This window comes from Ancalomicrobiaceae bacterium S20 (assembly GCA_040269895.1).
In the GTDB taxonomy this organism is placed as follows: Bacteria; Pseudomonadota; Alphaproteobacteria; order Rhizobiales; family Ancalomicrobiaceae; genus Methyloraptor; species Methyloraptor flagellatus.
On record CP158568.1, the window covers coordinates 3,983,014 to 4,040,684 of the forward strand.

Annotated in this window: 51 protein-coding genes and 2 pseudogenes (2 of these 53 only partly in view); 31 read left to right on the forward strand and 22 right to left on the reverse strand. The window is 68.8% G+C overall.

Annotated features, from left to right (window positions below; genetic code table 11):
* Positions 1-115, forward strand: the 3' portion of a protein-coding gene (locus tag ABS361_18035) for a FadR/GntR family transcriptional regulator (GenBank protein XBY43939.1). 695 nt of this gene lie to the left of the window's left edge; the window shows 115 of its 810 coding nt (coding positions 696-810); the start codon falls outside the window, past its left edge; its stop codon occupies positions 113-115.
* Between the two features lie 29 nt (positions 116-144).
* On the forward strand, positions 145-1,959 hold the full coding sequence (locus ABS361_18040; protein XBY43940.1) for an IlvD/Edd family dehydratase: 1,815 nt from the start codon (positions 145-147) through the stop codon (positions 1,957-1,959).
* Between the two features lie 182 nt (positions 1,960-2,141).
* Here the strand turns inward: ABS361_18040 and truB are convergent, their stop codons facing one another.
* The 6 genes from truB to rimP all read right to left on the reverse strand — a co-directional run bounded on the left by truB (position 2,142) and on the right by rimP (position 10,095).
* A complete protein-coding gene (truB, locus tag ABS361_18045; protein XBY43941.1) occupies positions 2,142-3,074 on the reverse strand; it encodes a tRNA pseudouridine(55) synthase TruB in 933 nt (310 codons plus the stop codon).
* A gap of 160 nt (positions 3,075-3,234) precedes the next feature.
* Positions 3,235-3,642, reverse strand: a complete 408-nt coding sequence (gene rbfA, locus ABS361_18050) for a 30S ribosome-binding factor RbfA (GenBank protein ID XBY43942.1) — start codon at positions 3,640-3,642, stop codon at positions 3,235-3,237.
* Between the two features lie 199 nt (positions 3,643-3,841).
* Positions 3,842-6,862: a translation initiation factor IF-2 gene (gene infB, locus ABS361_18055; GenBank protein ID XBY43943.1), complete on the reverse strand. Its 3,021-nt coding sequence runs from the start codon at positions 6,860-6,862 to the stop codon at positions 3,842-3,844.
* 121 nt (positions 6,863-6,983) lie between these two features.
* Complete coding sequence (locus ABS361_18060; protein XBY43944.1) at positions 6,984-7,682, reverse strand: RNA-binding protein; 699 nt, start codon at positions 7,680-7,682, stop codon at positions 6,984-6,986.
* A gap of 37 nt (positions 7,683-7,719) precedes the next feature.
* A complete protein-coding gene (gene nusA / locus ABS361_18065; GenBank protein XBY43945.1) occupies positions 7,720-9,324 on the reverse strand; it encodes a transcription termination factor NusA in 1,605 nt (534 codons plus the stop codon).
* 126 nt (positions 9,325-9,450) lie between these two features.
* A complete protein-coding gene (rimP, locus tag ABS361_18070; protein XBY43946.1) occupies positions 9,451-10,095 on the reverse strand; it encodes a ribosome maturation factor RimP in 645 nt (214 codons plus the stop codon).
* 439 nt (positions 10,096-10,534) lie between these two features.
* On the opposite strand from rimP, the gene ABS361_18075 reads away from it, so the two are divergent.
* From ABS361_18075 to ABS361_18095, 5 genes are all read left to right on the forward strand, one after another.
* Positions 10,535-12,730: a methyl-accepting chemotaxis protein gene (locus tag ABS361_18075; protein ID XBY43947.1), complete on the forward strand. Its 2,196-nt coding sequence runs from the start codon at positions 10,535-10,537 to the stop codon at positions 12,728-12,730.
* Between the two features lie 263 nt (positions 12,731-12,993).
* The gene (gene rpsO, locus ABS361_18080; protein ID XBY43948.1) at positions 12,994-13,263 is read left to right on the forward strand and encodes a 30S ribosomal protein S15; all 270 of its coding nucleotides are present in this window, start codon (positions 12,994-12,996) and stop codon (positions 13,261-13,263) included.
* 420 nt (positions 13,264-13,683) lie between these two features.
* A complete protein-coding gene (pnp, locus tag ABS361_18085) occupies positions 13,684-15,819 on the forward strand; it encodes a polyribonucleotide nucleotidyltransferase (GenBank protein ID XBY43949.1) in 2,136 nt (711 codons plus the stop codon).
* A gap of 127 nt (positions 15,820-15,946) precedes the next feature.
* Positions 15,947-16,162 carry a type II toxin-antitoxin system PrlF family antitoxin gene (locus ABS361_18090; GenBank protein ID XBY43950.1) on the forward strand — a complete coding sequence of 72 codons (216 nt, stop codon included), beginning with the start codon at positions 15,947-15,949 and terminating at the stop codon, positions 16,160-16,162.
* Positions 16,149-16,487 carry a type II toxin-antitoxin system PemK/MazF family toxin gene (locus ABS361_18095; protein XBY43951.1) on the forward strand — a complete coding sequence of 113 codons (339 nt, stop codon included), beginning with the start codon at positions 16,149-16,151 and terminating at the stop codon, positions 16,485-16,487. The genes ABS361_18090 and ABS361_18095 overlap by 14 nt, the downstream gene beginning before the upstream one ends.
* Before the next feature lie 7 nt (positions 16,488-16,494).
* Here the strand turns inward: ABS361_18095 and ABS361_18100 are convergent, their stop codons facing one another.
* A complete protein-coding gene (locus ABS361_18100; GenBank protein XBY43952.1) occupies positions 16,495-16,977 on the reverse strand; it encodes a YbaK/EbsC family protein in 483 nt (160 codons plus the stop codon).
* Positions 16,978-17,183: 206 nt separating this feature from the next.
* Here ABS361_18100 and ABS361_18105 point away from each other — a divergent pair, with 206 nt between their 5' ends.
* Positions 17,184-18,089 (forward strand): VOC family protein, encoded by a 906-nt coding sequence (locus tag ABS361_18105; protein XBY43953.1) that lies wholly within the window; start codon positions 17,184-17,186, stop codon positions 18,087-18,089.
* 66 nt (positions 18,090-18,155) lie between these two features.
* Here ABS361_18105 and ABS361_18110 read toward each other — a convergent pair whose 3' ends face one another.
* Positions 18,156-18,689, reverse strand: coding sequence for a mannan-binding protein (locus ABS361_18110; protein XBY43954.1), 534 nt, complete (start codon positions 18,687-18,689; stop codon positions 18,156-18,158).
* A 315-nt stretch (positions 18,690-19,004) separates the two neighbouring features.
* Between ABS361_18110 and ABS361_18115 the strand changes: the two genes are divergently transcribed.
* Positions 19,005-19,943, forward strand: a complete 939-nt coding sequence (locus tag ABS361_18115; GenBank protein ID XBY43955.1) for an NAD(P)H-binding protein — start codon at positions 19,005-19,007, stop codon at positions 19,941-19,943.
* Between the two features lie 10 nt (positions 19,944-19,953).
* Here ABS361_18115 and polA read toward each other — a convergent pair whose 3' ends face one another.
* Positions 19,954-22,938 carry a DNA polymerase I gene (gene polA, locus ABS361_18120; GenBank protein XBY46936.1) on the reverse strand — a complete coding sequence of 995 codons (2,985 nt, stop codon included), beginning with the start codon at positions 22,936-22,938 and terminating at the stop codon, positions 19,954-19,956.
* Between the two features lie 370 nt (positions 22,939-23,308).
* On the opposite strand from polA, the pseudogene ABS361_18125 reads away from it, so the two are divergent.
* Positions 23,309-24,852, forward strand: a pseudogene (locus ABS361_18125) (aldehyde dehydrogenase family protein).
* A 164-nt stretch (positions 24,853-25,016) separates the two neighbouring features.
* Positions 25,017-26,243: a CaiB/BaiF CoA-transferase family protein gene (locus ABS361_18130; GenBank protein XBY43956.1), complete on the forward strand. Its 1,227-nt coding sequence runs from the start codon at positions 25,017-25,019 to the stop codon at positions 26,241-26,243.
* 23 nt (positions 26,244-26,266) lie between these two features.
* Here the strand turns inward: ABS361_18130 and pheT are convergent, their stop codons facing one another.
* The 11 genes from pheT to ABS361_18185 all read right to left on the reverse strand — a co-directional run bounded on the left by pheT (position 26,267) and on the right by ABS361_18185 (position 35,311).
* Complete coding sequence (gene pheT / locus ABS361_18135; protein XBY43957.1) at positions 26,267-28,687, reverse strand: phenylalanine--tRNA ligase subunit beta; 2,421 nt, start codon at positions 28,685-28,687, stop codon at positions 26,267-26,269.
* On the reverse strand, positions 28,684-29,307 hold the full coding sequence (locus tag ABS361_18140; GenBank protein ID XBY43958.1) for a DNA polymerase III subunit epsilon: 624 nt from the start codon (positions 29,305-29,307) through the stop codon (positions 28,684-28,686). The genes pheT and ABS361_18140 overlap by 4 nt, the downstream gene beginning before the upstream one ends.
* Before the next feature lie 50 nt (positions 29,308-29,357).
* On the reverse strand, positions 29,358-30,443 hold the full coding sequence (gene pheS / locus ABS361_18145) for a phenylalanine--tRNA ligase subunit alpha (GenBank protein ID XBY43959.1): 1,086 nt from the start codon (positions 30,441-30,443) through the stop codon (positions 29,358-29,360).
* Between the two features lie 218 nt (positions 30,444-30,661).
* The gene (gene rplT / locus ABS361_18150) at positions 30,662-31,027 is read right to left on the reverse strand and encodes a 50S ribosomal protein L20 (protein ID XBY43960.1); all 366 of its coding nucleotides are present in this window, start codon (positions 31,025-31,027) and stop codon (positions 30,662-30,664) included.
* Between the two features lie 86 nt (positions 31,028-31,113).
* Entirely contained in the window at positions 31,114-31,314 is a 201-nt protein-coding gene (gene rpmI / locus ABS361_18155) for a 50S ribosomal protein L35 (GenBank protein ID XBY43961.1), read from the reverse strand.
* 219 nt (positions 31,315-31,533) lie between these two features.
* Positions 31,534-32,172, reverse strand: coding sequence for a LysE family translocator (locus tag ABS361_18160; protein XBY43962.1), 639 nt, complete (start codon positions 32,170-32,172; stop codon positions 31,534-31,536).
* Positions 32,173-32,285: 113 nt separating this feature from the next.
* The gene (locus ABS361_18165) at positions 32,286-32,762 is read right to left on the reverse strand and encodes an AraC family transcriptional regulator (GenBank protein ID XBY43963.1); all 477 of its coding nucleotides are present in this window, start codon (positions 32,760-32,762) and stop codon (positions 32,286-32,288) included.
* On the reverse strand, positions 32,759-33,094 hold the full coding sequence (locus ABS361_18170) for an AraC family ligand binding domain-containing protein (GenBank protein ID XBY43964.1): 336 nt from the start codon (positions 33,092-33,094) through the stop codon (positions 32,759-32,761). Before ABS361_18170 ends, ABS361_18165 begins: the two co-directional genes overlap by 4 nt.
* A gap of 32 nt (positions 33,095-33,126) precedes the next feature.
* Entirely contained in the window at positions 33,127-33,678 is a 552-nt protein-coding gene (locus tag ABS361_18175; protein XBY43965.1) for a putative glycolipid-binding domain-containing protein, read from the reverse strand.
* 404 nt (positions 33,679-34,082) lie between these two features.
* Positions 34,083-34,622, reverse strand: a complete 540-nt coding sequence (infC, locus tag ABS361_18180) for a translation initiation factor IF-3 (protein XBY46937.1) — start codon at positions 34,620-34,622, stop codon at positions 34,083-34,085.
* A gap of 347 nt (positions 34,623-34,969) precedes the next feature.
* Positions 34,970-35,311 carry a glycine zipper domain-containing protein gene (locus ABS361_18185; GenBank protein ID XBY43966.1) on the reverse strand — a complete coding sequence of 114 codons (342 nt, stop codon included), beginning with the start codon at positions 35,309-35,311 and terminating at the stop codon, positions 34,970-34,972.
* Between the two features lie 211 nt (positions 35,312-35,522).
* On the opposite strand from ABS361_18185, the gene ABS361_18190 reads away from it, so the two are divergent.
* From ABS361_18190 to dps, 14 genes and pseudogenes are all read left to right on the forward strand, one after another.
* The gene (locus ABS361_18190) at positions 35,523-36,332 is read left to right on the forward strand and encodes an alpha/beta hydrolase (GenBank protein ID XBY43967.1); all 810 of its coding nucleotides are present in this window, start codon (positions 35,523-35,525) and stop codon (positions 36,330-36,332) included.
* Positions 36,333-36,454: 122 nt separating this feature from the next.
* A complete protein-coding gene (gene ggt, locus ABS361_18195) occupies positions 36,455-38,224 on the forward strand; it encodes a gamma-glutamyltransferase (protein XBY43968.1) in 1,770 nt (589 codons plus the stop codon).
* Positions 38,225-38,398: 174 nt separating this feature from the next.
* Positions 38,399-39,379 (forward strand): MBL fold metallo-hydrolase, encoded by a 981-nt coding sequence (locus ABS361_18200; GenBank protein ID XBY43969.1) that lies wholly within the window; start codon positions 38,399-38,401, stop codon positions 39,377-39,379.
* Positions 39,380-39,713: 334 nt separating this feature from the next.
* Positions 39,714-40,388 carry a formyltransferase family protein gene (locus tag ABS361_18205; GenBank protein XBY43970.1) on the forward strand — a complete coding sequence of 225 codons (675 nt, stop codon included), beginning with the start codon at positions 39,714-39,716 and terminating at the stop codon, positions 40,386-40,388.
* 134 nt (positions 40,389-40,522) lie between these two features.
* Entirely contained in the window at positions 40,523-41,635 is a 1,113-nt protein-coding gene (locus tag ABS361_18210; protein ID XBY43971.1) for a polyamine ABC transporter substrate-binding protein, read from the forward strand.
* Positions 41,636-41,760: 125 nt separating this feature from the next.
* Positions 41,761-42,909 (forward strand): ABC transporter ATP-binding protein, encoded by a 1,149-nt coding sequence (locus ABS361_18215; protein XBY43972.1) that lies wholly within the window; start codon positions 41,761-41,763, stop codon positions 42,907-42,909.
* A 4-nt stretch (positions 42,910-42,913) separates the two neighbouring features.
* On the forward strand, positions 42,914-43,891 hold the full coding sequence (locus ABS361_18220) for an ABC transporter permease subunit (GenBank protein ID XBY43973.1): 978 nt from the start codon (positions 42,914-42,916) through the stop codon (positions 43,889-43,891).
* Complete coding sequence (locus ABS361_18225; GenBank protein XBY43974.1) at positions 43,888-44,679, forward strand: ABC transporter permease; 792 nt, start codon at positions 43,888-43,890, stop codon at positions 44,677-44,679. Before ABS361_18220 ends, ABS361_18225 begins: the two co-directional genes overlap by 4 nt.
* A gap of 214 nt (positions 44,680-44,893) precedes the next feature.
* Positions 44,894-46,456, forward strand: coding sequence for an ABC transporter substrate-binding protein (locus ABS361_18230; GenBank protein XBY46938.1), 1,563 nt, complete (start codon positions 44,894-44,896; stop codon positions 46,454-46,456).
* A gap of 159 nt (positions 46,457-46,615) precedes the next feature.
* Entirely contained in the window at positions 46,616-47,572 is a 957-nt protein-coding gene (locus tag ABS361_18235) for an ABC transporter permease (protein ID XBY43975.1), read from the forward strand.
* Between the two features lie 5 nt (positions 47,573-47,577).
* Complete coding sequence (locus ABS361_18240) at positions 47,578-48,474, forward strand: ABC transporter permease (protein ID XBY43976.1); 897 nt, start codon at positions 47,578-47,580, stop codon at positions 48,472-48,474.
* A 110-nt stretch (positions 48,475-48,584) separates the two neighbouring features.
* The gene (locus ABS361_18245) at positions 48,585-49,574 is read left to right on the forward strand and encodes an ABC transporter ATP-binding protein (protein ID XBY46939.1); all 990 of its coding nucleotides are present in this window, start codon (positions 48,585-48,587) and stop codon (positions 49,572-49,574) included.
* Positions 49,571-50,445: pseudogene (locus ABS361_18250) on the forward strand (ABC transporter ATP-binding protein). The gene ABS361_18245 and the pseudogene ABS361_18250 overlap by 4 nt, the downstream one beginning before the upstream one ends.
* Positions 50,446-50,671: 226 nt before the next feature.
* On the forward strand, positions 50,672-51,157 hold the full coding sequence (dps, locus tag ABS361_18255; GenBank protein XBY43977.1) for a DNA starvation/stationary phase protection protein Dps: 486 nt from the start codon (positions 50,672-50,674) through the stop codon (positions 51,155-51,157).
* A 64-nt stretch (positions 51,158-51,221) separates the two neighbouring features.
* Here the strand turns inward: dps and ABS361_18260 are convergent, their stop codons facing one another.
* Positions 51,222-52,820, reverse strand: a complete 1,599-nt coding sequence (locus tag ABS361_18260) for a multicopper oxidase domain-containing protein (protein XBY43978.1) — start codon at positions 52,818-52,820, stop codon at positions 51,222-51,224.
* A 139-nt stretch (positions 52,821-52,959) separates the two neighbouring features.
* A complete protein-coding gene (locus ABS361_18265; GenBank protein XBY43979.1) occupies positions 52,960-53,430 on the reverse strand; it encodes a hypothetical protein in 471 nt (156 codons plus the stop codon).
* 213 nt (positions 53,431-53,643) lie between these two features.
* Between ABS361_18265 and ABS361_18270 the strand changes: the two genes are divergently transcribed.
* The 6 genes from ABS361_18270 to ABS361_18295 all read left to right on the forward strand — a co-directional run.
* The gene (locus ABS361_18270; GenBank protein ID XBY43980.1) at positions 53,644-54,246 is read left to right on the forward strand and encodes a DUF1003 domain-containing protein; all 603 of its coding nucleotides are present in this window, start codon (positions 53,644-53,646) and stop codon (positions 54,244-54,246) included.
* 229 nt (positions 54,247-54,475) lie between these two features.
* A complete protein-coding gene (locus ABS361_18275; protein ID XBY43981.1) occupies positions 54,476-55,147 on the forward strand; it encodes a TetR/AcrR family transcriptional regulator in 672 nt (223 codons plus the stop codon).
* A complete protein-coding gene (locus ABS361_18280) occupies positions 55,144-55,626 on the forward strand; it encodes a VOC family protein (protein ID XBY43982.1) in 483 nt (160 codons plus the stop codon). Before ABS361_18275 ends, ABS361_18280 begins: the two co-directional genes overlap by 4 nt.
* A gap of 17 nt (positions 55,627-55,643) precedes the next feature.
* Positions 55,644-56,114, forward strand: a complete 471-nt coding sequence (locus tag ABS361_18285; GenBank protein XBY43983.1) for an SRPBCC family protein — start codon at positions 55,644-55,646, stop codon at positions 56,112-56,114.
* 201 nt (positions 56,115-56,315) lie between these two features.
* Entirely contained in the window at positions 56,316-56,786 is a 471-nt protein-coding gene (locus ABS361_18290) for a VOC family protein (protein XBY43984.1), read from the forward strand.
* 292 nt (positions 56,787-57,078) lie between these two features.
* A protein-coding gene (locus ABS361_18295) for a glycogen/starch/alpha-glucan phosphorylase (GenBank protein ID XBY46940.1) crosses the window boundary here: on the forward strand, positions 57,079-57,671 show its beginning. 1,822 nt of this gene lie beyond the right edge of the window; 593 of the gene's 2,415 nt are visible here — the first part of the coding sequence; its start codon is at positions 57,079-57,081; the stop codon falls past the right edge of the window.

Genomic DNA, 57,671 nt, shown 5'->3' on the forward strand with positions numbered 1-57,671 from the left:
GGCGATGCTCGCCGTCATCACCGAGGGCATGAACCGGCGCGCGCTCGACCCGCGGGCCAAGCAGACGACTCCCGACCCGACCGGCGCGACCCGAAGCCGGCCGAACCATCAATGAAAGAAACGGAAGACACCGAGGAGAGAGACATGGCCGACGGTCACGGCAACGGTATCCCGGGCGAGAAGCGCCTGCGCTCGCGCGCCTGGTTCGACAATCCGGCGAACCCGGACATGACCGCGCTCTACCTGGAGCGCTATCTGAACTACGGTTTGACGCGCGAGGAGCTGCAATCGGGCAAACCGATCATCGGCATCGCCCAGACCGGCTCGGACCTGTCGCCCTGCAACCGGCACCATCTCGTGCTCGCCGAGCGGCTGCGCGAGGGCATCCGCGAAGCCGGCGGCATCGCGATCGAGTTCCCGGTGCATCCGATCCAGGAGACCGGCAAGCGGCCGACCGCGTCGCTCGACCGCAACCTCGCCTATCTCGGCCTCGTCGAGGTGCTCTACGGCTACCCGCTCGACGGCGTCGTGCTCACGATCGGCTGCGACAAGACCACGCCGGCCTGCCTGATGGCGGCCGCGACCGTCAACATCCCGGCGATCGCGCTGTCGGTCGGGCCGATGCTGAACGGCTGGTACAAGGGCCAGCGCACCGGCTCGGGCACGATCGTCTGGAAGGCGCGCGAGATGATGGCCGCCGGCGAGATCGACTACGCCGGCTTCGTCGATCTGGTCGCCTCCTCGGCGCCGTCGACCGGCTATTGCAACACGATGGGCACCGCGACGACGATGAACTCGCTCGCCGAGGCGCTCGGCATGCAGCTGCCGGGTTCGGCAGCGATCCCGGCCCCCTATCGCGAGCGCCAGCAGATCGCCTATCTGACCGGCAAGCGCATCGTCGAGATGGTCGCCGAGGATCTGAAGCCCTCGGACATCCTGACCAAGGACGCCTTCATCAACGCGATCCGCGTCAACTCGGCGATCGGCGGCTCGACCAACGCGCCGATCCATCTCGCCGCGCTCGCCCGCCACATCGGCGTGCCGCTCGATATCCGCGAGTGGCAGGAGTACGGTCACGACATTCCGCTGCTCGTGAACCTGCAGCCGGCCGGCGAGTATCTCGGCGAGGACTACCATCACGCCGGCGGCGTGCCGGCGGTGGTCGCCCAGCTCATGAAGCAGGGGCTGATCCGCGAGAACGCGCTGACCGTCAACGGCAAGACCATGGGCGACAACTGCCGCGGCGCCACGATCGAGGACGAGAACGTCATCCGTCCGTTCGAGCGGCCGCTCAAGGAGAAGGCCGGCTTCCTCGTCCTGTCGGGCAACCTGTTCGACAACGCGATCATGAAGACCAGCGTGATCTCGCAGGAGTTCCGCGACCGCTACCTGTCGAACCCGAACGATCCGGAGGCCTTCGAGGGCAAGGCGATCGTGTTCGACGGGCCGGAGGACTATCACCACCGCATCGATGACGAGAGCCTCGGCATCGACGAATACACGCTGCTGTTCATGCGCGGCACCGGTGCCATCGGCTATCCGGGCGGCGCGGAGGTCGTGAACATGCGGCCGCCGGCCTACCTGATCAAGCGCGGCATCCTCTCGCTGCCGTGCATCGGCGACGGCCGCCAGTCGGGCACCTCCGGATCGCCGTCGATCCTCAACGCCTCGCCGGAAGCCGCGGCGGGTGGCGGTCTCGCGCTCCTGAAGAGCGGCGATCGCGTGCGCATCGACCTCCGGAAGGGCACGGCCGACATCCTGATCTCCGACGAGGAGCTGGAAGCCCGCCGCGCCGCGCTCGGCGCCGACGGCGGCTATCACTTCCCCGGCTCGCAGACGCCGTGGCAGGAGATCCAGCGCGGCATCGTCGACCAGCTCGGCAACGGCATGGTGCTGAAGCCGGCGGTCAAGTATCAGCGCGTCGCCGAAACCTACGGCGTGCCGCGCGACAACCACTGACGGGTCGGTCCGGCCGGGACCTTGCGTTCCGGCCGGACCGAGCCGAGGTGGATCGTCGAGGCGGACCTTAGGGGGGGCCCTTAGGGACGGACGCGCCGCCCTTGCCTCTCGAATGAAAACGCCGGCCGTGGGGCTCCACGGCCGGCGTTTTTCATGTGTCGGGATTGGACGGCGGGTTTGCGTCAGACGCTCTCGCCGTCGAGCACGAAGACGCGCTTCGGCACGAATTCGCCGCGGGCGACCTCGCCGAGCGCGACCAGTTCGCCGCCGCAGGTCGCATAGGCCGCAGCCGTGTCGAGCGGCGCGTCGCGGCCGCGCAGGATCACCGACTGGCCGCGGCGCAGGCGCGCGGCGGCGTCGCGGTGCATCGGCACTTCCGGGATCTCGGCAAGACCGGCTTCCACCGGCGAGAGGTACTCGCGCACCGCGTCGCTGCCGCCATCCTCGAACGCGGCCTCGACCTCGGCGAGCGGCACCATCTCCGCCTCGCCGAAGGGGCCGACCAGCACGCGCCGGAGCGCGACGACATGGCCGCGCGTGCCGAGACGGCGACCGATGTCGCGGGCGAGCGCCCGCACATAGGTGCCCTTGCCGCATTCGCAGTCGAACACGGCCGTGTCGGCGTCGGGCATGCCGACGAGGTCGAGCCGGTGCACCGCGATCGGCCGGGCCTCGAGCACGACCTCCTCGCCGTCGCGGGCGAGGTCGTAGGCGCGCTCGCCGTCGATCTTGATCGCCGAGTATTTTGGCGGCACCTGCATGATCTCGCCCATGAACTCCGGCAGGATCGCGAGCACGTCGGCTTCGGTCGGGCGACCCGGCGCCTCGGCGAGGATGCGGCCCTCGGCGTCGTCGGTGTCGGTCTCGACGCCCCAGCGGACGTTGAAGCGGTAGATCTTCCGCCCGTCCATGACGAAGGGCACGGTCTTGGTCGCCTCGCCGAAGGCGATCGGCAGTAGGCCGCTCGCCAGCGGATCGAGCGTGCCGGCATGGCCGCACTTGTTGGCGTGGAACAGCCGCTTGAGCCGGCCGACCGCCTGCGTGGAAGTCACGCCGACGGGCTTGTCCAGCACCAGCCAGCCGTTGATGTCGTCAAATCGCTTCTTCCGGGCCACGGGGGCTATCCTTCATTCGGTCTCGTCCGCCGCGGGACGGAAATGGCTGTCCTGGCCGCGCCGGGCGCGCAGGACTCTTGGGATGACGCAACAGCGCGTCACATCTGGACAACGGGTGAGGATCCCGCAGCGCGCGACCCGCGCCTGTGGTCGCTTCTGCTCACGCCTCGTCCGACCCGTCCGCGACATGCTTGCGGATCTCGGGATCGCGCAGCATGGCATTGACGCGGTCGTCGTCCTCGTAGCGGGTATCGAGCCGGAAATGGATGTCGGCGGCGAACTTGATGTTCACCCGCCGCGCCACCTGGCCGCGCAGCCACTTGCGGTTCCGCTCGAGCGCCGCCATGGCCCGCTTGGTCTCGCGGCCGCCGAGCGGCATCACCAGAACGGTCGCCTGACGCAGGTCGGGCGACACGCGCACCTCCGGCACGGTGATGATCAGCCCGTCGAGATCGGGATCGTTGACCTCGTGGCGGGAGAAGATCTCAGAGAGAGCATGGCGGATCAGCTCGCCGACGCGGAGCTGGCGCTGCGAGGGCCCTGCGGCCCCCTGATCGAATCGAGACATGGTTCAGAACTCCTGCCGCGCAGCCGGGGATCGGACCCGGATGCGGGGAACGGTCGAAGCGGCGGCGAGGATCGCCGTCGTGATGGGATGCGGCCAAGCGCGCCGCATGCGGTCGGACGCGGCGAAGAGCGCCGCAGTTCTCAGATGCGACGGCCGGGCGCGCGGGAAGCGGCCCGGCCGATCCTGTTCGGAGCGTGGCTCAGAGCGAGCGCGCGATGGACTCGACGCGGTAGCACTCGATGACGTCGCCGGCGCGCATGTCCTGATAGTTCTCGAAGGCCATGCCGCATTCCTGGCCGACCACGACTTCCTTGGCGTCGTCCTTGAAGCGCTTGAGCTGCGAGAGCTTGCCTTCGTGGATGACCACGTTGTCGCGGATGAGGCGGACGTTGGCACCGCGCTCGACCGTACCGTCGGTGACCAGACAGCCGGCGACCTTGCCGACCTTGGAGACGTTGAAGATCTCCTTGATCCGCGCGTTGCCGAGCATGGTCTCGCGCACTTCCGGCGCCAGCAGGCCCGACATCGCCGACTTAACGTCATCCACGAGGTCGTAGATGATGTTGTAGTAGCGGATCTCGATGCCTTCACGCTCGGCCGACTCGCGCGCTTCCTTGGAGGCGCGCACGTTGAAGCCGATGATCGCCGCGTTGGACGCGCTCGCGAGCGAGACGTCCGACTCGGTGATGCCGCCGACGCCGCCGTGGATGACACGGGCGCGGACTTCGTCGTTGCCGAGCTTCTCCAGCGCGCCGATGATCGCCTCGAGCGAGCCCTGCACGTCGGCCTTGACGACCAGGACGAACTCCTTGCGGCCGGCGTCCTTGAGCTGGCTCATCATTTCCGCGAGCGAACCGCGCGCGCCGGCGCCGCGCGCCTGCATCTTCTCGCGCTTCATGCGGGCACGATAGTCGGCGACCTCACGGGCACGGGCTTCGTTCTCGACCACGGCGAAGCGGTCGCCCGCCTCCGGGGTCTCCTGATAGCCGAGCACCTCGACCGGCATGGACGGACCGGCGTCCTTGACCTGGCGGCCATGGTCGTCGAGCAGCGCACGCACCTTGCCCCACGCCGCGCCGGCGACCAGGATGTCGCCGACCTTGAGCGTGCCGCGCTGGACCAGCACGGTCGCGACCGGGCCACGGCCCTTGTCGAGCTTGGCTTCGATGACGGTGCCTTCGGCCGAGCGGTTCGGGTTGGCGCGCAGCTCCTGGACTTCGGCCTGCAGCAGGATGGTCTCGAGCAGCTTGTCGAGACCGGTCCGCTCCTTGGCCGAGACCTCGACCTCGAGCACGTCGCCGCCCATCGATTCCACCACGATCTCGTGCTGGAGCAGATCGGTGCGTACGCGCTGCGGGTTGGCGTCCGGCTTGTCGATCTTGTTGATCGCCACGATGATCGGCACGCCCGCGGCGCGGGTGTGGTTGATCGCCTCGATCGTCGTCGGCATGACGCCGTCGTCGGCCGCCACGACCAGGATCACGATGTCGGTCGCCTTGGCGCCACGCGAACGCATCGCCGTGAAGGCCTCGTGGCCCGGGGTGTCGATGAAGGTGATCTTCGACCCGTGGATCTCGACCTGATAGGCGCCGATGTGCTGGGTGATGCCGCCGGCTTCGCCCGCGGCCACCTTGGTCGAGCGGATCGCGTCGAGCAGCGACGTCTTGCCGTGGTCGACGTGGCCCATGATGGTCACGACCGGCGGACGCGGCAGACGGGTCTCGTCGGTATCCGGCGCGGAGAACAGGCCCTCCTCGACGTCCGAAGCGGCGACGCGCTTCACCGTGTGGCCCATCTCCTCGGCGAGGAGCTGCGCCATGTCGGCGTCGATCACGTCGTTGATCTTCAGCATCTGCCCCTGACGCATCAGGAGCTTGATGACGTCGACCGCACGTTCCGACATGCGGTTGGCCAGTTCCTGGATGGTGATCGTCTCGGGGATGACCACCTCGCGCATGATCTTCTCACGCGGCTCGTTGGAATGCATGCGCCGCTGCTGGCGCTGCTGGCGCCGGCGGAAGGCGGCGACCGAACGACCGCGCTCCTCCTCGTCCTCGCCGGCCTGGGCGGTGACGACGGTGAGCTTGCCGCGGGGCTTCTCGGCCTCCTTGGTGCGGGTCGGCTTCGGCGCGGGCACGGCCGGCTTCTTGATCGCGGCGGCCGGACGCAGCGTCGGACGGCGCTCGCCGTCGTCCTCCTCGTCCGTCTCGACACGACCCGGCATCGCCGGCTTGGACGCCAGCGGGGTCAGCGGCTTGGCACCCGGAGCGCCCGGCACGCCACGCGGCGGCGGCGGCGGGTTGCCGCCGGCCGGACGCGCAGCCGGGGCGCCGCCCTCGGCCTCGAGCCGGCGCGCGGCTTCCTGTTCGGTGCGGCGGCGGAATTCGTCCTCCGCCTTCTTGCGGGCCTCTTCCTCGACCTTGCGGCGCTCGGCCTCCTCACGCTCGCGCTTGAGGCGGGCATCCTCCTCGGCGCGGCGACGGGCTTCCTCTTCCTGGCGCTTGCGATCGTCGGCCTCGCGGACGCGGGCGTCGGCGAGCGCACGCTCACGGGCGGCACGCTCGTCGGCCGACAGGGCCTGGAGCACCACGCCGGTGCGCGGCGCCGAGGGACGCTGCTGCTGCGGCTGGCCGGGGCGGCCCGAGGGCGCCGGACCACGGCCGGCCGGCTGGCCGGTCGGACGCGCGGGCGGAGCCGCCGGGGCGACGCGGACGCTCGGCGCACCGGGCGTTGCGGGGCGCGCAGCCGGAGCCGCGGCCACGGTCGGGCGCGGCTGCGGAGCTGCGGCGGCCACCGGGGCAGGGGCCGGAGCCTCGGTCGGGGCGGGAGCGGCAGCGACGGGCGCCGGAGCCGGTTCGGGCGCCTCGACCACGGGGGCCGGAGCGACCGCCACCGGTTCCGGAGCCGGCGTCGCGACGGGCGCGGGTGCCGGGGCGGCGACCGGGGCCGGGGCCTCGGCAACCGGGGCGGCGGGCTGCAGCACGCGCGGCGCGGCCGGCGCGGGAGCGGCCGGAGCCGGGGTCTCGCGCGCTTCCGGCGCCGGGGTCTCGCCGGGCTTCAGGATCGGTCGCTTCTTCTTCGTCTCGACGAGCACGGCCTTCGACCGGCCGTGACTGAAGCTCTGGCGAACCACGTTGGTGTCCGCCTTCGGCTTCAGCGTCAGCGTCTTCTTGACGTCGACGTGCAGGGTCTTGTCGCCGGTGCTCTTCGTATCGCTCATGAGCCTGGTCTATCCTCGCGGGCGTCTCGGCCCGCAGTCGCCACAGGGTTCCGTTGAACCTCGTCGCGCTTCTGTCATACGCCCGAGCAGTGCCCGATCCGATCGGAGCGGGAAACTGCTCTCACTCTTCTTCGTTCACAAGCCCTTCCGTGCCGGGATTCTGCATCCCGACCGGGTCGGACCCGGGTTCGTCGCCGTCTCTGTCCGTCACCGTTGCGGGAACGCCACCCCGGTAACGTCGGAGCAGATCGACCCGCTCCAGAAAACTCTTGCTCGCCTGCCCAGAGAGCAGGGCGGCATGTACCACATTTTCGCGCCCCAGCGCCAAATCCAATTGGCCGCTGGTGAAGCAACGCAGGACCGGTATACCGGCCGCGCTCGCCCCACGACGCCGGAGCGCCGCCGCGATCTTCTCGACCCCGTCGTCGCCCGCCTCGGCCGCGTGGATCAGGCCGAGTGCCTGACCCTTGCCGACCGTGGCCTCGACCTTGGCGAAGCCCGTGACCACCTGGCCCGCCTTGCGCGCGAGCCCCAGATTGCCGAGTGCCGCCTCGGTCAGCAGCCGATCGACCAGGTCGACCAGCGCCGCATCCGCTTTGGCCTCCTCGCCGAAGCCGCGGCCGAACAGCCGCTTCTTCACCGCGGTGGCCAGCACGTCCCGCGACGCACCGACCCAGACCCCCCGACCCGGCAGGGTCCGCTTCAGATCCGGCACTACGGCCCCGTCGGGGCCGAGCACGAACCGGATCATCTCCCCGACCGGCTTCACCTCGCGTGTGACGAGGCACATCCGCTCGAGCGGTTCGTTCTTGCGCGGCACCGGCCGATCCTCAATTCACCCCGAAGACCGACGGCGTTCAGCCCTCGGTGCTCTCGGCCTCGTCTTCCGACACCTCGTCCTCGACCGGCTCGGGCATCGCCTCGATCCAGCCGGCATGCACGCGGGCGGCCATGATGATCGCCTCGGCCTCGGCCTTCGACAGCTCGAAGCCCTTGAGCGCGCCATCGTGGCGGATCGTCTCGCCGTTCTTGCGCTCGGTCCAGCCGATCAGGTCGTCGGTGGCGCAGCCGGCGAGATCCTCGACCGTCTTGATGCCTTCCTTGCCGAAGGCGACCAGCATGGCGGTCGTGACGCCCGGCACCTCGCGGACGGCGTCCTCGACGCCGAGCGTCTTGCGCTCGGCATCCTGCTCGGCCTCGATCTGCTCGAGATGGGCGCGGGCGCGCGACTGGATCTCGGTCGCGGTCTCCTCGTCGAAGCCCTCGATGCCGGCGATCTCGTCGAGATCGACATAGGCCAGTTCGTCGATGGTGGTGAAGCCTTCGGTGGCGAGAAGCTGAGCGACGACCTCGTCCACATCGAGCGCCTGCATGAACAGCTGGGTGCGCTCGGCGAATTCCTTCTGCCGGCGCTCCGACTCCTCCTGTTCGGTGAGGATATCGATGTCCCAGCCGGTCAGCTGCGAGGCGAGGCGGACGTTCTGGCCGCGGCGACCGATCGCCAGGCTCAATTGGTCATCCGGAACCACGACTTCAATACGACCGGCGTCCTCGTCGAGAACCACCTTCGACACTTCGGCCGGCTGCAGCGCGTTGACGATGAAGGTGGCGGCGTCGGGCGACCACGGGATGATGTCGATCTTCTCGCCCTGGAGCTCCTGCACCACGGCCTGGACGCGGCTGCCGCGCATGCCGACGCAGGCGCCGACCGGATCGATCGACGAATCACGCGAGTAGACCGCGATCTTGGCGCGCGAACCCGGGTCGCGGGCGACCGACTTCACCTCGATGATGTTGTCGTAGATCTCCGGCACTTCCTGGGCGAACAGCTTCGCCATGAACTGCGGATGGGTGCGCGACAGGAAGATCTGCGGACCGCGCTGCTCGCGGCGCACGTCGTAGACATAGGCGCGGACGCGGTCGCCGTTGCGGAACGCCTCGCGCGGGATCAGCTCGTCGCGGCGGACGATCGCTTCGCCACGGCCGAGATCGACGATCACGTTGCCGTATTCGATGCGCTTGACCGCGCCGTTGACGATCTCGCCGATGCGGTCCTTGAACTCGTCGTACTGGCGGTCGCGCTCGGCCTCGCGCACCTTCTGCACGATGACCTGCTTCGCCGACTGCGCGGCGATGCGGCCGAAGTCCATCGGCGGCAGCGGCTCGGCGATCAGGTCGCCGACCTGCGCGGCCGGATTCTTCAGGCGGGCCTCGGCGAGGCTGATCTGGATCGCCGGATTGTCGAGCTCCTCGACGACCTGGAGCAGGCGCTGCAGCTTGATCTCGCCGGTGCGCGAGTTGATCTCGGCGCGGACCTCGGTCTCCGAGCCGTATCGCGACCGAGCGGCCTTCTGGATCGCATCCTCCATCGCGGCGAGCACGATCTTGCGATCGATCACCTTCTCGCGTGCGACCGCGTCGGCGATCTGGAGGAGTTCCAGTCTGTTGGCGCTGACTGCCATGGTCTTCTCCCGCAGGGTCCGCTTGTCCGCGACCCTCGATCTCTTTCCAAGTCCGAGGGCGCGCGCGGCGCGAACCCTCTTTCCCTGTCACGACCCGCCCAAATCCGGGCGGGCGATCGCGTTTTCTCAGTGCCGGGTGCCGGCGCGCCCGTCTTCGGCGTCCCCGTCGGCGATATCGCCGTCGGAGATCTCGTCACCATCGGCGCCGTCGCCGGCCTGCAGAGCGGCGAGCGCCTTCTTGCCGGCCTTCAGCGACGCGGCAACCAGTTCGTCGGTCAGCACGAGGCGCGCCTCGGCGATGTCGCCGAGCGGCAGCCACCACGTGTCGGGCACGCCTTCGGCGGGATCGTCGATCTTGATGCCGGCGGTCTCGTCCTTGAGGCCGAGTAGATGGCCACGGAAGCGCTTGCGGCCGTCGAGCGGCCGCTCGAGCTCGACCTTGGCGACGTGCCCGGCCCAGCGATCGAAATCGGAGGCCCTGACCAGCGGACGGTCGATGCCCGGCGACGACACTTCCAGATGATAGGCCCGCTCGACCGGATCGTCCGCATCGAGAACCGGCGACAGGTTCCGGCTGATCGCTTCGCAATCGTCGACCGATATGGTGCCGTCAGGCCGCTCGGCCATGATCTGCACCGTGAAGCCGTTACGGCCCGAACATTTGACGCGCACGAGACGGTAGCCGAGATCCTCGATCACAGGTTCGGCAATGGCCGCCACACGGGCGTCCAGTCCTGTTTCGGTGATGATGCGCGGTTCGTGACGCGTCACGTTCAGGTCGGTCCTTTCGGTCCGGGCGGAGACCCTGATCGGCCAACGCCCACGGATGCGACCCCACGTAACAAAAAAGAGCGGGTCCCGGGGGAGCCCACTCCAATCCGCTTCGTGAAGCGCATCAGAAATTGATGTCGAGCCATATACGCCGATCGCGGACATGAATCAAGCGACAGACCGGGTCGACCGACCGCGAAGGACGAAGCCGGGCACAGAACCGCGGCGCAAGGCCGGGCCGAACGACGACACGCATGTTTCACGACAGAGCCGAGCGACGATCACCGAGACCGCACGGCTTCCGTAACGTTTGGATTCGAGATGCCAAGTGTTATTGTCTGATCTTTAGCTCCTAAGTATAATTCCACAAACACCAATGATTTAATGTTTGGTTTATACCTTCCGTAGCGAAATGTCTCCAACCCCTGGAGACCACATCATGAAGCTCAGTTCCATCAAGTTCCGCATCGTCGCCTTGTCGGCGGCCTGCGTGATCACCGCTACCGGTGGATTGGTCACCTACAGCGTCGTGTCCGCGAACAGCACACTCGATCACGTCACCCGGAACGCGGACGGGCTGCTCGATCGGATGACCAAGGAGTCGCTCGTGCGGCTCGCCTCGACCCAGGCCGGCAACATCCGCACGGAGGTCGATTCCGCCTTCGACGCGGCGCGCGCGATGGCCCGCAGCCTGGAGACGATCGTCGACCCGACCGACGGCACCGCCTCGCCGATCGACACTCGCCGCGCTCAGCTCAACGGCATCCTGCTGCACGTCCTCAAGGACAACCCGCGCTTCAACGGCACCTACAGCGCCTGGATGCCGAATGCGCTCGACGGTCGCGACAAGGAGTTCACCGGTCGCGCCGAGGTCGGCTCCGATGCGACCGGGCGGGCGCTGCCCTACTGGACGCGCGACGCCAACGGGCGGATCGCGCTGCAGCCGCTCGTCGAATACGACAGCCAGGATCTGCACCCGAACGGCGTCATGAAGGGCGGCTGGTTCATCGGCCCGATGACCAACGGCAAGGAGAGCATCCTGGCGCCGTTGCCCTACATCGTACAGGGCAAGCACGTCTATCTCGCCACCATGTCGGTGCCGATCAACGCCGGCGGCAAGTTCCTCGGCGTCGCGGGCGCCGACTTCGACCTATCGTTCGTCCAGACGCTGGCCGAGAAGGTCAACGCCTCGATCTACGAGGGCAAGGGCGCGGTCACGATCGTCTCCAATACCGGCCTCGTCGTGGCTTCGAGCGCAACGCCGGGTGCCATCGGCGGTCCGCTTTCCGGCGTCAAGAACGCCGTCCCGGAGGATCTGACCGCCGCCAAGAGCGCTGAAGCGACGGTCCGCGTCGATGAGCAGAACGATCGGCTGAAGGTTTTCGCGCCGATCCCGCTCGGCCGGACCGGCGCCGCCTGGTCGGTCATCATCGGCGTGCCGCGCTCGCTCGCGCTCGCCGACGCCCAGAAACTCAGCGACACGCTCGCGGAACGCAATCGCAACGACGTGTTCTGGCAGATCGTCGTGGCCCTCGGCGTCGCCGCGATCGCCGTGGTCGCCATGGGCCTGGTCGCCCAGGGCATCGCCGGCCCGATCGGCCGGCTGACCGAGACGCTGCGCCGCCTCGCCGCCGGCGAGATCGTCAAGGAGATCGACGGCGCCGACCGCCGCGACGAGATCGGCGACATTTCGCGCGCGGTCGACCAGATCCGCATCGGTGCCGAGGAGGAGGCCCGCCGCAAGAGCCAGGCCGACGAGGCCGCCCGCGTCCGCGAGGAGACCGAACGCCGCGAGACCATGTATCGGCTTGCCGGCGAGTTCGAGAACGCCATGGGCAACGTGGTCCGGAACGTCGTGAACTCCTCGACCCAGCTGCGCGGCGCCGCGACCACCATGGTCGGCGCCACGACCAAGGTCGCCCACCAGTCGACCGCGGCGGCGGCCGCTTCCAACGAGGCCTCGACCAATGTCGAGACCGTCGCCGCGGCGGCGGAGGAACTCGCGACCTCGATCAACGAGATCAAGCGGCAGGCCGACGAATCCGCCGGCATCGCCAATTCCGCGGCCGTCGAGGCCGAGGCGACCGCGGCGCGGGTGCGCGAGCTCTCCAATGCCGCCAACCGCATCGGCCAGGTGGTCGAGCTGATCAGCAACATCGCCGGACAGACCAACCTGCTCGCGCTCAACGCCACCATCGAGGCGGCGCGCGCCGGGGAAGCCGGCCGCGGCTTCGCGGTCGTCGCCGCCGAGGTCAAGGGCCTCGCCGACCAGACCGCCAAGGCAACCTCGGAGATCGGTCAGCAAATCGGCGAGATCCAGGCCTCCACCCAGGCCTCGGTGCAGGCAATCATGGGCATCACCCAGGTCATCGAGCGGGTCAACAAGATCGCCGCCTCGATCGCCGAGGCGGTCGATCAGCAGGGCGCCGCGACCCACGAGATCGCCCACAACGTGACCCAGGCCTCGGCCGGCACCCGGGAGGTGACGCAGAACATCGACGGCATCACCGTCGCCGTCGCCGACTCGACCGCCGCCTCCAACCAGGTGGAGTCCGCCGCGGTCGACCTGTCGCACCAGTCCGAGACGCTGCGCTCGGTCATGGACGACTTCCTGAAGACCGTGCGGGCGGCCTGAGCGACCTCGTCGCCGGGCTCCCCGCGGGCCGGCCACATCCTTCGATCGCCATTCGGTGCCGCGGCCTCGCCGCGGCACCGTCGTTTTGCAGGACCGGCCGGCGCGCGAGCCGGCCTCTCCGTGGAATTGACTGGCGTTCGCCGCGGCTTTCATGCATAAGGGCGCCCGTGAACCCGACCCTGCTGGACGACATCCCGGCGGGGCCGTTTTGTTGCGAGTGGCCGATCCGGATGGATCCGCCACGCAAATTCAGGAGAAAACCGATGTCGATCACCGCCGAGCGCAAGCAGCAGCTCGTTCAGGAATACGCGACCAAGCCGGGCGACACGGGTTCGCCGGAAGTGCAGGTCGCGATCCTCTCGGAGCGCATCTCCAACCTGACCGGGCACTTCAAGAGCCACGCCAAGGACAACCACTCCCGTCGCGGCCTCCTGAAGCTCGTCTCGCAGCGCCGCAGCCTCCTCGACTACGTCAAGGCGAAGGACGAGGCTCGCTATCGGAAGCTGATCGAGCGTCTCGGCCTGCGCCGCTGAGGCAGATCCGATCCGGCGCGGCGGGTATCCCGCCGCGGTTCCGGATCGACCGATCGGTCCCGTCGACCGTGCCGGCCTGCCGGCGCGAAGCCCGACGGGACCGCTCTTCCCTACTCCGGACGTGTCGGAACCCGTGACGGGTTCTGTGCCGGGGGCACGGAAGAGACGAATTTCCGGCCGGCGACACGGTTCGCGGCCGGCACACAGAGCCGGTGGACGGCTTGGATCGCCACGGATGGGCCGCGGCGATGCGCATGTCCCCGGAGCCGAACGAAGATGGGCCATGGCAGGATCGCCGGACGTTTCCGCATCGAACGCCGCAGAACACGCCGTCACCGGCGTGGCGGCGCGGGAACCTCTCGCCGTCTTGCTCATGGCCTTTCTGATTCTAAAACCCTTCTGATCCGAAGGACATGACGCATGTTCGACATCCATCGTGAAGTCATCGAGTGGGGCGGCCGCACCCTCGTGCTCGAGACGGGCAAGATCGCCCGCCAGGCCGACGGCGCCGTCCTCGCCACCTATGGCGAGACCACCGTTCTCGCCACCGTCGTCTCGGCCAAGGAGCCGAAGCCGGGCCAGGACTTCTTCCCGCTGACCGTCAACTACCAGGAAAAGGCCTTCGCGGCCGGCAAGATCCCGGGCGGCTACTTCAAGCGCGAAGGCCGGCCGAGCGAGAACGAGACGCTGGTCTCGCGCCTGATCGACCGCCCGATCCGCCCGCTGTTCGTCGAGGGCTACAAGTGCGACACGCAGGTGATCGCGACCGTGCTCAGCCACGACCTCGAGAATGATCCGGACATCGTCGCCATGGTCGCCGCCTCGGCCGCGCTGACGCTGTCGGGCGTGCCGTTCATGGGCCCGGTCGGCGCCGCGCGCGTCGGCTATCAGTCCGGCCAGTTCGTGCTGAACCCGACCGTCGACGCGATGGACAACGCCGATCTCGACCTCGTCGTCGCCGGCACCCAGGACGCCGTGCTGATGGTCGAGTCCGAGGCGAAGGAACTCGCCGAGGACGTGATGCTCGGCGCGGTCATGTTCGGCCACAAGTCGTTCCAGCCGGTCATCGAGGCGATCATCCGCCTCGCCGAGAAGGCCGCCAAGGAGCCGCGCAACTTCACCGCGCCGGACCTCTCGGAGATCGAGAAGGCCGTGCTCGAAATCGCCGAAGCCGACCTGCGCGAGGCCTACAAGCTGACCGCCAAGCAGGAGCGCTACAAGGCCGTCGACGCCGCCAAGGCGAAGGTCATGGCCGCGCTCGTGCCGGCCGACGGCGAGGCGAAGTTCGACAAGGAGAAGGTCGCCACCGTCTTCAAGGAAGTCCAGGCCAAGATCGTGCGCTGGAACATCCTCGACACCGGCATCCGCATCGACGGCCGCGACGTGAAGACCGTCCGCCCGATCGTCTCGGAAGTCGGCATCCTGCCGCGCACCCACGGTTCGGCGCTGTTCACCCGCGGCGAGACGCAGGCCCTCGTGGTCGCGACCCTCGGCACCGGCGAGGACGAGCAGTTCGTCGACGCGCTGGAAGGCACCTACAAGGAGAACTTCCTCCTTCACTACAACTTCCCGCCCTATTCGGTCGGCGAGACCGGCCGCATGGGTTCGCCCGGCCGTCGCGAGATCGGCCACGGCAAGCTCGCCTGGCGCGCCGTGCGTCCGATGCTGCCGATCAAGGAAGACTTCCCCTACACGATCCGCGTCGTCTCGGAGATCACCGAGTCGAACGGCTCCTCGTCGATGGCGACCGTCTGCGGTTCGTCGCTGGCGCTGATGGACGCCGGCGTGCCGCTCAAGGCGCCGGTCGCGGGCATCGCCATGGGCCTGATCCTCGAGGGCGAGCGCTTCGCGGTGCTCTCCGACATCCTCGGCGACGAGGATCACCTCGGCGACATGGACTTCAAGGTGGCCGGCTCGGATCAGGGCATCACCTCGCTGCAGATGGACATCAAGATCCAGGGCATCACCGAGGAGATCATGCGCATCGCCCTCGACCAGGCCAAGGGCGGCCGCATGCACATCCTCGGCGAGATGGCCAAGGCGCTGACCGCGCCGCGCGCCGAACTCGGCGAGCATGCCCCGCGCATCGAGAGCTTCAAGATCCCCACCGACAAGATCCGTGAAGTGATCGGCTCGGGCGGCAAGGTCATCCGCGAGATCGTGGACAAGACCGGCGCCAAGGTCGACATCCAGGACGACGGCACCGTCAAGGTCTCCTCGGCCGATCAGAAGAAGATCAAGGCCGCGGTGAACTGGATCAAGTCGATCGCCGCCGAGCCGGAGATCGGCCATATCTACGAAGGCACCGTCGTGAAGTGCATGGAATTCGGCGCGTTCGTGAACTTCTTCGGTTCGCGCGACGGCCTCGTGCACATCTCGCAGCTGGCCCCGAAGAAGGTCGCCAAGGTCACCGACGTGGTCAAGGAAGGCGACAAGGTGTGGGTCAAGCTGCTCGGCTTCGACGAGCGCGGCAAGGTCCGCCTGTCGATGAAGATCGTCGACCAGGCGACCGGCGAAGAGATCAAGGGCGAAGGCGGCGACAAGGCCGCGGAGTGATCCGCGGACTGTTGCGGCTTTTTGAGCTGAGACATGGAACGGCGCCCGAAAGGGCGCCGTTTTCGTTTGGGAGTCGCATTCCGCGATCGATTGAGGTAAGGAATATCCTTACTGTGGAGAGACTGCGATGATCACGAGCCGCCTCACGTCCAAGGCGCAGACGACGGTGCCCCAGCCGGTCCGCAACGCCCTCAAGCTGCGCGAAGGGGACGTCCTCGCCTACGAGATCGACGGCGATCGCGTGATCCTGTCGAAGGCCAATCCGGCCGAGCGGGAAGATCCGTTCCGGACCTTCTCGGAGTGGCACTCGGACGCGGACGCCAAGGCCTATGCCGACCTTTGAGCGCGGGACGGTCGTCCGTGTGCCCTTCCCCTATACCGATCGGGTGACACGCCGGCGCCGACCGGCGCTCGTCGTCTCCGACGGTCCGGTTGGCGATGGACATCTGCTCTGGGTGGTGATGATCACGAGCGCCGAAAATCGCCCGTGGCCGGGCGACGTGGCGCTCGGCGAACGTTCCGCCGCTGCGGGCCTGCCGGCCCCCTCGATCGTCCGACCGACAAAGATCGCGACGATCGAAGTTCAGGATGCCGATCCGATCGGACAGATCGACGCCACATCGCTCGATGCGGTTCTGGCGACGATCCGCACCACCATGGCCCTGTGATCGAGCCTCAAGGCTCGAACGCGACCGCCCCCGTCTTCTCGGTCAGCGCCCGCGGATCGACCGAAAACAGGCTCTGCGGCGTCCCGGCCGCCGCCCAAACGCTCGAGAATTCGAGCAGTTTCTGGTCGACGAACGTCTTCAGCGGCGTTGCATGGCCGAAGGGCGGGATGCCGCCGATGGCGAAGCCGGTGATCTCGCGCACCTTGGAACCCGAGGGACGATCGAGCGCTTCGCCGATCGTGTGCGCGGCGCGGTCCTGGTCGACGCGGTTGGCGCCGGAGACCAGCAGCAGGTAGGGCGCACCGGTGTCGCGGCCCGTGAACACCAGCGACTTCACGATCTGCGCGACGTCGCAACCGACCGCGCTCGCTGCCTCGTCGGCCGTGCGCGTGCTCTCGGTCAGCACCTCGATCACGACATCGAGGCCGATGGCGCGGGCGCCGTCGAGCACGCGGCGGCAGGCATCGGGGAGCAGGGTTTCGTCGGTCATGGCGGGCTCTCGGAGGTTTTCGCGAGTCGATCGGAAGCGCGTTGATAGCGCGCCGGTCCGCGGATGACGAGAGCGCAGCCGTCAGAGCTACCGTCTCGCCTTCTTGAACGATCCGTCGTCTGGCCGCGGGATTGTCTTCGCGGACGAGACACGCGATCTGATAAGGCGAAGAATTCCGCCGTTAACGGGTTTCCCGGAGGTCCGCCGTGTCGATCGAAACCATCGTATCCGCGAAGAAGCTGCCTGAAGCCCTGCACGACGGCCCCGTGACCCTGCTCGTGCGCGATCGCGCGACGCTGCTGCCGTGGTATCGGACCGTGCTCGGCTTCGTCGAGCAGGCGAACGGGCCGACGCGCAGCGTACTCGGGGCGCCGGGCGGGGCGCCGCTGGTGATCCTGCAGGACGCGGGTTCCGCGCGCGGGCATGACCCGCGCACGGCCGGCCTGTTCCACGTCGCCTATCTGATGCCGAGCCGCGAGGATCTGGCGCGCTGGGTCGCGCATCTGGCGGCCAAGCAGATCCCGATCGACGGCGCCTCCGATCATCTCGTCAGCGAGGCGTTCTATCTGCACGACCCGGAGGGCAACGGCATCGAGGTGTACCGCGACCGGCCGCGCGCCGAGTGGCGCCGCGACGGCGAGGGGGTGGCGATGGACACGCTGCCGGCCGACATCCAGGGCCTGCTGACGCTCGGCACGCGGCTCGAGGACCGGTTCGACACCGCGCCGGCGGGCACGACCGTCGGGCATGTCCATCTCAAGGTCGCCGATCTCGCCGCGACCAAGGCGTTCTACATCGACGCGCTCGGCTTCGACCTGATGGCGACCTATCCGGGCGCGCTGTTCGTGGCCGCCGGCGGCTACCATCACCACCTCGGCCTCAACGTCTGGCAGAGCCGCGGCCGGCCGCGCGTCGCCGGCACCGAGACCGGGCTCATCGAAACGACGCTGGTGCTGCCCGGCGGCACCGGCATCGATACCGCCGCCGGGCGGCTATCGAATGCCGGCTTCGAGGTCGTGGCCAGTGGCGCCGACGCGATCGCGACCGATCCGGCCGGTCTCAAGCTGCGCCTGATCGCCGGCGTCGCCGCGGCCGAGGCGCTGGCCGGCTGAAGGCCGGCAGGGCCGAAGAGCTATGGGCAGGCGGATGGCCCGCCGGCCGGGGTCCGCGATCGAGGCTCACCGGCAGGACAGGGTGACCGTCCTGCCGTTCGCCTCGGGCGGCAGCGACGCGGTACGGCTGCCGGCCGCGCCGCAGGACCATTCGACGAAATAGTCCTTGCGCGTGCCGTAGCAGGGATCGCTGATCCGGTTGACGTCGACCCGGTAGGTGCAGACCGGCCGGCCGTTGCAGGCAGCGCGGATGTCACTGATCTCCGAACCGGACTGCGGGCACTGGCGGCCATAGATGGCGCGGCGAACCTGAATCGTCGGCTGCGGCCGATTGAAGCCCTGCGAACCGAATCCCGGGCCGCGCGGCAGGCCGCGGGCGCCGCCCGGCGCGCCGCAGTTGCAGACCGACATGCGGCCGGGGACCGTGGTCGTCCAATTGCCGTCCCAGCCGGTGCGGCCGCAGACGGCCGGGCACTTGCGCTGGGCATCTTCGTTGCTCCAGATCGGGCCGGCCTCGACATTGAAGGCCTGCGCGATCGGCGCCTCAGTGAGAATGGCGAGCGCGAACAGCCCCGCGCGGGCGATCGTCTTTGCAATCATCGATGAAACCTCTTGGCCGGAAATGCGGCAGTCGGAGACGGACGCGCCGGCCGCGCGATGTATGCGGCCGAGGCTTTCGCACTATGACGGCGGCGTCACCTTCCGCAAGGGCCACTTTACTTTTCGCAGCGCTGGACCGGGGTCGCAGATCGGGTATCCGTGCGGGCTCGACGAAGGACCTTGGCCCCCGGTGCTTGCTTGTGACGCAAGCCATCTTCGATCGGGTGGGTTCACTCCGGTCCGGCCTTGCTCTAATCCCATGCACCATGGCAGCGCGGTCGCGCGGCCCATGCGCGGCGGGCGAGATCGACATCCATGCGTCTACTGGTTCTCGGACACGGCTATTCGGCGCGCCATGCGGTCGCCGCCCTCGCGGCGGATGCGAGTTCGGTCGCGGCGACCACACGCTCGGCCGACAAGGCGGCGCGGCTCGCCGCGCGCGGCATCGCGGCGGTCGCCTATGACGGGGCCGCGCCGTCGCTGGCCGTCGCCGCGGCCATTGCGGACGCGACTCACATCCTGGTCTCGGCCGGGCCGGACGCGGCCGGGGATCCGTTCCTGCGCCACCACGCAGCCGACGTCGTCCAAGCTGCCGCGGCCGGCGGGCTCGCCTGGATCGGCTACTATTCGACCATCGGCGTGTTCGGCGACACCGGCGGGGCCTGGATCGACGATCGCGATCCCGCGAACCCGATGTCGGAGCGCACGCGCTGGCGCGTCGCGGCCGAGGACGCCTGGACGGCGGCGGGTGCCGCCGGCGGCGTGCCGGTCGCGGCTCTCCGGCTCGGCGGCATCTACGGGCCGGGTCGCAACGCCTTCGTCAATCTGGCGGCCGGAACCGCCAAGCGCGTGATCCGTCCGGGGCAGATATTCAACCGCATCCATGTCGAGGACATCGGCCTCGTCACCGCCGCCGCGCTGCGGGCGCGCGCCGCCGGGCCGATCAGCGTCGTCGACGACGAGCCGGCGCCGCCGCAGGACCCGATCACCTTCGCGGCCGGGCTGATGGGCATCGAACCGCCGCCGGCCGTGCCGTTCGAAGAGGCCGAGTTCAGCCCGATGGCGCGGAGTTTCTGGGCCGAGAACCGCCGCGTCCGCAACACGAGACTGCGGCAGGAGCTCGGCGTGACGCTCGCCTATCCGAGCTATCGGGAAGGGCTCGCCGGGCTCTGGACGAGCGGCACCTGGGCCGGCGGCCCGGAGGACAAGGAAGAGGCGAGCCCGCGGTTCCGCCGCGGGGCGACGGGGGGGTAGCCCCCCGCTCTCAATGCGCCTCGTCCCAATTGTGCGCCGCGCGGGCATCGACCTTCAGCGGCACGCGCAGCGTCACCGCGGGCTCGGCCGCCGTCTCCATCACCTCTCGCACAACAGGCAAGGTCGCCTCGATCTCGGCGTCGGGTACTTCGAAGATCAGTTCGTCGTGCACCTGTAGCAGCATGCGCGCCGAGAGCTTCGCCGCCGCCAGCGCCGGCTCCATGCGGATCATGGCGCGGCGGATGACATCGGCGGCCGAGCCCTGGATCGGGGCGTTGATCGCGGCGCGTTCGTTGAAGGCGCGTAAGGACGGGTTCTTGGCCGCGATCTCGGGATAATGCGCGCGGCGGCCGAAGACGGTCGTGACATAGCCGTCGCGGCGGCAGGCGGCCTTGGTCGCCTCCATGTAGTCGCGGATGCCCGGAAAACGCTCGAAGTACTTCTTGATATAGGCGCCGGCCTCCTCGCGGCCGATACCGAGCTGCACCGCCAGGCCGAAGGCCGAGATGCCGTAGATGATGCCGAAGTTGATCGCCTTGGCCCGGCGGCGGACCATCGGGTCCATGCCGGCGACCGGCACACCGAACATTTCCGACGCGGTCATCGCGTGGATGTCGATGCCGTCGGCGAAGGCCTGCCGGAGCTGCGGGATCTCGGCCATGTGGGCGAGCACGCGCAGCTCGATCTGGCTGTAGTCGGCCGAGACCAGCTTGTGGCCGGGCGTCGCGACGAAGGCCGAGCGGATCTTGCGGCCCTCCTCGGTGCGGACCGGAATGTTCTGCAGGTTCGGCTCTGAAGATGACAACCGGCCGGTCGTGGTCGCGGCGAGCGCGAACGATGTGTGGACGCGCTGGGTCTCTGGATGCACGTAGCCCGGCAACGCGTCGGTGTAGGTTGATTTCAACTTGGAGAGCTGGCGCCAGTCGAGGATCAGGCGCGGCAGCTCATGACCCTGGTCGGCCAAGTCCTGCAGCACGTCGGCGCCGGTCGCCCAGGCGCCGGTCGCGGTCTTCTTGGCACCGGGCAGGCCGAGCTTGCCGAACAGCAGGTCACCGAGCTGCTTCGGCGAGCCGATGTTGACCGGCTCGCCGGCCTTCTCGTGGATCTCGGCCTCGAGCCGGGCCATGCCCTGCGCGAAATCGCCGGAAAGCCGGCTCAGGATCTGGCGATCGATCGCGATGCCGCGCCGCTCCATGTGCATCAGCACCGGCACGAGCGGCCGTTCCAGCGTCTCGTAAGTCGTCGTCAGGCCGGAGGCGACGAGGCGCGGCTTCAGCACACGCCAGAGCCTGAGCGTGACGTCGGCATCCTCGGCGGCGTAGGCCGTGGCGCGGTCGAGCGGCACGCGGTCGAAGCCGATCTGCGCCTTGCCGGAGCCGGTGACCTCCTTGTAGGCGATCGGCTTATGGCCGAGCCAGCGCTCCGAGAGCTCGTCCATGCCATGGCCGCCCTTGCCGGCGTCGAGCACATAGGAGATCAGCATCGTGTCGTCGATCGGGCGGACGGCAATGCCGTAGCGCGCCATGATCGCGGCGTCATATTTGACGTTCTGGCCGATCTTGAGGACGCTCTCGTCCTCCATCAGGCTCTTCAGCCGTTCGAGCGCTTCCGGGAACGGGATCTGGCCGATGATCGGGCCGTCGTCGAACAGGCCGGTGCCGCCGGCGCGGTGGGCGAGCGGCACGTAGCAGGCGCGGCCGCACTCGATCGCGAGCGAGAAGCCGACCATCTCGGCCATCATGCTGTCGAGTGAGGTCGTCTCGGTGTCGAAGGCGACATGACCGGCCTCGCGGGCGACCGCGATCCACTCGTCGAGCCGTTCGAGGCTCATCACGGTCTCATAAGCCGTGTTGTCGACCGGCTGTTCCTTGGCCGCGGCGAGCCGGGACTCGACCAGCTGCGCCGGCGTGAAATCGCCGGGCGCCACGGACACCGTCTTCGACGGCGTCACTCTGCGCGGCGCCGCCTCGGCCTCGGAAGAGCCGGACATGGGCGTCGCGGCACCAGTCGCATCCTCGGCCGGCGCGAACACCGCGCCGGTGCCGTCGGCGCCGGGGGGCCAGAACTTGATCGTGACGGGGACCGGCTTCACCTCGGCCGCGACTGTCTCGGTCGCGGCGGCGACGCGGTTGGTCAGCGTGGTGAATTCCATCGTCTTCAGGAAGCCGACCAGCCGGACGCCGTCGAGGCTCGCGACCGCGAGAGCGTCGATCGGGCATTCGAGCGGCACGGCGCAGTCGAGCTTGACGAGCGTCTTGGAGATCCGCGCCATCTCGGCGTGCTCGATCAGGCTCTCGCGCCGCTTCGGCTGCTTGATCTCGCCGGCGCGGGCGAGCAGCGTTTCGAGGTCGCCATATTCGGTGATCAGGCCGGCGGCGGTCTTCACGCCGATACCCGGCACACCCGGCACGTTGTCGACCGAGTCGCCGGCGAGCGCCTGTACGTCGGCGACCTTGTCGGGCGTGACGCCGAACTTCTCGAATACCTCCGGCTCGCCGATCCGCTTCTCCTTCATCGTGTCGTACATGACGACCCCGGGCCCGACGAGCTGCATCAGGTCCTTGTCGGACGAGACGATGGTGACGTCGGCGCCGGCGGCGCGCGCCTGGCTCGCGTAGGTCGCAATGATGTCGTCGGCCTCGTAGCCGAGCTGCTCGACGCTCGCGACATTGAAGGCCTTCACGGCCTGGCGGATCAGGCCGAACTGCGGGCGCAGATCCTCCGGCGGCTCGGGGCGATGCGCCTTGTACTGGTCGTAGAGCTTGTTGCGGAAGGTGATCGCCGAGGCGTCGAACACCACCGCGATATGGGTCGGCTTGACGCCGATCTCGGTCTTCTCGGTCTCGCGCAGCAGCCGGTAGAGCATGTTGCAGAAGCCGGACACCGCACCGATCGGCAGGCCGTCGGACTTGCGGGTCAGCGGCGGCAGCGCGTGATAGGCGCGGAAGATGTAGGACGAGCCGTCGACCAGGAACACGTGGTCGCCCGGCTTCACCGGCCGGCGCACCGCGCCATTCTCGAGCATGTCGTTGTCGAGCGTGGCCGTGTCGGGCGTGTGGTCGAGGCCGGCGGACGTGCCGCCGGCCGGCGCGGTCGTGTTGGTCGTGTCGGGCGGGGTCTCGGGCGATGTCGCGGTCATGGGGGCGGATATTAAGGTCCGAGACCGGGAAGGGAAGCGTGCAAGCGACGCTCTCCCGTAGAATCCGATCCGCGGTCGCATCCGGTGCGACGCACGCTCCGCGCCGGTCGCCGGGGCGGGCTGCGCAGGGCGCTCTTGAACGCGCGTCCAGCCGGCGGCATAGGAGGGGCGAGAACGCACCATGCGACCGGCCGAGCCTCGGCCGCCGCCAACCGGGACGACACCGATGACCATTCAGTCCAGCCTCTCGCTCGCAAAGGAAGCCGATGCGCTTCTGCGCTCCGTCGGCGTCGCGCCCGCGGCCTACACCGGCGGCTCGCTGAAGGTCCGCTCGCCGGTGACCGGCGAGGAGATCGGCGCGCTGCCGGAGATCGACGTCGCCGGTGTCGGCGCCGCGATCGGCCGCGCCGAGACCGCCTTCAAGGCCTGGCGCCTCGTCCCGGCGCCGAAGCGCGGCGAGCTCGTGCGCCTGCTGGGCGAGGAGCTGCGCGCGCACAAGACCGCGCTCGGCCGTCTGGTCTCGATCGAGGTCGGCAAGATCACCTCCGAAGGCCTCGGCGAGGTCCAGGAGATGATCGACATCTGCGACTATGCCGTCGGCCTGTCACGCATGCTCTACGGCCTCACGATCGCGACCGAGCGGCCGAGCCATCGCATGATGGAGACCTGGCATCCGCTCGGGGTCACCGGCGTGATCTCGGCCTTCAACTTCCCCGTCGCGGTGTGGTCGTGGAACGCCGCGCTGGCGCTGGTCTGCGGCAATCCGGTGGTCTGGAAGCCGTCGGAGAAGACGCCGCTGACCGCGCTCGCCACTCAGGCCCTGTTCGAGCGCGCCGTCGCGGCGTTCCGCGCCGGCGGCGGCGAGGCGCCGGACGATCTGTCGATCGTGCTGATCGGCGGTCGCGACGTCGGCGAGGCGCTGGTCGACGACACCCGCGTGCCGGTCGTCTCGGCCACCGGCTCGACCGCCATGGGCCGCGCAGTCGGCCCGCGGCTCGCCAAGCGCTTCGCCCGCGCGATCCTCGAGCTCGGCGGCAACAACGCCGGCATCGTCGCGCCGAGCGCCGATCTCGACCTGACGCTGCGCGCGGTCGCCTTCGCCGCCATGGGCACCGCCGGTCAGCGCTGCACGACGCTGCGCCGGCTGTTCGTGCACGACAGCGTCTATGACGCGCTCGTGCCGCGGCTCCGCAAGGCCTACGGCTCGGTCAAGGTCGGCAACCCGCTCGAGGCCGGCACGCTGGTCGGTCCGCTGATCGACGCGGCCTCGTTCGAGCGCATGCAAAGGCGCTCGCCGCCGCCAAGGCCGAGGGCGGCACCGTCACCGGCGGCGACCGCGTGACGGTCGCGGGCGCCGAGGGCGGCTACTACGCCGCGCCGGCGCTGGTGGAAATGCCGTCGCAGTGCGGCCCGGTGGTCGAGGAGACCTTCGCGCCGATCCTCTATGTGATGCGCTATCAGACCATCGAGCAGGCGATCGCGTTGCAGAACGGCGTGCCGCAGGGCCTGTCGTCGTCGATCTTCACCAACGACCTGCGCGAGGCCGAACTGTTCGTCTCGGCGGCCGGCTCGGATTGCGGCATCGCCAATGTCAACATCGGCCCGTCGGGCGCCGAAATCGGCGGCGCGTTCGGCGGCGAGAAGGAGACCGGCGGCGGCCGCGAGGCCGGTTCGGACGCCTGGAAGGCCTACATGCGCCGCACCACCAACACGATCAACTACGGCCGCACGCTGCCGCTCGCCCAGGGCGTCGTCTTCGACGTCGAGTGATCGGCGGTCGCTGAGACGGTGAACACATGAAGAGCCGGAGCGCGGCGGTTCGGGGGGTTACCCGAACCGATCGCAGCTCCGGCTTTTTTCGTCCTGGCGGTGTAACGGATGCGTGATGGCGCGGGTCTCACGGGTATTCCCACCCTCGGACCAGCCCGCCCGCCATGACACCTCCGCCGCTCTCCGGCCTCCGCGTGCTCGAACTGGCGCGCATTCTCGCCGGCCCCTGGGCCGGGCAGATCCTCGCCGATCTCGGCGCCGACGTGATCAAGGTCGAGCGGCCGGGCCAGGGCGACGACACCCGGAGCTGGGGACCGCCCTTCGTGATGAGCGCCGACGGCGGCTCGCTCGGCGCCGCCTATTATCATGCCGCCAATCGCGGCAAGCGTTCGATCGCGATCGATTTCGAGACCGAGGACGGCCGCACGATCGTGCGCCGGCTCGCGACGGAAGCCGACGTCGTGATCGAGAACTTCAAGCAGGGCGGCCTGAGGAAATTCGGGCTCGACTACGACAGTCTCGCCGCGCTCAATCCGCGGCTCGTCTATGCCTCGATCACCGGGTTCGGCCAGACCGGGCCTTATGCCCATCGCGCCGGCTACGATTTCCTGATCCAGGGCATGGGCGGGTTCATGGACCTGACCGGTCAACCCGATGGCGAGCCGACCAAGGTCGGCGCCGCGGTCGCCGATCTCGGCACCGGGCTCTACGCGGTGATCGGCATCCAGGCCGCGCTCGCCGCGCGCGAGAAGACCGGCCGCGGCCAGATGGTCGATCTCAGCCTGATGGACACGATGGTCGGGCTGCTCGCCAATCAGGCGATGAACTACCTCGTCTCCGGCCGGCCGCCAAAGCGGCTCGGGAACGGGCATCCGAACATCGTGCCCTATCAGGTGTTTCCGACCGCCGACGGCTTCGTCATCATCGCGGCCGGCAACGATCGGCAATGGGCGGAACTCGCGCGTATCCTCGGGCTCGCGCCGCTCGCCGGCGATCCGCGCTTCGTCACCAACGGCGACCGCGTCCGGAACCGCGCAGAGCTGATCCCGCTGATCGAAGCGGAGACGCGCCAGTTCTCGCGCGCGGAACTGCTGGCGGCGCTGGAAGCCGCGCAGGTGCCGGCCGGGCCGATCAATTCGGTCGATGAGGTGTTCGCCGATCCGCAGGTCGTGGCGCGCGGCTTGCGGCTCGACCTTGCCGCTCCGGACGCGGCCGGCGGCACGATCCCCGCGGTCCGGACGCCGATCCTGTTGTCGGAGACGCCGCTCACTTACGGCGCGGCGTCGCCGGGCCATGGCGCGCATACACGCGCGGTGCTAGGCGAGCTCGGCTATGCGGAGGCGGCCATCGCGGATCTGGCCGCGAAGGGTGTGATCGGGCTCGGCGGCTGAGGCGCCGCCGAACCCGCTGGTCTTCAGCCGCGCAGAGTCGCGCCGGTCGCCTTGGTGACGGCCGCGACGATCTTGGCGCCGACCGCCTCGATCTCCTCGTCGGTCAGCGTCTTCTCGACCGGCTGCAGCGTAACCTCCAGCGCGACCGACTTCTTGCCCTCGGCGACGCCGGTGCCGCGATAGATGTCGAACACCGAGACATTGTCGACCAGCGCCTTGTCGGCGCCGCGCGCGGCCTTGAGGATCTTCTCGACCTCGACGGCCTCTTCGACGACGAAGGCGAAGTCGCGCGCCAGCGGCATCAGCTCGGAGATCGCGAGCTTACCCTTGGTGCGCGTCGGCCGCGCTTTCGGCTCGGGGACCGCATCGAGATTGATCTCGAAGGCGACCATCGGCCCGGAGACGTCAAGCGCCTCCATGATCGCCGGGTGCAGCTCACCGAAGGCGGCCAGCACGTTCTGCGGTCCGAGCTGGAACACGCCCGAACGGCCCGGATGGAACCAGGCCGGCGCGTTGCGGGCGATTTGCAGCTTGTCGACCGGCGCGCCGAGCGCCTCCAGCACCGCGACCGCATCGGCCTTGGCATCGGCCCAGGACACGGCGGGAGCCGCGCCTGACCAGTGCCGGCCGGCGCCGGTCATCACGGCCGTGCCGCGCCGCACGCCGCCGGCGACCTGGCGTTGGTCGCGCGGACGGTCGCCGAGGAACACCTGGCCGACCTCGAACAGCGCGACGTCGCCATTGCCACGATCGGCATTGCGCTGCGCCGCCGTGATCAGGCCCGGCAGCACGCTCGGCCGCATGTCGGAGAGGTCGGAGGCGATCGGGTTGGCGAGCGCGAGCGCCGGGGCGCCACCGCCGAACAGGGTGGCGAACTCCTTCGAGACGAAGGACCAGGTCACCGCCTCGAGCATGCCGCGGACCGCGAGCATGCGCTTGGCACGCGAGCGACGGATCTGCGCCGTGGTCAGCACCTTGGCGTTGACCGTACCGAGCGGAGCGATCGGCGTGTTGACGACCTTGTCGAGACCCCAGATGCGGGTGATCTCCTCGACGATGTCGGCCTTGCCGTGCACGTCCGCGCGCCAGGACGGCGGCGCGACACGGAACACGTCCTCGCGCGCCACGACCGAGAAGCCGAGGCGGTCGAGGATGTGCTTCATCTCGATCCAATGCACGTCGAGACCGGTCAGGCGCTTCACTTCCGAGACCGGGAACGCGATGACGCGATCGGTCTGCGGCGCTTCGCCGGCGATCACGACCTCGGACGGCTCGCCGCCGCAGAGGTCGAGCACCATCTGGGTCGCGAGTTCCATGCCCGGGCCGAGGAAGGCCGGATCGACGCCGCGCTCGAAGCGATAGCGTGCGTCCGAGACGATGCCGAGGCGGCGACCGGTCTCGGCGATCTTCAAGGGCTCGAACCAGGCGCATTCAATGAAGACGTTGGTTGTCTCCTCCGAGCAACCCGAGGCCTCGCCGCCCATGATGCCGCCGAGGCCGAGCACGCCGGCGTCATCGGCGATCACGCACATGCGCTCGTCGACCGCATAGGTCTTGCCGTCGAGCGCGACGAAGCTCTCGCCGGCCCGGCCCATGCGGGCATGGATGCCGCCGGTGAGCTTGTCGGCGTCGAAGACGTGCAGCGGCCGGGCGCGGTCGAGCGACATGAAATTGGTGATATCGACCAGCGCGTTGATCGGGCGCAGGCCGACCGCGCGCAGCCGCTGCTGCAGCCACTCCGGCGACGGACCGTTCTTCACGCCGCGCACATAGCGGCCGTAGAAGGCCGGGCAGGCCTTCGGCTCGCCATCGGCGAAGTCGAGACGGACGCCGATCGGCGAGGCGTAGCGGCCCGCGATGGTCGCGATCGTCTCGGGCTTCAGATCGCCGAGTTCGGCCGCGGCGAGGTCGCGCGCGATGCCGCGCACGGCCGTGCAGTCGGCGCGGTTCGGCGTGATCGCGACGTCGACGACCGGGTCGGCGAGGCCGGCATAGGCCGCGTAGGCCATGCCGACCGGCGCGTCCTCGGCCAGCTCGATGATGCCGTCGTGGTTCTCGGAGAGCTCCAGCTCGGCGGCCGAGCAGAGCATGCCGCGGCTCTCGACGCCGCGGATGGTGCCGATGCCGAGCGTGATGTTCTTGCCCGGCACATAGGTGCCCGGCGGCGCGAACACGGTCTTCAGACCCGCGCGCGCATTGGGCGCGCCGCAGACGACCTGCACCTGTTCGCCTTCGCCGGTGTCGACCATGCAGACCCGGAGCCGGTCGGCATTCGGGTGCTGCACGGCCGAGACGACATGGGCGATCTTGTAGGGCGCCAGCGCCTTGGCCTTGTCCTCGACGCCTTCGACCTCGAGGCCGATCGCGTTCAGCTTGTCGGCGATCTGGTCGACGGTCGCGTTGGTGTCGAGATGGTCCTTGAGCCAGGACAGGGTGAATTTCATGATCGCTGCTCCGCAAGGTCGGCGAGCACGGGCGCATTCGCGTCGCCGAGCTTCAGGAATTTCAACAAGAGATGCGCGTAGCCGAGTGCGTCGTCGATCGCCGCATGGCTGTGGGGCACGTCGCCGAGCCAGTCGGCCGGCAGGGGCTCACGCCAGGGGCGACCGAGCACGCCGGTCATCACGCTCGCGATATCGATGCCGGCGCCGCTGAACAGCGGCGCCTTCTCCCAGGGCGGCGCCACGAGGGGCACGCCCGCGTAGGCCCGCAGGTATTCGTCGATCCAGCGCCCGTCGAAGAAGAGCGGCCGCGCCGCGAAGGCACGCGGGCGGGGGAAGCGCTCGACCCAGGCGACGAAGTCGGCCGTCACCGTGGCCGGATCGCGCGGATCACGTGTCGCCAGCGCATGGGCCTCCGGCTCGGTCGCCCACCAGGTCATCGTGCGTGGATCCTGCTCGCGGTCGGGCCGCGGGCTCAGCACCGCTTCGAAGCTGTCGACGATCCCGTCCTCGAGCCGCACCGCCACGGTCGCGAACGCGAGCATCGAGTTCCGCGCCGGATCGGGTCCGTCGGATTCGATGTCGGTCACGAAATAGGTGGTCCGGTCGATCACGGGGGTCATGCGACGCCTCGGTTGGACGAGCCGATTGGAAGACCGATAGGGCCGGCCGATCAGCCGTTCGACAGGCCGCCGAACAGGGTCGGCATGTCGAGCGGCCGGAAGCCGTAGTGCTTCAGCCAGCGGGCGTCGGCATCGAAGAAGGCGCGCAGGTCGTTCATGCCGTACTTCAGCATGGCGATGCGGTCGATGCCCATGCCCCAGGCGAAGCCCTGGTACTCGTCGGGATCGAGGCCGGCGAAGCGCATCACGTTCGGATGCACCATGCCGCAGCCGAGGATCTCGAGCCAGTCGTTGCCCTCGCCGAACTTGATGTCGCCGCCCGAGCGATCGCAGCGGATGTCGACTTCCATCGACGGCTCCGTGAACGGGAAGAACGACGGCCGGAACCGCATCTCGACGTTCGGCACCTCGAAGAACGCCTTGCAGAATTCCTCGATGATCCATTTGAGCGTGCCGATGTTCGAAGTCTTGTCGATGACGAGACCTTCGACCTGGTGGAACATCGGCGTGTGCGTCTGGTCGCTGTCGCAGCGATAGGTGCGGCCGGGGATGATGACGCGGATCGGCGGCTTCACCGTCTCCATGGTGCGGATCTGCACCGGCGACGTGTGCGTCCTGAGCAGCATGCGCTCGCCGTCCTCCTTCGGATTGAAGAAGAACGTGTCGTGCATCTCGCGCGCCGGATGGCCGACGGGGAAGTTCAGCGCCGTGAAGTTGTAGTAGTCGGTCTCGATGTCCGGACCCTCGGCGACCGAGAAGCCCATGTCGGCGAAGATCGCCGTCAGTTCGTCGACCACCTGGGTAATCGGGTGGATGCGGCCTTCCGCGGCCGGGCCGGGGCGCACCGGCAGCGTGACGTCGACCGTCTCGCGCTTCAGGCGCTCGACGAGGGCGGCATCCTTCAAGACCTGCTTGCGGGCGCCGAGCGCGTCGCTGACGCGGTCCTTGACTGCGTTGATGGCGGCGCCGGCGGCCTTGCGCTCGTCCGGGCTCATGGTGCCGAGCGTCTTCAGGCGTTCGGAGATGGAGCCCTTCTTGCCGAGCGCGGCGACGCGGATCGCCTCCAGCGCGGCTTCGTCCGCGGCCCCCGCGATCTCCGCGAGGAGGGACTGTTCGAGGGCGTCGAGATCCGTCATGTCCGAGATCCGTATGGCTCTTGTCGTGAAATCCGGCCGGGCGGCCGGAAGGGGCAAGTCGAAGTCGCGCCCATTTAGGCGCAATTGATCGGCGGGGAAAGCGTCAAGCGGTAGCTCCAACGCGAAAAGGCCCCGCCCGGACGGGCGAGGCCTTTTCTCGATCGAAAACGCGGATCGATCCGGCAGCCGCCCGACCAGACCGCGAGCGGACGTTCAGATCACGCCGCGAGCGCCGCCTGGGCCTTGGTGACGATGGCCTTGAACGCTTCCGGCTCATGGATCGCGAGATCCGAGAGGACCTTGCGGTCGACCTCGATGCCGGCCTTGTTCAGGCCGTCGATAAATCGCGAATAGTTCAGGTTCCAGTCGATCGCGCGGACGGCCGCGTTGATGCGCTGGATCCAGAGAGCGCGGAAGTTGCGCTTCTTGTTCTTGCGGTCGCGATAGGCATACTGCATGCCCTTCTCGACGGCCGCCTTGGCGGTACGGATGGTGTTCTTGCGGCGGCCATAGTAGCCCTTGGCGGCCTTCAGAACCTTCTTGTGCTTGGCGTGGGCGGTGACGCCGCGCTTGACACGAGCCATGGGAATTCTCCTCGTAAAAGTCGTCGGAGGACGAGAACCGGATCATGCCGCCTCTCTCGGGCGACGCGATCGCGGCTTCGCTCCACTCACGCGTAGGGCAGGAAGTTCTTCAGGATGATCTTCTCATCGGGCGTCGCGAGCACGGTGGTGCCGCGCGCGTTGCGGACGAACTTGGCCGTCCGCTTGATCATCCCGTGTCGCTTGCCGGCCTGCGCGACCTTCACGTGGCCGTTGGCCGTGACCTTGAAGCGCTTCTTGGCGCCGCTCTTCGTCTTCAGCTTGGGCATTTTGCTCACTCTCGTTTGCGGGCGACGGTAATGGGGAAGCGAAGCCTCCACCTGCCGCGGGCACCTCTCGGCGCTCGCGTGAACCCCCGTCGTCCTCGAATTCAGTGGGTTCGAGCGTTCATGAACGGCCACGGCATGCCCTGAAGTAGAGCCGGTCCGTTCGAGACCGCGGGGTCATAGCCGAGAAGTCATCAAAATGCAATGGGAGGACGGGACCGCTCAACGCTCCGCCAGCGCCAGCTTCGCGCCGAGGGCGACGAAGGCCGCGGCAAAGCCGATCCGCATCGCCTTCAGAACCGGCGGCCGTTCGACGAGGAGATGCCGGACCGCGCCGGCGAAGACGCCATAGACCACGAAGACCGCGAAGGTCAGCGCCATGAACACGAGCCCGAGCGCGGTCATGCGCGCGAGCGGCGCGGGCTCGGCGGCGTCGACGAACTGCGGCAGGAAGGCGAGGAAGAAGATCGACAGTTTCGGGTTCAGGAGATTGAGCAGGATGCCCGAGACGATCACGGCCCGCGCGGGCCGGGGCGCCGGATCGCGCTCGATCGTCAAGGTGCCGCCCGCGCGCAAGGTCGCCCAGGCCATGAACAGGAGGTAGCCGACGCCGGCGATCTTCAGCACCTCGAAGGCGACGGCGCTCGCGTGCAGCAGCGCCGCGGCGCCGGTCAACGCGGCAACGAGATGCGGCACGATGCCGAGCGTGCAGCCGAAGGCGGCGATGATGCTCGCGCGCGGTCCGCGCGAGAGCCCGGCGGCGAGCGTGTAGAGCACGCCGGTGCCGGGCGAGGCGACGACGATCAGGGCGGTGATCAGGAAATCCGGCGAGAGGGCGAAGGACGACAGGGGCAGCGGCATGGGGCAGGCTCCGACAGGCGAAAAGCCCCTCCGGTCTCCCATTGTCGGCCCTCACGGTCTTGAAGGCGATTGCAGCCGGCGCGGTGGGGCGTCCAGGCCTCACGATCGGACGATCAGCCGAGCGCGGCGCGGAACCGGCCCGGCGTCAGCCCGTATTGCCGACGAAATGCGCGTGTCAGATGCGCCTGATCGGCGAAGCCGGCCTCGTAGGCGATGTCGGCGAGCGGCCGGCCGAGGGTCACCAGCCGACGGGCGAGCGCGACGCGGCGCTGCAGCAGATAGGCGTGCGGCGTGGCACCGACTTCGCGGGCAAAGCCGCGCAGCAGCTGGAAGCGGCTGACGCCCGCCTCCGCCGCGAGATCGGCCAGCGTGACCGGCTCGGCGGGGGCCGCGTCGATGCGGTGGCGGGCGCGCACGATCCAAGGGGTGGCGCCGCCGCGCTCGAAGGGGTCGCGGCTCATATGACGACGGCCGACCAGCGAGAGGACGGCGATCAGCGCCTCCTCCAATGCCATCGGATCGGCGTCGCGGTCCTGCCCGAGCGCATGGGCGCGATCGAACCGGGCGGCAAGCGCCGCATCGCCGATCACCGGCCGGGTGATCCGAAGCTCGGCCGCCCCTCACCGGCGAGCGCGGCGAGGCGTTCAGGGACGACGTGAAGCATGCGCCAGCGGCGAGGCGCGGCGCCGATCGGGCGGCCGTCGTGCATCTCGCCCGGATTGACGGTGATCAGGTCGCCGGCGGTCGCATCGACCAGCCCGGCGTCGCTCCACGAGCGATGTCCGCCGGTATCGATGCGGCCAATGCCGAACTCGTCGTGGGAATGGCGCGGAAAGCCGTCGTCGGAGATCAGGCGCGACACGACCACGCCGGCGAGCGGGGTCGGACGCACTTCGGCCTCGTGAATGCGGCGCATGGCCATCCGTGGATCTCCACCCGGGCGGGTGACCGATTTCACACCCGCTCGAACCGTCCCGTCCAGCCGACCAGATAGCCGGCCTCGTCGAGCGCGATCTCTTCCTCGCCGGTCTCGCCGACGATGCGGTAGAGCCGGCCGGGCTCGACCGCGGTGATCTTCAGCGTGTCGCGGCGGATCTCGAGGCTCGGCACGGCCACGCGCACGACGTCGACGGCCTTCTCGGCGCCAGCCTTCCAGGCGGCGCGGCGGACCATCGAGGTCAGCCAGATCGCCGAGCCGTCGAGCATCAGATCGAAGACGCCGTCGAATTCCTTGCGCGCCTTGCCCTCGCTGTCGGTCCAGCCGCCCATGCCGTCGTGGCGCAGCGCCACGGTCGGGCCGGCGAGGCGCGTCAGGTGCAGGCCGCGAAAGCCCGCCCATTCCGGCTCGGCGGTGATGCGGGTTCTGAGGCCGTAGCCCTCGGTGCCGGTGCCGGCGATCGTCACGCCTTCGGCCGTGACCCCCGCGGCGGTCGCCTTGACCGCGACATGCTCGAGCCCGCCGTCGGCGAGCGAGCGCCAGCGCCAATTCGCGATCGCGTCGGACAAGCGGAACTCCGGGTTACGCAGGAGGGGAAAAGGCGGGAGGGGTCAAAGGGATGGTGCAAGGGGGGTCGTGTATTGGCGCGACCGGCCGATCATGGCGGGCGCCGATCCATTCGCAGCCTGCCCAGGGATTCAACCTGGGCGGGGCTCGGCTTGCGCGGACGAGCAAGGCTCCTGAACGCACATCCTTCGAATGCGCCTTCCAGGCCAAGCCGCGTCCGTGACAACGTCCTTCGGTGGCAACGTCTTCGGTGGCGACATCTTTCAAACCGGCCGTTCCGGCCCAGCCAGCCCGGCGATGTGCGCGATAGACAGCACTCGCCGGCTTCCTGCCGGGCCCGTCGACCGGTCGGATCCGCGCGGACCTGAAGCGATCCGCGCGGCGCAAGGCGATCGGCAGCCACGCGTCAGCGCGGCGCCATCACCATGACCATCTGACGGCCTTCGAGGCGCGGCTCGGACTCGACCTTGGCAAGGTCGGTCACGTCGGCGCGCCAGCGCTCGAGCAGATCGATGCCGAGATCCTGATGCGCCATCTCGCGGCCGCGGAAGCGCAGGGTGACCTTCACCTTGTCGCCTTCCTCGAAGAAGCGGCGAGCCTGCTTCATCTTGGTCTCGTAATCGTGGTCGTCGATGTTCGGACGGAGCTTGATCTCCTTGATCTCGACGATCTTCTGGTTCTTGCGCGCCTCGGCGGCCTTCTTCTGCGACTGGTACTTGAACCGACCGTAATCGAGGAGCTTGCACACGGGCGGAACCGACTGCGGCGCGATCTCCACGAGATCGAGGCCGGCTTCCTCCGCCTGGGCGAGCGCGTCGAAGAACGACACGACGCCGACGTTCTTGCCTTCATCGTCGATCAGCTGAACCTGGGGAACGCCACGGATCTCCCGGTTGACTCGCGGCCCTTCCTTGGGCGGCGGCGGTGCGCGAAACGGACGGCGAATGGTCTCTACTCCCGATATCCTGTGCCGGAGGGCGGACGTCACAATCGATCGCCGCCGCGGCGCCTGTTCCCGATCCGGATCCCGGCCGTGTCGGCGAGCGGCGGCCGCGGGAGCGCCGCGACGAGACCGGTCGACAGGGATCAGGTCCGAAACTTCTCGAAGACACCCAAAGCCCCGTACGCCGATGCGCCGAGGCCGAGTGCCGTCATCCCGCCATAAGGCGGGGGATTTCCTAGGATTTGCTCAATCGCCCGGAAAGTCAACGCCCGTTCGGCGAAACGGGTCGCCGGACCGGGCGAGAACCTTCAGTGGACGAGCTTCGAAGACCGGCCCGTGACCGCGAAGCGTCAGCGGCAGTTGCGATAGGGACGGCCGTAACGATCGTAATGAACCGGACCGCAGCGACGACGATGCGTGCCGTCGGCGATCGCGGCACCCGCGACCGCGCCGACCGCGCCGCCGACCAGCGCCGAACCGGCCGTGCCGCCCGCAACGCCACCGACCACCGCCCCGACGGCGCCTCCGACGACCGCGCCCTCCACGACACGGCGCTGACGCCGGCTTTCGGCGAAGGCATCGGTGGCAGGCAGGACGGTCATCGCCGAAATGGCAACAGCGAAGACGACTTTCAAGGCGGGGCGCAGGCGAGACATGCTGATCGTTCCTCCCGGGACGGCGGCCGGCGACATGCCGCGCCGCAAACGATCCTGCCGGGCTCCCGACGGCAGGATCGATACCCGATGCTAACAGAACACTGACGCGGGGCAACCGGCGACGGCCCGGCGTCGATGGGGCACCCAGCGCAGCCCTCGACGCGGCCATGGCGTCGCGCTTGAGCCGTCGCGCGTCGCGGTCTACCACGACCGCAAGCGAGACATCGGCAACAGGGAAGGACCGAGCATGACCGAAGACGGCATCGAACGGATCGTGGTCGGCACCGGCGACGAGGCCCGCGAGATCGCGGTGGCGCATCGCGGCGGCAAACATGGCAAAGGGCCCGGCCTCTTGTGGCTCGGCGGCTTCCGCTCCGACATGACCGGCAGCAAGGCGACCGCGCTCGACGGCTTCGGCGCCGCGCGAGGCCTGGCGGTGACGCGTTTCGACTATTCCGGCCACGGCGTCTCGGGCGGCAGCTTCGCCGACGGCACGATCTCGCGTTGGCTGGAGGAATCGCTGGCGGTGTTCGATCGCATGACGACCGGCGATCAGATCCTGATCGGCTCGTCGATGGGCGGCTGGATCGCGCTGCTCGCCGCGCGCGAGCACCTGCGCGCGGTCGGCCGCGACGCCTCGCGCATCCGCGGCCTCGTCCTGATCGCACCAGCGCCCGACTTCACCGAACTTCTGATGTGGAACGGTTTCTCCGACGAGATCCGCGCCCGTATCCTGGAGACCGGTTTCTATGCCGAGCCGTCGGCCTATTCCGACGAGCCCTATCTGATCACCCGCGCCCTGATCGAGGACGGCCGGCGGCATCTGATCATGGGCGGGCGGATCGAGACCGGCTGTCCGGTGCATATCCTGCAGGGCGTGCTCGATCCCGACGTGCCCTGGACGCATGCGACCGAACTCGTCACGCGACTGGCGACCGACGACGTCGTGCTGACGCTGATCAAGGACGGCGACCACCGGCTGTCGCGCGAACAGGACATCGAGCGCCTGCTGGCGGCGGTCGGCGAGATGGTCGAGCACGCGCACGAGCCGCGCTGATCGCGCCTTTGCGAAGCGTCTTCCCTTGCGCGACGGCTGGCGCAGGCCCGTTCGAGCCGCGATGATCGGTACCGAGCCGCAAGGCCGTAGATCGAGAGCCGGGGGGCCGGGAGACGTTCGCCATGTCGATATCGATGCGCACCGCCGTTTTCGCCGCCGTCCTCATCACCGCGCTGCCCGGCGCGTCGCGGGCGCAGACCGGCGCGCCGCCCGGCATGCCCGGCCCGGGCCAGGCGATCCAGTCGACGCAGAACCGCATGCTGCCGACGCTCGCGCTCCACGGTATGGTCGCGACCCAGGAGGCGACCGCGACCCGCGTCGGCGTCGACATCCTGAAGCGCGGCGGCAACGCGATCGACGCGGCGGTCGCCGTCGGCTTTGCGCTCGCGGTCACGCTGCCGCGCGCCGGCAGCATCGGCGGCGGCGGCTTCATGATGGTGCACAAGGCGGCCAAGGACGGCCGCCCGGCGGAAACGGTCGCGATCGACTATCGCGAGACCGCCCCGGCGCTCGCGACGCGCGACATGTTCCTCGGCCCCGACGGCAATCCGGACGATGCGAAGTCGCGCGACAGCGGGCTGGCGGTCGGCGTGCCGGGCACGGTCGCCGGGCTCGCCGAGGCGCACCGGCGCTTCGGTTCGGGCCAGTTCACGCTCGCCGAGCTGATCGCGCCGGCGATCGCGCTCGCCCGCGACGGCATTCCGGTCGAGGACGATCTCGCCGATTCGCTGCCGGCGGCGGCCTGGCTCGGCCGCCACGCCGCCTCGAAGGCGATCTTCTGGAGGGACGGCGCGGCGCTGAAACGCGGCGACCGGCTGGTGCAGACCGATCTCGCCGCGACGCTCGCCCGCATCGCCGAGGCCGGCCCGGACGGCTTCTACAAGGGCGCCGTCGCCGAGAAGATCGCCGCGGCGGTGCGCGGCGCCGGCGGCGTCATGACGGCGGAAGACCTCGCGAACTACCGGGTCGCGACCCGTACGCCGGTGCGCGGCACCTATCGCGGCTACGAGGTCGTCTCGATGCCGCCGCCCTCCTCCGGCGGCGTGCATCTGATCGAGATCCTGAACATCCTCGAGGGTTTCGATCTGGCAGCAGCCGGTGCAGGCAGCGCCGAACAGATCCACCTCATGGCCGAGGCGATGAAGCCGGCCTATGCCGACCGGGCGACCTATCTCGGCGACCCCGACCGGGTGAAGGTGCCGGTCGCCGGGCTGACGTCGAAGGCCTATGCGGCCGGCCTGCGTGCCGCGATCGATCGCGATCACGCGCGGCCGGCCGACGCGATCTCCGCCGGCAAGCCGCTTGGCGCCGAGAGCGACCAGACCACGCATTTCTCGGTGGTCGACGCCGAGGGCAACGCCGTCGCCAACACCTATACGCTGAACTTCACCTATGGCGTCGGACTGGTCGCCGAGGGCACCGGCGTGCTGCTCAACAACGAGATGGACGACTTTTCCGCCAAGCCGGGCGCCACCAACGCCTATGGCCTGGTCGGCGGCGAGACCAACAGCGTCGCGCCGGGCGCGCGGCCGCTGTCGTCGATGACGCCGACCTTCCTTTTCAAGGACGGCAAACTCACTCTCGTCACCGGCAGTCCGGGCGGCAGCCGCATCATCACCACGACGCTCGCGGTGATCGTCAACGTGATCGACAACGGCATGAGCCTCGCCGAGGCCGTGGCGGCGCCGCGCGCGCATCACCAGTGGAAGCCCGACGTGCTGCTGGTCGAGACCGGCCTGTCGCCCGATACGCTGAAGCTGCTCGCCGCGCGCGGCCACAAGGTCGTGGTCGGCGCCAGTTCCGGCTCGGCCAATTCCATCCAAGTGACACCGGCCGGCCTGCTCGGCGCCGCCGATCCGCGCCAACGCGGCACTTTGGCCGCCGGATATTGAACGATCCGTTCGATGAATCCGCCGGTCACGAGCGCGTGATCGGCCGCCCCTCCGGCATTTCACGCCCTATCCTCCGCGCGGTCGGGGACAAGGCAGGCGCCCGCGCGGCGCCATGATGCGCGCCGGCCGTCGGCGCGCCCGTGCCCGCGCCCAAGGGAGGAGAGGACCGAGACCATGGATCGTCGCACGATGATGAAAGCCACCATCGCCGCCGCTGCCGCGCCCGGCATCGCCGCGGCCGCCGCCACCGGCGCGAGCCCGGCCGCCGCCGCGCCCGCGCCGACCGGTCAGGTCACCGGCGCTTACAAGATGAAGCTCGGCGACTTCACCGTCGCCGCCGTCACGGACGGCATCTTCCGCCTGCCGCTCAAGGAAGGCTTCATCACCAACGCCAAGCTCGACGACGTGCAGAAGGCGATGGAGGAGGTGTTCCTGCCGAAGGACACGCTGCCGATCCCGTTCACGCCGCTCCTCGTCGACACCGGCTCGAAGAAGATCCTGATCGACACCGGCTACGGCGAGATGGGTCCGCCGACCGCCGGCCAGCTCGCCGGCAACCTCGCCGCCGCGGGCATCGATCCCAAGGCGATCGACATGGTGATCATCAGCCATTTCCACGGCGACCACATCCAGGGCCTGCGTTCGAAGGCGGGCGAGCTCGTGTTCCCGAACGCCGAGATCGCCGTGCCGGCGGCGGAATGGGACTACTGGATGGACGACGCCAAGATGGCGGCGGCGCCGGAAGGCCTGAAGGCCAACTTCCAGGGCGTGCGCCGCGTGTTCGGGCCGAACGCCAAGGACATCAAGCGCTATGACGCCGGCAAGGAGATCACCACCGGCATCCAGGCGGTCGCGGCCTATGGCCATACGCCGGGCCATACCACGCTGGCGATCCAGTCCGGCGACGCGCGGCTGCTCTATCTCGCCGACGTCACCAACAATCCGCTGCTGCTCGCCCGCAATCCCGACTGGTCGCCGGCCTTCGACCAGGACGCCGCCGCCGCACGCGCGACCCGGCACAAGATGCTCGACATGGCGGCCCAGGAACGCGCGCTCGTCGCCGGCTATCACTACCCGTTCCCGGCGCACGGCCACATTCTGAAGACCGCCAAGGGCTACGATTTCGTGCCGGCCATGTGGAACCCGGCGCTCTGACACAGACCTGTTGCGACACATTCGACCCGCCGGTTCGCGCCGGCGGGTCGTTTTGTTTCAAGTGACGGCCTTGTGCGCGCCAAGCATGGCTGAACGTGGCATCCATCCAACCTGCACGGTTTCTAAACATAAGCTTCGGGGCTAGAATGCTTTTTCAATGAGGTTCGCCGGATGCCGCCCGCTGCGATCTCCGGCGCTACCCCATTGATTACACAGACGTATTCTGACGCCAGCGGGCTGCGGACACCGGATTTCGGCCGCAAAGATCCTCGGTCGGCCGCCATCAGCGGGCCAGCCGGATCGCTCTCCGCAGATTTTGCGCACGCGAGGCCCCGTGTTCGAACGCATCGTGCTTCTCTGCGGTGAAACCGAGTTCCCCTATCTCGTCGTCGACTTCACGCGCCGCGATCCCTCGCTGGTGATCGAACGAGTCGATGACACGGCCGGGCTCGAGCGGCTCGCCGGCGAAGATCTCGCCGGCACCCGGCTGGTCGGCTTCTGCGCCAGCCTCGTCGTGCCGGCGGCGATTCTCGACCGCGTGGGCTACGGCGCCTTCAACATTCATCCCGGTCCGCCGGAATATCCGGGCTGGATGCCCTCGGCCTTCGCGCTCTATCAGGGCACGCAACGGTTCGGCGCCACCGGTCACGTCATGATCGCTCCGGTCGATGCCGGGCCGATCGTTGCGGTCGAGCGCTTCGACGTACCGCCCGGCACCACGCGCGAGGCGCTGGACACCGAAGCCTTCGGCGCGGCGGTGCGGGTGTTCCGGTTCATGGTCGATCGGCTGGTTCGGCCTGAACCCGCCTTCGTGCCGCTCGGGATCGCGTGGGGGCCGCGCAAGTCGACGAGGCGGGCCTACGCCGAGGCCTGCCGACTCACCCTGGACATGCCCGCCGACGAGATCGACCGCCGCGTCGCGGCCTTCGGCGACGGCGACGGCTTCTCGCGGCCGAACATCCTGTTGCACGGTCACAGGTTCGAGCTGCCGGCACCGCAGCGCGACTGAGCCGGGCGATCGGCGATCCCGGCCGACACACGGCCGTCGCACGCCGCATTGCATCGTGAGCCACCTGACCATAGGCTGATCCGATCGAGCCGTTCGGCTCGCCTTGCCCCGCCACTGATTTCCGAGGCCGCTCGATGACGCGTTCGGTTCTGTCCCGTCTCTCCCTCGCCCTCGCCGCCGGCATCGCCGTCGTCGGCGTCTCGATCGGCGCCGCCGGCGCCCAGGATCGCGCCAAGACCGTGCGCGTCTGGAACTGGCCGGACTATATGGACAAGTCGGCGCTGGCCGACTTCGAGAAGGAGACCGGCTTCAAGCTCGAGTACGACGACACCATGCCGGGCAACGAGGAACTGGAGACCGCGATCCTCGGCGGCAAGATCGAATATGACGTCGTCGTGCCGACCGCGACCTTCCTGTCGCGCGACGTCAAGGCCAAGGCCTATCAGCCGCTCGACAAGTCGAAGATCCCGAACCTGAAGAACTATTGGCCCGAGATCGCCGCCAAGGTCACGAAGTACGATCCCGACAACAAGTACTCCATCAACTGGATGTGGGGCACGGTCGGCATCGGCTACAACGTCAAGAAGATCAAGGAGCGGCTGAAGGACGCGCCGGTCGACAGCTGGAAGCTGGTCTACGATCCGGACAATGCCAAGAAGCTCAAGGATTGCGGCATCCTGATGCTCGATTCGCCGGAGGACATCCTGCCGTCGATCCTGGCCTATCTCGGCATCGATCCGGACACGCGCAAGATCGAGGACTACCGCAAGGCGACCGATCACCTGAGGAAGATCGCGCCCTTCGTCCGCAAGTTCCAGACCCAGGGCTACATCGAGGCGCTGGCGCAGGGCGATTATTGCGCCGTGGTCGGCTATTCGGGCGACATCATCCAGGCCCGCGCCGGCGCCAAGGACGGCGTCGAGATCGCCTATTCGGTGCCGAAGGAAGGCGCGCAGCTCTGGTTCGACCAGATGGCGATCCCGGCCGCGGCCAAGAACGTCGACGGCGCGCATGCCTTCATCAACTACGTGCTGAAGCCGGAGGTGCATGCCGCCGCCTCCAACCTGACGCGCTACGCCAACGGCAACATCGCCGCCAAGCCGCTGATCAAGGAAGAGATCACCAAGGATCCGACGATCTATCCGGACGAGGCGATGATGAAGCACCTGTTCACGGTCACCACGCTCGACGACAAGCTGCAGCCGCAGGTGACCCGCCTGTGGACGCAGGCCAAGCGCGGCAAGTGATCCCGGCATAGGGCGCCCGGCGCTCCGCAGAGAGCGCTCGACGGGCGCACGAGATCCCGGAGCGGGGCGCCCGCTCCGGATATTTCATCCGAGTTCGACGTCAGCGAGGGGGACGGGCGCGCGTCATGACGGAAACCGCCATCGGATCGGTTCGACGAACATTTGCCCCGTGGGCGGATCCGTCCGCCAAACCCTTGATCCGCTTCGAGAACGTGACGAAGCGCTTCGGCCATTTCGTGGCGATCGACAATCTGACGCTCGATATCTACGAGCGCGAGTTCTTCGCGCTGCTCGGGCCGTCGGGCTGCGGCAAGACCACCTTGATGCGCATGCTGGCGGGCTTCGAGACGCCCAACACCGGCCGCATCCTGCTCGCCGGCGAGGACATCGCCCGGCTGCCGCCGTGGAAGCGGCCGGTCAACATGATGTTCCAGTCCTATGCGCTGTTCCCGCATCTGACCGTCGAGGCGAACATCGCCTTCGGGCTGAAGCAGGACGGCATGCCGAAGGCGGACATCCAGGCGCGCGTCGCCGAGATGCTGAAGCTGGTCCGGCTCGAGGCGCTCGCCAAGCGCAAGCCCGACCAGCTCTCCGGCGGCCAGCGCCAGCGCGTGGCACTCGCCCGCGCGCTCGCCAAGCGGCCGAAGGTGCTGCTGCTCGACGAACCGCTCGGCGCGCTCGACAAGAAGCTGCGCGAGGCGACCCAGTTCGAGCTCATGGACCTGCAGGTCGAGCTCGGCATGACCTTCCTTATCGTGACGCACGACCAGGAGGAGGCCATGACGCTCGCCGATCGGATCGCGGTCATGGACCAGGGCCGGGTCGTGCAGGTCGACACGCCCGGCATGATCTACGAGGAGCCGAACACGCGCTACGTCGCGGATTTCGTCGGCGACATCAACATCTTTGACGGCAAGGTCGCCGGCATCGAGGGCGACTGGGTCCGGGTCGGGATCGAGGGTCGCGACCTGCCGCTGCTCGTGCGCAGTAACCGCGCCTGCACGGTCGGCCAAGCGGTCTCGATCGCGGTCAGGCCGGAGAAGACCCGCATCTCGCGGACCGAGCCGCTCGGCCAGCCGAACGTCATTCCGGCGACCGTCTGGGACATCGCCTATCTCGGCGACTGGACCGACTATGTGGCGCGCACCGCCGACAAGCGGCGGATCAAGGCCTCGACCGCCAATGTCACGCGCACCGTCGATACGCCGCTCACCTGGGAAGACCCGGTGTTCGTGTCCTTCGCGCCCGACGGCGCGGTACTGCTGACGGGTTGACGCCATGGCCGAGCCGATCCCCGCCGCCGAACCCGCGCTCGCGCCCGAGCCGACCGCCCTGTCGACCAACGTGCCGACCCGCCGGCCGCTCGGCCGGCTGGCGCTGATCGCGGTGCCGTATCTGTGGTCGATCGCGTTCTTCGCGATCCCCGTGCTGATCGTGTTCAAGATCTCGCTGTCGAGCCGGGCGACCGCGGTGCCGCCCTACGAGCCGCTGCTCGATCTCTCGGCCGGCTGGGAGGGCCTGAAGGCCTATGTCGGCGCCCTCGGCTTCGACAATTACGCGACGATCCTCGGCGATCCCTACTATTTCGACGCCTATGTGTCGTCGCTCCGGATCGCGGCGATCTCCACGGCGCTGCTGCTCGCCTTCGGCTACCCGATCGCCTACGCCATGGCCAAGGCGCCGCGCGACGCCCGCGCGATCCTGGTCATGCTGGTGATCCTGCCGTTCTGGACCTCGTTCCTGATCCGGGTCTACGCCTGGATCGGCATCCTGAAGCCCGAGGGCCTGCTCAATGCGGCGCTGATCTCGCTCGGGGTGATCTCCGAGCCGATCCCGATCCTCGACACCGAGACCGCGGTCTATATCGGCATCGTCTATTCCTACCTGCCGTTCATGGTGCTGCCGCTCTATGCCAGCCTCGAACGGCTCGACGGCAGCCTCGTCGAGGCCGCGCTCGATCTCGGCTGCACGCCGACGGGCGCGTTCTGGCGGGTGACCTTCCCGCTGTCGATGCCGGGCGTGGTCGCCGGTTCGCTGCTCTGCTTCATCCCGATCGTCGGCGAATTCGTGATCCCGGACCTGCTCGGCGGCACCGAGACCTTCATGATCGGCCGGGCGCTGTGGATCGAGTTCTTCTCGAACCGCGACTGGCCGCTCGCCTCGGCGGTCGCGGTGCTGCTGCTGCTCGTGCTGACCATACCGATCGTCTGGCACCAGCGGCGCCAGACGCGCGAGATCGAGGAGGCCGGACGATGAAACGGCTCGGCGCCTTCAATCTGGTCTCGCTGACCTTCGGGCTCGCGTTCCTCTACCTGCCGATCCTGCTGCTCGTGCTGTTCTCGTTCAACGACAGCCGGTTGGTGACGGTGTGGGGCGGCTTCTCGCTGCGCTGGTATCGCTCGCTCCTGGAAGACGAGGCGCTGCAACGCGCGGCGCTGGTCACGATCGAGGTCGGCGTCCTGTCGGCGACGCTGGCGACCGTGCTCGGCACGCTGGCGGCCGTGGTGCTGACCCGGCTCGGCGCGTTCCGGAGCCGCAGCGTGTTCACGGCGCTGACCATCGCGCCGCTGGTGATCCCGGAAGTGATCCTCGGCCTCGCGCTGCTGCTGCTGTTCGCCGCGCTCGACGTCGAGCGCGGCTTCTGGACCGTGACCATGGCGCATACGACGCTGACCATGTGCTACGTGGCGGTGGTCGTGCAGTCGCGGCTGATCACGATGGACCGCTCGCTCGAAGAGGCGGCGCTCGATCTCGGCTGCCCGCCGGTGAAGACCTTCCTGGTCGTGACGCTGCCGATCATCCTGCCGGCCGTCGCGGCCGGCTGGATGCTCGCCTTCACGCTGTCGATGGACGATCTGGTGATCGCGAGCTTCACCACCGGGCCGGGCGCGGCGACGTTGCCGATGCGCATCTACGGCCAGGTGCGCATGGGCCTGTCGCCGCAGATCAACGCGGTGTCGACCATCCTGATCGCGATCGTCTCGATCGGCGTCGTGGTCGGCTCGCTGGTCGCCAAGCGCGGCGCGATCGCGAAGCAGACCTGACAAGCGCCCAAGATCGAGGCAGCCGCGCCGTGGCTGTCCGCAATCTGACCTGACTGCCTCATTTGTAGGCGGACCACATCCTCCTCATGGCTGACCTCGCCATAGAATCCCGACCGGCACGGGACTTGCGATATCGCGGCATCCCGCGAAGGTCGCGTTTCTCGAAGGGTCGCTCATGAGGTTCACGTTTTCCGCTCTGGCCTTGGCCGCCGGCATGCTCGTCTCCCAGGCCGTCCAGCCGGCCGTCGCCGGCGGCACCCTGCGCATCGGCATGACCGCCTCCGACATCCCGCTGACCACCGGCCAGACCGACAACGGCGGCGAGGGCATGCGCTTCCTCGGTTACACGGCCTATGACTCGCTGGTCGAATGGGATCTGACCAGCGCGGACAAGCCGTCGGTGATCATTCCGGGCCTGGCGACGTCCTGGACCGTCGATCCGGCCGACAAGACCAAGTGGACGTTCAAGCTGCGCCCCGGCGTCAAATTCCACGACGGCAGCGACTTCACGGCCGAGACCGTCGTCTGGAACTTCGAGAAGATCCTCAACAAGGATGCGCCGCAGTTCGATCCGCGCCAGTCGGCGCAGGGCCGCTCGCGCATCCCGGCGGTCGCCTCCTACAAGGCGGTCGACCCGCTGACGCTCGAGATCGTCACCAAGACGCCCGACGCCACCCTGCCCTACCAGATCGCCTGGATCATGATTTCCTCGCCGGCGCAGTGGGAGAAGGTCGGCAAGAACTGGGACGCCTTCGCCAAGCAGCCCTCGGGCACCGGCCCTTGGAAGATCACCGCCTTCGTGCCGCGCGAGAAGGCCGAATTCGCGCCGTTCCCGGACTACTGGGACAAGACCCGGGTGCCGAAGCTCGACAAGCTCGTCGTCGTGCCGCTGCCGGAGCCGAATGCGCGCGTCGCGGCGCTGCGCTCCGGTCAGGTCGACTGGATCGAGAGCCCGGCGCCGGATGCGGTCGCCTCGCTGAAGGGCGCCGGTTTCAAGATCGTCACCAACGCCTATCCGCATAACTGGACCTGGCACCTCAGCCGCGTCGAGGGCTCGCCCTGGAACGACATCCGGGTCCGCAAGGCCGCGAACCTGGCCGTCGATCGCGAGGGCATGAAGGAGCTCTTGAGCGGCCTGATGATCCCGGCGCAGGGCTTCATGCCGCCCGGCCACCAGTGGTTCGGCCATCCGACCTTCAAGCTGACCTATGATCCGGAGGCGGCCAAGAAGCTGCTCAAGGAAGCCGGTTACGGACCCGACAAGCCGATCGAGACCAAGATCCTGATCTCGCCCTCGGGCTCGGGCCAGATGCTGCCGCTGCCGATGAACGAGTTCATCCAGCAGAACCTCGCCGAGGTCGGCATCAAGGTCAGCTTCGAAGTCGTCGAGTGGAACACGCTGATCAACATCTGGCGCGCCGGTGCGAAGCACGAGAGCTCGAAGGGCGCGACCGGCATGAACTACACCTACTTCATCCAGGATCCGTTCACCGGCTTCATCCGGCACCTGCAGTGCAACCTGGCGCCGCCGGCCGGCACCAACTGGGGCCATTACTGCGATCCGGAGATGGACAAGCTGTTCGACGCGGTGCGCAACACCTTCGATCCGGCCGAGCAGACCAAGATCCTCGAGAAGATCCACGAGAAGTACGTCGATGAGGCGCTGTTCCTGATGGTGACCCACGACGTCAACGCCCGCGCCATGAGCCCGAAGGTCAAGGGCTTCGTGCAGGCGCAGAACTGGTTCCAGAACTTCTCGTCGATCACGATGGACTGACCATGCAGGAGGCGCGCGGGGCAGCCCGCGCGCCTTCCACCGGCCTTCGGGTCCAAGGGAACCCGATCCGCCGATCAGGGTCGGACCGGTACCCCGCCCGATCATTGTCTCGGCGTCCTCTGCCCGCCCGCGCGGCGCTCGAACCCCGGAGCGGACTTGATGCTCGTCTATGCCCTGAAGCGGCTCCTCGCGATGATCCCGGTCGCGCTCGGGGTCAGCCTCGTCTGCTTCCTGCTCGTGCATCTGGCGCCCGGCGATCCGCTCTCCGCCGTGCTGCCGACCGACGCCTCTCAAGAGATGCAGCAGGAGATGCGCAAGCTCTACGGCTTCGACAAGCCGCTCGTGGTGCAATACGGCATCTGGCTCGGGCGCGTGCTGATCGGCGAACTCGGCACGTCGATCTCGACCGGCCGGCCCGTCGTCGCCGAGGTCGGCAAGGCGGTGATGAACTCGATCATCCTTGCCGCCGCCGCCACCGCGATCGGTTTCTTCTTCGGCGCGCTGTTCGGCTTCGTCGCCGGCTACTTCCGCAATTCCTGGATCGACAAGATCGCGAGCTTCCTTGCGGTCGTCGGCGTCAGCGTGCCGCACTACTGGCTCGGCATGGTGCTGGTGATCTGTTTCTCGGTGTGGCTCAACTGGCTGCCGGCGACCGGCGGCGGGCCGGGCGGCTCGTCGGACGCCCGCAGCCTCGACTGGGAGTATCTGAAGTATCTCGTGCTGCCGGCGATCACCATGTCGGTGATCCCGATGGGCATCATCGCGCGCACCCTCAAGGCGCTCGTCGCGGAGATCCTGAACCAGGAATTCGTCCAGGGTCTCGCCGCCAAGGGGCTCGATGATCGCGGCATCTTCCGCCACGTGGTCAAGAACGCCGCGCCGACCGCCTTCGCGGTCATGGGGCTGCAGCTCGGCTATCTGCTCGGCGGCTCGATCCTGATCGAGACCGTGTTCGCCTGGCCCGGCACCGGCTTCCTGCTCAATTCGGCGATCTTCCAGCGCGATCTGCCGCTGCTGCAGGGCACGATCCTCGTGCTCGCGAGCTTCTTCGTCATCCTGAACCTGATCGTGGACATCGCGCAGGCCGCGCTCGATCCGCGCGTGAAGAGGAGCTGAGGACCATGGCGTCGCTGACCCTCTCCGGTTCCGCCCCGGCCGTGCCGGTCGAAGCGATCCGCTCGCCGGGCTACTGGCGCGGCGTCCTCACCCGGCTCGGCCGCGACAAGGTCGCCATGGTGGCGCTCGCGATCGTCCTCGCCATCGTCGCGATCGCGATCCTGGCGCCCTATCTGGCGCCGGCCGATCCGGCCAAGGCGACGATGATCCGCCGGCTGAAGCCGATCGGCACGCCCGGCTACCCGCTCGGCGCCGACGAGCTCGGCCGCGACATGCTCTCGCGGCTGATCTACGGCGCGCGGCTGTCGCTGGTGATGGGCGTCACCCCGGTGCCGATCGCCTTCGTGATCGGCTCGATCCTCGGCATCACCGCCGGCTACGCCGGAGGGCTCGTCAATCAGCTGATCATGCGCACGATCGACGTGTTCTTCGCCTTCCCGTCGGTTCTGCTGGCGGTGGCGCTGTCCGGCGCGCTCGGCGCCGGGCTCGGCAATGCGCTCGTCTCGCTCACCATCGTGTTCGTGCCGCCGATCGCGCGCATCGCCGAGAGCGTCACCACCCAGGTGCGCTCGCTCGACTATGTCGAGGCCGCACGCACCTCGGGCGCCTCGGCCGCGACGATCATCCGCATCCATGTCGTGCCGAATGTGATCGGACCGGTGTTCGTCTACGCGACCGGGCTCATCTCGGTGTCGATGATCCTCGCGGCGGGCCTGTCGTTCCTCGGCCTCGGCGTCCGGCCGCCCGAGGCCGAATGGGGCCTGATGCTCAACACGTTGCGCACGGCGATCTACACCCAGCCGGCCGTCGCGGCGCTGCCTGGCATCATGATCTTCATCACCTCGATCTCGTTCAACACGCTGTCGGACGGGCTCCGCGCCGCCATGGATGTCAAGGCATGACCCCGCCCGTGCTGCCCCTCGACGCGCCCGCTCTCTCGTCCGCGCCAGCGAGCGGCATCGCCGCGCCGCCGCTCGATCCGCGCGATCGCGGCGGCCCCGCGCAGCCGCTGATGACGGTCTCCGGCCTCGTCAAGCACTTCACGATCGGCCGCAAGCTGTTCGGCGCGCCGACGGTGGTCCGCGCGGTCGACGGCGTCGATTTCGACGTGCTCAAGGGCGAGACGCTCGGCATCGTCGGCGAGAGCGGTTGCGGCAAGTCGACGACGGCGCGGCTGCTCATGCAGCTGATGCCGCCGGACCAGGGCAGGATCGTCTTCGACGGCGACGAGCTTGGCGGCGATCTCTCGAGCCGCGACTATCTGCGCCAGGTGCAGATGGTGTTCCAGGACAGCTACGCCTCGCTCAATCCGCGGCTGACCATCGAGGACTCGATCGCTTTCGGACCGCGCGTCCATGGCGTCGCGCCGAAGGCCGCGACGGCGCGCGCCCACGACCTGCTCGCCCGCGTCGGGCTGGAACCGCGCCGCTTCGCCGGCCGGTTCCCGCACGAACTCTCCGGCGGCCAGCGCCAGCGCGTCAACATCGCGCGGGCGCTCGCCATGGAGCCGCGGCTGGTCATCCTCGACGAGGCCGTCTCGGCGCTCGACAAGTCGGTCGAGGCGCAGGTCTTGAACCTGCTGCTCGACCTGAAGGCCGAGTTCGGGCTGACCTACATCTTCATCTCGCACGACCTCAACGTCGTGCGCTTCATGGTCGATCGGCTGCTCGTCATGTATCTCGGCAAGGTCGCCGAGATCGGCACGCGCGACGCGGTGTTCGACGCTCCGCAGCACCCCTATACGGCAGCGCTGCTCGCCTCGATGCCGAGCATGGACCCTGGCCACCGGGTCGATCGCGCGCCGCTCTCCGGCGATCCGCCGAACCCGATCGATCCGCCGGCCGGCTGCCGCTTCCATCCGCGCTGCGCGCTCGCCGAAGGCGTCTGCTCGGCGGTCGCGCCGGCGCTTGCCGGCCCGGAGAGCCAGCGCGCCGCCTGCCTCGCCCGCCAGCCGGCATCGGGCCATTCCATGGCTCCCGATTTCGAGGGCGTCGCCGCATGAAGACGATGATCGACATCTCGCATCTCTCCGTGACCTTCACCGGCCGGGCGAAGCCGGTCCGGGCGGTCGACGACGTCAGCCTTCAGGTCGGGGCCGGCGAGGTCGTGGCGCTGCTCGGCGAGTCCGGATCCGGCAAGAGCGTGACGCTGCGCTCTCTGCTACGACTGCATCCGCCGAAGCGCACCAGGATCGAGGGCTCGATCACGGTCGACGGCGAGGACGTGCTGGCGCTGTCGCCGAAAGCGCTCGCCGATTATCGCGGCCGGACGGTCTCGATGATCTTCCAGGAGCCGGCGCTGGCGCTCGATCCGGTCTATACGCTCGGGGCACAGATCGTCGAGACGATCCGCCGCCACGAGGGCGTATCGCGGCCGACGGCGGAGGCCCGCGCGCTCGCGCTGTTCGAGAAGGTGCGCATCCCGGCGCCGGAGCGGCGGCTCGCGGCCTATCCGAATGCCATGTCGGGCGGCATGCGGCAGCGGGCGATGATCGCGCTGGCGCTCGCCTGCAATCCGAAGGTCCTGCTCGCCGACGAGCCGACCACCGCGCTCGACGCGACCGTGCAGATCCAGATCCTGCTGTTGCTCCGCGATCTGCAGCGCGAGCTCGGCCTGTCGGTGATCTTCGTCACCCACGACATCGGCGTGGCGGTCGAGGTCGCCGACCGGATCGCGGTCATGTATGCCGGCCGCATCGTCGAGGAGGGGCCGGTCGCGCAGGTGATCGCCGATCCGCGCCATCCCTATACGCGCGGCCTGCTCGCCGCGCGCGTCGATCGCGCTGTGCCGGGCACGCGGCTGGAGACGATCCCGGCGCGCCGCCGGATCTGACCGCACTGCCGGCGGGCTGCGCCTTCGCCGAGCGCTGCGCGGTGACGCTGCCGACTTGCGCGACCGAGCGGCCGGCCTTCGTGGTCCGCGGCGACGGCCGGGCGGACGCCTGCCTGCGCACGGCCGAGGCAATCGTCCCGGCCTGATCGACGCCGTCTCCGGTGCGCCATCTCCGCCCCTTCGGGAACATCCGCGCGGGCCGCCAAGTTGAAGCCCCGAACAGGATCATGTGCCGGACCGGTCGCCGACCGGGGTGGCCAACCGGAGATGGACGCCATGAAGACCAGGAACGGCCTCGAGACCAATGCCAAGAAGGTCTCGATCGAGGTGCTCAACGCCCGCCTCGCCGACGGGATCGACCTCGCGCTCGTCATCAAGCAGGCGCACTGGAACCTGAAGGGCCCGACCTTCATCGCCGTGCACGAGATGCTCGACGGCTTCCGCGCCGAGCTCGACACCCATGTCGACACGATCGCCGAGCGCGTCGCGCAGCTCGGCGGCACTGCGCTCGGCACCGTCCAGACGGTCGGCAAGGCGACCTCGCTCGCCGCCTATCCCACCGACATCCATGCGGTCGACGACCATCTCGACGCGCTGATCGAGCGGTTCGGCGCGGCGGCGGACCGGGTGCGCGAGGCGATCGACCAGACCGACGAGGCCGGCGACGCCGCGACCGCCGACATCTTTACCGCCTACCAGCGCTCGCTCGACAAGTCGCTGTGGTTTCTGGAATCGCACCGTCAGGCCGCCTGAACAGGCCTTGCGCGGGGCGGATCGGAGCGGATCGAAGACCCGCCCCGGCTATCGCGACCTCGCCTCAGCCGAGGTCGTCGTAGACCAAGGCGCCCATCATGCCGGTCGCCATATGGTAGAGGTGGTGGCAGTGGAAGGCCCATTTGCCGGGGTTTTCCGCATCGACCGCCACCGTCACCGAACGCATCGGTGGCACCAGCAAGGTGTCGCGCACGGCGCCGGCGACCGGCTTGCCATCGATCGCCACGACCTGGAAATGGTGCCCGTGCAGGTGCATCGGGTGGGCCATCATCGAGGCGTTGCGCATGGTGATCTCGACACGCTCGCCCTTGCGCACATGCAGCGCGGCTTCCGTCGTACCCGCGAGCGCCATGCTCCACGCATAGCCCGCCATCGTACCGGTCAGGTCGACGGTGAAGCGGCGATCGGGCCGACGGGCCGCGAGCGGTGCGATCGGCTTCAAGGCCGCTTCCTGGGTGAGATCGAGCACCGGACCCTTGACCGTGCCGGTGGCGGCCACCCGTTTCACCGCCGCGCCCGGCGTGGCGAGCACGATGCCGGTGCGCTCGACCGCGCCTTCGCGCAGGGCCAGGATCGGGAAGGCGCCGCCCTCCTTCGGGATCGCGAGCCGAAGATCGATGCGCTGGCCCATGGTCAGGCCGAAGCGGCGACCGGGCAGCGGCGCGACCGGCTGGCCGTCGACCGCCACCGCGACCGCGTCGAGTGCGCCGGTATCGATCGTGAAAGCCGTCGAGGTCGCGCCGTTGATGATCCTGAGCCGCACCCGGGCGCCGCGCTCGACACGCGTCACCTGCGGGTCGCCAAGCGTGCGGTCGTTGGCGAGATAGGCGTCGTAGTCGATGTCGTTGAGATCCATCGCCATGGCGCCGGACGTCGCGCTCCCGGCCATCGCATGGCCGGAGCCGGCATGCCCCGATCCAGCTTGGCCCGGTCCCGCTTGGCCCGGCGCGCCGTGGCCGGCCATATCGTGTCCCGCCATGGCATGGCCTGACATGGCATGACTGGCCATGGAATGACCGGCCATGCCCGCGTGGTTCATACCCCCATGATCCATCGTGCCCTGGCCCATGGCGCCATGCGCCATGCCCGCTCCGGGCTTGCGCAGGTCGGCGAGGATCTCCTCGGCCGTGCGGAACGCGAAATCGTGCAGCAGGACGACGACCTCCTGCTCGTCGGCGGCGCGCTCGTCCGGCCGGCGCACGATCAGCGGCGCGGCGAGCAGGTTCTGCTCCTGGAGCGTATGGGCATGCATCCAGTGCGTGCCGCCCGCGCCGACCGGGAAGGCGTAGGCGCGCGTTTCGCCGGGGCCGAGCAGCGGTGCAGGCATGTCGGGGACGCCGTCCTGCACCCAGGGCGGCGTCAGGCCATGCCAGTGGATCAGCGTCGGCTCGCCGAGCTGGTTTTCGAGTGCGACGTCGAAGGTCGCGCCGGCATCGAAGCTCAGGCCGGGCCGCTCGTCCGGGCCGATGAGACCGAACACCTTGGCCGCGCGGCCGTCGATGTCGAGCGTGCGGGAGACCACGCGAAGGCGGCGGGTGTCCGCGGCCTGCGCGGCTGGAATCGCCAACGGGAAGATGCTGGCGGTGGCAGCGCCGAGCAGCGCGGTCCGCAGCAGGGTTCTGCGATCGATCGAAAGGGTCATGATTGAAGATCCGTCTGGGCGGCAAGCGCCGGCCGCGCGACAGAGTTCCGCGGAAGACCTCCGCGGCTCTGGGGCGGACGACAACGATGCCGGAAAAGCAGGCTCTGACCGCGGGACAGGGCCCGCGAGCGGCTTCGGCTCAGGCCGGGGATCTCGGCGGATCGAGCGGCGGGGCGACATCGCGGCCCTCGACCGTCACGTCGATGGCGGCCCGCCGCGTACCCGCCGGGCGGATCAGCGGCAGCGGCGGCGCGACGGGCAGGATCATCGCCACGGCGCAAGTCACGTGCCGGCAGAGACCCATGTCCATGCAGCCGCCCGGACACCCTTCGGGTCCGTGGCTGCGATCACGGCCGTCGGCGACGGCAGCAGCGCTCGCGTGAATGGCGTGGCCCTGCGCGGCCTGATGCGGCCGCGCGGTCGCGTGCGGCAGGGTCGCGACATGGCCGTGCATCGTCGCGACCGGTTCGGCGGACTGACGATCGGCCGAGGACGGCACATCGGCCGCGGCATGGTGCGGGCACGGCTCGACCGCATGCGCGTCCGCCCCGGCGAAGCCCAGGGTCAGGAGCGTCAACAAGGCGGCAAGGACCGTCGCGATGCGGATCATCGGAGCTTTCCGTCGGCCGCCGGCTCCGCGCCGGCGACAGCCATCAGGATGGTCCGGCATCCCGACGAGATCAAGGCTCCGATCGGCCGAAACCGGAGCGGTGGCGGCGACGAGACCGCGACGACGGTCCCGTCGGCCCATGGAACCACTCTGCCGCCTGCGCGTGATCTAGGCTCGATCCGCCCGACGGGTCTCAACACCGGAGCACGCCGCATGAGCCATGCGCAGGAGCCGCGCCCGACGCCGCCACGTCCGCGCGGCCGGTCGGGCGCCGAGCCGACCCGGCCGGAGGCGCCGCCGGAGCGGTTGGCGCCGGTCCTGGACCGGAACATCGAGGCACTGCGGGAGCGTCGGGCGCGCGAGGCGGCGGCCTCGGGGGCGCAGGAACGGCTCGCCGAGATCATCACCCGGTTCAGCGGCAGCATGGCCTTCGTCTATATCCATGCGGCCTTCGTCGCGACCTGGGTGGCGATCAACCTCGGCTGGGTGCCGGGGCTCCCACGCTTCGACGAAACCTTCGTCATCCTGGCGACGGCCGCCTCGGTCGAGGCGATCTTCCTGTCGACCTTCGTGCTGATTTCGCAGAACCGCGCCGCCGCGGCGGCCGACCGCCGCGCCGAGCTCGACCTGCAAATCAACCTGCTCGCCGAACACGAGATCACGCAGCTGGTCGCACTGACGCGGGCGATCGCCGCGCGTCTGGAGATCGGCGAGGCCGCCGATCCGGCGCTCGACCATGCGGAACGCGACGTCGCGCCGGAGGCGGTCCTGGCCGAGATCGAACGACGCGGGACGCAGGACGACAAGAAGACCTGAAACAGAGACGGGCTCGCTTCACGCCTGCGGCGCCCGCCTTCGAGCACCGCTCGGCGCCTCATGCGAACGGCCTCGGGTGGTGAAGGTTTGGCCGCGCAAGAACTGCTCGGCAAGGTCGGTTACGCGGGGAGCGGTCGGCGGCGGCAAAATAAAATTCCAGTTGCCGTCGGGAGACGGGATTGCGTACATACCAACTGGTCGGTACGGTTCAGCTCGAAAGGAAACACCCGTGACCAAGACGTCCGCCCGCGAAAAACTGCTCGATGCCGCGCTCGGCGTCATCCGCGCCCAGGGCTACGCCGCGACCAGCGTCGACGACCTGTGCCGGGCGGCGGGCGTCACCAAGGGAGCGTTCTTCCATCACTTCGCCAGCAAGGAAGCGCTGGCGGTGGCGGCGGCCGATCATTTCAACGCCATGGCCGACGGATTGTTCGGCGCGGCACCGTTCCGCGCGCTCGAGGACCCGCTCGCGCGGTTCAAGGGCTATGTGGCGTTTCGCAAGGCGATCATCGCCGGCGACCCGGCGACGTTCAGCTGCCTGCTTGGCACGATGGTGCAGGAGGCCTTCGCCTCCAGCCCGGCGATCCGCGACGCTTGCGGCCGCAACATCGGCGCCCATGCCAGCGGCATCGCGACCGACATCGTCGCCGCCAAGGCGCTGCATGCGCCGGTGGCCGACTGGGACGCCGACAGTCTGGCACTCTTCACACAGGCCGTGCTGCAGGGCGCTTTCGTGCTCGCCAAGGCCAAGGGCGACCCACAGGTCGCCGTCGACTGCGTCGCGCATCTGGAGCGCTACGTCGACCTGCTGTTCGCAGCGGGAGCAACCAAGGCCCCGGCCGCCGTCGATCCGACGGCGACGAACCGGTCGGCCGTCCCAAACCAGGAGGAAGCGCCATGACGGAAGACCTGAAGCCGAATTACCCGATCGGACCTCTGACCCCGCATCTCGTCTGCGACGGCGCCGATGCCGCCATGGACTTCTACCGGGCCGCCTTCGGCGGTGAGGTGCTGTTCCGCCTGGCCGGCCCCGACGGGCGGATCATGAACGCCTGTATGCGCATCAACGGCGGGACGATCATGCTGGTCGACGAGTTCCCCGAGATGTGCAGCTCGCCGCGGGCGCTGAAGGGGAGCCCGGTCTCCCTCCATCTGATGGTCGACGACGTCGATGCGTGGACCGCGCGCGCCGTCGAGGCCGGCGCAAAGGTGATCATGCCGGTCGACGACATGTTCTGGGGCGACCGCTACGGCCTGATCGAGGACCCGTTCGGCCATCGCTGGTCGATCGCCACGCCGCAGCGCCGGCTGTCGCAGGCGGAGATCGAAGCGGGCATGCACGAGGCGATCCGGCGCCATATGCAAGCGAATCCGGCCTGAGCCCGGCGGAGGCGATCATGACCCGAACCGACGACAGCCGCGATCTGGTGCTGGAGCGCGTCCTCGACACCACGCCGGACAAGGCGTTCCGGTGCTGGACCGATCCGAGCCTCGTGCCGCACTGGTTCTGCCCGCCGCCCTGGAAGGCGGTGCGGGCGGTCTTCGACGTCCGCTCCGGCGGGACGAGCGAAGTCGAGATGCACGGGCCCGAAGGCCAGGTCTTCGTGAACCGCGGCCTCTTTCTCGAGGTGGTGCCGAACCGCAAACTCGTGTTCACCGACGCCTATGTCGACGCCTGGACGCCGTCGGAGCGGCCGTTCATGACCGGTATTCTCACGTTCGATGACCTCGGCGACGGCCGTACCCGGTACGTCGCACGCGTCCGGCACTGGAGCGAGGACGCGCGGCGGGAACACGAGCAGATGGGCTTCCATCAGGGCTGGGGCATCGCCACCGACCAGATGGTCGCGCTCGCCCGGACGCTCTGAGCACCAAGACGCTCTGCGCATCAAGACGCTCCGAGCCCGCGGCCTTCGCCCCGCGACGGCACTGGCGCCGGCGGGAAGACGGGCCGCCGAACTACGCCCGACATCGACACCCGATCCCCGGCGCCGACAGGGCGCCGGTCTCCACCCGCATGGGCCGATCGCTCACGCGAACCACTCCCGCTTTGCTCAAAGGAGGCCGACATGGCCGAATTCGCGACTGTCTCGACCTGTCTGTGGTTCGAATCGCGCGGCGAGGAAGCCGCTCGGTTCTACGTCTCGCTGCTGCCGAACTCGCGCATCGAGGCGATCCTGCGCGATCCGCGCGACGACCGGGCGCTGGTCGTCTACTTCGTCCTCGGCGGCACGCCCTATCAGATCCTGAACGGCGGCCCCAACTTCACGCTCGACGAGGCCGCCTCGATCTCGGTCATGACCGACAATCAGGTCGAGACCGACCGGCTGTGGGCCGCTCTGACCGCCGACGGCGGCAAGGAAGTCCAGTGCGGCTGGCTCAAGGACAAGTTCGGCGTGTCTTGGCAGATCGTGCCCAAGGTCGTGCCGCGGCTCTTCCTGTCCGAGGATCGCGCCGCCGCCGGCCGGGCGTTCCAGGCCATGATGACCATGGTGAAAATCGACGCAGCGGCCGTCGAGGCGGCCTACGAATCGCCCTGAACCGCGGGGGCGATCCGAGCGATTGCGAAGCCTCACGGGATGTCCCGAAACACCGGCGGTTCCATGCGCGAACCGCCGGACGTCTGTCGTCTTGGACGCATGGCGTCGGTGTTGTTACCGATGCCGCACCGTGCCATGCTGCACTGCAAATCCTTGCTCGCGTGAAAGGACAGGCTGCGTGACCGACACCGTCCCGACGATCTCGTCCTCCCCCCTCGATGCGTCCGCCGCCGACCCGGTCCGACCGATGCCGCCGCATCCGGCGCTGCCAGAGACGGTCGACGGCGACATCATGCGCGCGGCGATCCTCGCCAAGCTCACCTACGCGGTCGGCAAGAACCCGGAAGTCGCCAGCCAACGCGACTGGTTCATCGCCACGACGCTCGCGGTGCGCGACCGGATCGTCGAGCGCTGGATGACCTCGACCCGCGCCACCTACGAGGCCGGGCGCAAACGGGTCTACTATCTCTCTCTCGAATTCCTGATCGGCCGGCTGCTCGGCGACGCGCTGATGGAGACGGGTCTGACCGAGCCCGTTCGCGCCGCGCTCGCCGGCCTCGGCGTCGACCTCGAGAAGCTGCGCCAGATCGAGCCGGACGCCGCGCTCGGCAACGGCGGCCTCGGCCGCCTCGCCGCCTGCTTCATGGAGAGCATGGCGACGCTGCAGATCGCGGCCTACGGCTACGGCATCCGCTACGACCACGGCCTGTTCCGGCAGGTGATCAAGGACGGCTGGCAGCACGAATATCCCGAGAACTGGCTCGCCTTCGGCAATCCCTGGGAGTTCGAGCGGCCGGAGGTCGACTATTCGGTCGGCTTCGGCGGCCAGGTCGAGACGATCGAGGCCGAAGACGACGAGGTGAAGCACATCTGGAAGCCGGAGGA

What these genes read in the sequence shown, in the direction of transcription:
- ABS361_18200 (XBY43969.1), top strand. Translation starts at nt 38,399, where the DNA reads ATGGATCGTCGCACGATGATGAAAGCCACCATCGCCGCCGCTGCCGCG.
- dps (XBY43977.1), top strand. Translation starts at nt 50,672, where the DNA reads ATGGACGCCATGAAGACCAGGAACGGCCTCGAGACCAATGCCAAGAAG.
- pheS (XBY43959.1), bottom strand. Translation starts at nt 30,443, where the DNA reads ATGACGGATCTCGACGCCCTCGAACAGTCCCTCCTCGCGGAGATCGCG.
- ABS361_18075 (XBY43947.1), top strand. Translation starts at nt 10,535, where the DNA reads ATGAAGCTCAGTTCCATCAAGTTCCGCATCGTCGCCTTGTCGGCGGCC.
- nusA (XBY43945.1), bottom strand. Translation starts at nt 9,324, where the DNA reads ATGGCAGTCAGCGCCAACAGACTGGAACTCCTCCAGATCGCCGACGCG.
- ABS361_18140 (XBY43958.1), bottom strand. Translation starts at nt 29,307, where the DNA reads ATGACCCCCGTGATCGACCGGACCACCTATTTCGTGACCGACATCGAA.
- ABS361_18280 (XBY43982.1), top strand. Translation starts at nt 55,144, where the DNA reads ATGACGGAAGACCTGAAGCCGAATTACCCGATCGGACCTCTGACCCCG.
- ABS361_18110 (XBY43954.1), bottom strand. Translation starts at nt 18,689, where the DNA reads ATGATTGCAAAGACGATCGCCCGCGCGGGGCTGTTCGCGCTCGCCATT.
- ABS361_18215 (XBY43972.1), top strand. Translation starts at nt 41,761, where the DNA reads ATGACGGAAACCGCCATCGGATCGGTTCGACGAACATTTGCCCCGTGG.
- ABS361_18220 (XBY43973.1), top strand. Translation starts at nt 42,914, where the DNA reads ATGGCCGAGCCGATCCCCGCCGCCGAACCCGCGCTCGCGCCCGAGCCG.
- ABS361_18170 (XBY43964.1), bottom strand. Translation starts at nt 33,094, where the DNA reads ATGGCCATGCGCCGCATTCACGAGGCCGAAGTGCGTCCGACCCCGCTC.
- rpmI (XBY43961.1), bottom strand. Translation starts at nt 31,314, where the DNA reads ATGCCCAAGCTGAAGACGAAGAGCGGCGCCAAGAAGCGCTTCAAGGTC.
- ABS361_18225 (XBY43974.1), top strand. Translation starts at nt 43,888, where the DNA reads ATGAAACGGCTCGGCGCCTTCAATCTGGTCTCGCTGACCTTCGGGCTC.
- pheT (XBY43957.1), bottom strand. Translation starts at nt 28,687, where the DNA reads ATGAAATTCACCCTGTCCTGGCTCAAGGACCATCTCGACACCAACGCG.
- pnp (XBY43949.1), top strand. Translation starts at nt 13,684, where the DNA reads ATGTTCGACATCCATCGTGAAGTCATCGAGTGGGGCGGCCGCACCCTC.
- ABS361_18290 (XBY43984.1), top strand. Translation starts at nt 56,316, where the DNA reads ATGGCCGAATTCGCGACTGTCTCGACCTGTCTGTGGTTCGAATCGCGC.
- ABS361_18240 (XBY43976.1), top strand. Translation starts at nt 47,578, where the DNA reads ATGGCGTCGCTGACCCTCTCCGGTTCCGCCCCGGCCGTGCCGGTCGAA.
- ABS361_18115 (XBY43955.1), top strand. Translation starts at nt 19,005, where the DNA reads ATGCGTCTACTGGTTCTCGGACACGGCTATTCGGCGCGCCATGCGGTC.
- ABS361_18130 (XBY43956.1), top strand. Translation starts at nt 25,017, where the DNA reads ATGACACCTCCGCCGCTCTCCGGCCTCCGCGTGCTCGAACTGGCGCGC.
- ABS361_18265 (XBY43979.1), bottom strand. Translation starts at nt 53,430, where the DNA reads ATGATCCGCATCGCGACGGTCCTTGCCGCCTTGTTGACGCTCCTGACC.
- ABS361_18260 (XBY43978.1), bottom strand. Translation starts at nt 52,820, where the DNA reads ATGACCCTTTCGATCGATCGCAGAACCCTGCTGCGGACCGCGCTGCTC.
- ABS361_18100 (XBY43952.1), bottom strand. Translation starts at nt 16,977, where the DNA reads ATGACCGACGAAACCCTGCTCCCCGATGCCTGCCGCCGCGTGCTCGAC.
- ABS361_18040 (XBY43940.1), top strand. Translation starts at nt 145, where the DNA reads ATGGCCGACGGTCACGGCAACGGTATCCCGGGCGAGAAGCGCCTGCGC.
- ABS361_18270 (XBY43980.1), top strand. Translation starts at nt 53,644, where the DNA reads ATGAGCCATGCGCAGGAGCCGCGCCCGACGCCGCCACGTCCGCGCGGC.
- ABS361_18210 (XBY43971.1), top strand. Translation starts at nt 40,523, where the DNA reads ATGACGCGTTCGGTTCTGTCCCGTCTCTCCCTCGCCCTCGCCGCCGGC.
- infB (XBY43943.1), bottom strand. Translation starts at nt 6,862, where the DNA reads ATGAGCGATACGAAGAGCACCGGCGACAAGACCCTGCACGTCGACGTC.
- ABS361_18235 (XBY43975.1), top strand. Translation starts at nt 46,616, where the DNA reads ATGCTCGTCTATGCCCTGAAGCGGCTCCTCGCGATGATCCCGGTCGCG.
- ABS361_18285 (XBY43983.1), top strand. Translation starts at nt 55,644, where the DNA reads ATGACCCGAACCGACGACAGCCGCGATCTGGTGCTGGAGCGCGTCCTC.
- ABS361_18185 (XBY43966.1), bottom strand. Translation starts at nt 35,311, where the DNA reads ATGTCGCCGGCCGCCGTCCCGGGAGGAACGATCAGCATGTCTCGCCTG.
- ABS361_18160 (XBY43962.1), bottom strand. Translation starts at nt 32,172, where the DNA reads ATGCCGCTGCCCCTGTCGTCCTTCGCCCTCTCGCCGGATTTCCTGATC.
- rpsO (XBY43948.1), top strand. Translation starts at nt 12,994, where the DNA reads ATGTCGATCACCGCCGAGCGCAAGCAGCAGCTCGTTCAGGAATACGCG.
- ggt (XBY43968.1), top strand. Translation starts at nt 36,455, where the DNA reads ATGTCGATATCGATGCGCACCGCCGTTTTCGCCGCCGTCCTCATCACC.
- ABS361_18090 (XBY43950.1), top strand. Translation starts at nt 15,947, where the DNA reads ATGATCACGAGCCGCCTCACGTCCAAGGCGCAGACGACGGTGCCCCAG.
- ABS361_18190 (XBY43967.1), top strand. Translation starts at nt 35,523, where the DNA reads ATGACCGAAGACGGCATCGAACGGATCGTGGTCGGCACCGGCGACGAG.
- rplT (XBY43960.1), bottom strand. Translation starts at nt 31,027, where the DNA reads ATGGCTCGTGTCAAGCGCGGCGTCACCGCCCACGCCAAGCACAAGAAG.
- ABS361_18095 (XBY43951.1), top strand. Translation starts at nt 16,149, where the DNA reads ATGCCGACCTTTGAGCGCGGGACGGTCGTCCGTGTGCCCTTCCCCTAT.
- ABS361_18230 (XBY46938.1), top strand. Translation starts at nt 44,894, where the DNA reads ATGCTCGTCTCCCAGGCCGTCCAGCCGGCCGTCGCCGGCGGCACCCTG.
- ABS361_18245 (XBY46939.1), top strand. Translation starts at nt 48,585, where the DNA reads ATGACGGTCTCCGGCCTCGTCAAGCACTTCACGATCGGCCGCAAGCTG.
- rbfA (XBY43942.1), bottom strand. Translation starts at nt 3,642, where the DNA reads ATGTCTCGATTCGATCAGGGGGCCGCAGGGCCCTCGCAGCGCCAGCTC.